We start from the raw sequence: 57,671 nt of genomic DNA on the forward strand, positions 1-57,671 counted from the left end.
CAACGTGCGCGTTCGAGAAGTTGTGCTCGGTCGTTGTATTGGTGTTTCACTGTACTCTCCTGCGTAGAAGGTCGAATGAAGTACTCATTACGGTTTTCGGCGCAGGTGGGTGTTTTGTTGCGTGAGTGGGGGCGATTTCGGGAAGGGAAGGGGTTGGGAGAGGGATTTTCTCTGTTGGTGGCCTTGCCGACTTGCAGCGTCAATTCCCCGGCGTTGAGGTTGTTCTTTGGAGGCCTTGCTGGTTCGCAACCTCAACCCCCCGGCGCTTTGCGCCTGCCCCCCACGCTTCGCTTTGGGGGGCGAATGGTCGGCTTGTTGAGGCGTTTGAGGTTGTTGGGACGATCCCCCGAGAACCTAAAACGGTTATTGGAGCAACCATTTCCTCCCCAACGGCGCAGTCAGCCGTTAGGGGAGGTGCCCGAAGGGCGGAGGGGTTGAGGCCGCGAACCAGCAAGGCCACCGTCCCGAAAGCCCCCAGAAAAGTGGTCGCTCGAGCAACCATTGTCTCCCCCTATTGCACTCCGACCCAGCCTTTCCTACAGTCGGGCGAAATCGTCCGCACCGCCGCGCCTCAGGGGCGCAGCTTTCCCAAAGATATATCCCAACGAACGGCAGTAAGCATCATGGCACGACCCAACCTGAAGAAGCTCCGCGAAGAGGCCCAGTCCATCTACAGCGAGTACGGCGCGCGTTTCGCCGGCAAACCGCGGGCGACCCGCGACGTCCAGGCGCTCGACTCGATCATCGAGCGGCTCGAGAAGGTCATCAAGCGCGCGCGTACTTTGCGCAACGGCAAGACCAACCCGGCGTTGTCGTCGTTCTTGGAGCAGGCGCTCGAGAACCTCGAGACCTACGAGAACGAGCGCGAGAATATCCAGAAAGTCCAGTCGCAGGGGCCGGTCGTCGTCGAGGGCAGCCGGCTGGCGACCTGGGCGAATTTGCATTTCGGTCAGTATTTCAGGCATTTTGCAGGTAAGCCTCGCGCCACCCGTGACCTGGGTCTCTTGAACGAGATCATCTCCGAGCTCGAGCTCGTCGAGTCGAAGATGAAGGGACTCCTGGCCCAGAAGGACGTCGCCTCGGTCGAGGCGGACCTGGAGACGGTCCAAAAGAACCTCGAGGTCTATGAGGGCGAGCGCGAGAATATCATGAATGCACGCCAAAGCGGCGGGCTCGACGAGCAGGCAAGCTACCTGGCGATGGTCGCCAACGAGCAGTTCGCCGTCTACAACTTCCACTTTGGCGGCCGCCCGCGCGTGTCGCGCCGCTCGGGGCTTTTGCACCGAGTCATCGCCACCTTGCAGTCGGTGCGCGACCAGATGAGCGAGCTCGAGGACCAGGGGCTCGACTCGGAGCAGAACCGCAACAATATCGCGCTCATCGACGGGCAGCTCAAGACGTACCGCAACGAGCTCGACAAGATCGACGAGGCGCGTCGCCAGACCGCCCCCAAGGATCTGGTTGGTCAACTGGGCAGCGCGGCCAACTGGGCGATGGCGCAGTACAACGAGAACTTCGCCGGTCAGGACCGCGCCAGCCGCGATCTCGAGCTCCTGTCGCGCGTCTGTGACGAGATGCTCGACGTCGGCCGCCAGATGCGCGAGCTGAGCAATCAGCTCGACAATCGGGCCAACGAGGAGAATCTCGTCATTGTGTTGGACAACTTGATGCTATATCAAAACGAATACGAAGAAATTCAACAGGTTCAGGCCAGCTGAGGCAAACTCGGCAGCCGTAGAGTGCAGATGGAGTGCTGGAGATGGATAAGTCGAGCATCTACTGGAGCGCCAGTCGTCGGGCCGTATGCCTGATCGGCGCCGTGTTGTTGGCCGCAGGCGCCATGGCTTGTGGCGACGACAACGGGTCGAAGAAGGATACCAACAGCGAGCCTGACGCGGCCGACGTGAGCACCGACGTCGACGCGGGGTCCGGCGACGATGCCGGCGCTGACGTCGGCGGCGACGGCGGCGACAGCGATGCCGACGCCCAGGTCGACACCGGCCCGCCCGACGACGACGCCGACGGCGTGGCCAACGCCGACGACAACTGTCCCGACGCGGCCAACGCCGACCAGGCCGACCTCGACCGCGATGGCGTCGGCGACGTCTGCGACCACTTCGCCTCCATCCACGACCCGTCCAACCCCGACTCCTTCGAGACGACGGCCGAAGATGAGGCCAACATCTCGAACGACGCCCCGCGTGAGGGCGAGGCCTACGAGCTGTCGCTTCCGTTCCTGGTCGAGGGCAACGTCGGCGCGGTCGACAACGGCAACTCGGACCTCGACTACTACTCGTTCTCGGTCAGCGAGCCGACGCTGCTCCTGGTCCAGATCGAGTCGCGCGGCGACACTTACTGGCCCGGCGGCGTTCTCTTTGGCTACGAAGCCCGCAACGGCAACGTCAACCGTTTTGCCCTGGGCGAAGACACCGGCGGCACCCATTACCGCGAGATGTTCCTTCCGGTGCCGGGTCGCTACTCGCTGGTCGTGACCGACGCGCGCAACATGCTCAACTCGCCGGACGTCGGCGGCGACGGCTACGACTACACCGTCACCGCCAGCGCCGTGCCGATGCCCGAGCCCGAGACCCTCGACCTGCCCGCGGCGCCCGTCGAAAAGGACGTCGACCGCAAGATCCACATCTACGAGGTCGACGCGCAGGGCCTCGACGCGCTCACCGTCGCCTCGACGGGCGTGCCGCGCGGCGACAACTCCATCACCTTGCCGATGCTGGCGGTGTACGACCCCGACGAAAATCGGACCCTGTCGCTCACCTCGCCGTATCAGACGAACCAGAACAACGCCAAAATCGAGTACACCACCAACCTCGGTGACCGCGACCGCGTCTGGGTCATCGAAGATTACTGGCAGCGCTTCGGGCTCAACGACACCATCTTGGAGGTCAACGAGGCCACGGTCGACGCGGAGTTCGAGACCTTCAGCGAGCCGCAAGACGAGCGTAGCAGCGAGCTTGTGTGGATGCAGCCCGGCGTGAGCGTCGAGGGGACCATCGGTCCGCCGCGCACCGTCAGCAGCACCTCGCTCGCCCCCGACGTCGACTACTTCTTGGCTACCGTCCAGCCCGGCAGCCTGGTGACCTTCACGGTCGAGCCGACCGACGGCGGCGCGCTGCAGCCCGACGTCGACCTGGGCTTTTTGTACGAGCAGCAGGGCTCGAGCACCTTCTACTGGATGGAAGGCGGTCCGAACCTCGACAACCCCGGCGAGACGGCGACCGTCACGGCGTTCTACGACGGCTTTCAGGCCGGCGAAGCTGCTATTCGCATTCGCCACGAGCCCAACAACAACGCCGAATCGCCCGAGGGCGGCCCCGGCTTCGAGTACACCGTCTCGATGGACGTCACCCAGCCGACGGCCGACGACCTGGGCCCGCTGCCAGCCGTCGTCACCGGCACCTTCGACACCCCGGGCGAGACCGATTTCTACACGTTCTCCGCCAGCGCCGGTGACCGCATCAACTTCCGGCTCGAGGAGAACAACTACTTTGGCCAGTTGACCGTCTACGACGCCGACACCTTCCAGCCGCTCATCCAGACCTACTCGTCGCGCGACACGATGATCGTCGAGGAAGACGGCGACTACATCGTCCACGTCGCCCCGTACAACGAGGAGCGTGACCCGACGTACACCTACGAGCTGGGCGTCGAGAAGATCTCGGCGACCGACCTGGGCACCACCCCCGCCTCGCAGAGCGGCGTGGTCGACAACGCGCCGTTCCCGGCGTGGTTCAAGATGACGGTGACCCCCGGCACGGCTTACGAAGCGACGCTCGCCGACGTGGCCGACGGCACCCTCGAAGGGCGCATTCGCGTCTACGCCGGCGAGACGATGGACCAGCTTCGCGGCGGCGCCGGTCCGGTGCGCTGGATGGCGCCCGACGGCGTGAGCGAGGTGTATATCGAAGTGGCCGACGCGCAGAATCGCGGCGACGCTGGCTACACCTTCACGCTCGCGGTCGACGAGCTCGACTCGGCCGACTTGACCCTCGACACGCTCACCACCGGCCAGCTCGCCGACGGCGCGAGCCAGATGATCTACACGTTCAGCGCGCCTGAAGGCGCCGTGGGCGCTTCGGTCACCACCGATGGCTCCTGGGAGCCGACCGTGGCGCTGGCCGACGCGGCCGATCTGCGCACCATCGGCGGCGTCGACGCACACGCCGGCCAGTTGTTCTACGCCGAGAGCAAGGCGCGCGATTACGCGCTCTTCGTCGGCGCGAGTGACGACACGCTCACCGGTCCGCTCGACTTCGAGGTCGAGGTGACCGTGCACGAGCCGAGCGCGGCCACCGCCGAGACCGAGCCCAACGACACTCTGGCCGACGTGCAGACCCCGCTGACCACCCCGGCGATCATCTCCGGGGCGTTCGACGACGCCAGTGGAGATACCACGGACGTGTTTACACTCGACCTGGTCACCGGACAGCGCGTCTGGGTGATGAGCATCAACCGAAACAGCACCGACCTCTATAACCTCGACCCCGAACTCGAGATCTACGACCCGTCGGGCACGCTCGCCGAAACCGACCGCGACGCCGGAGAGGCATTCTTCCCGGCGATTTACGCCTTCGAGGCGACCGCCGACGGCATCTGGGAGATTCGCCACCAACTCGAGTACGGCGGTGATACCGGCGACTACACGCTGTATGTCTTCACCTCTACACCGTAGATGACCACCCAACACTTCGAGAAAGCCCGCCTTCTCGCGCTGCGCGAGCGCTCCGGCGACCCCGATCGACTCGACGGGCTCGTCGAGCGACTCGCTGCCTGCGTCGAGAACGGCGGGCTTTCTTCGTCCAACGCCAAACTCGCCCTCGAAGAGCTAGCACATGCGCCCGAGCCGGCCGACACGCTGTTCCACCTGGTGCAGCTATGTGAGTCGGGCAAGGGCAAGCTCGTGCTCGCCGAGCCCGAGACAGTGGAGACGTTTCTCAAGCTCGCCGCCCAGGGCGAGCATCCGGCGCGCACTCTGCAACATCGGCCGGAGGAGCTGTCGTATTTGGCCGGCGCCCGCTCGACGAACCTGGTGCGCGGGCTCGACTCGCTCAAAGGCGAGCTGCACGGCCACATCGAGGCCGCGGTGGCCGAAGGCGCCGACCGCGAAGAGGCGGTCTTCAACGAGCTTCGCCGCCTCAAGCGCCGCGAGTCGCTGCGCATCTTTTTGCGCGAGGTCGAGAACCTGAGCTCGGTGCGCCAGACGACCGCCGAGATCGCCGAGCTCGCCGAGGCCTGCCTCGACGTGGCGGTGGTCCAGGGCGCCGAGGTGCTCGGGCGCCCCGAGCTCGCCGAGCATTTCTGCGTGCTCGGTATGGGCAAGCTGGGCGGCCGCGAGCTCAACTTCAGCTCCGACGTCGACCTCATCTACGTCTCGTCGAACGAGGCGGCCGTCGACGCCGACGTCAAGACCGGCGTCGACGCGCTCGCGCGCTGGGTCACCAAGGCCATGGAGTCGGTCACCGAGGAGGGCTACGTCTTTCGCGTCGACCTTCGCCTGCGGCCCGAGGGGAGCAAAGGGCCGCTGGTGCACTCACTCGGCGCCATGGTCGACTACTACCTGAACTGGGGGCGCACCTGGGAGCGCAGCGCCATGGTCAAAGCGCGCCCGGTCGCCGGCAACCGGCAGATGGGCGAGGAGCTGTTGGTCGACCTCGAGCCATTCATGTACCGGCGCTACCTCGACTTCAACGTCCTCGACGAGTTGCGGGCGATGAAGGAGCAGATCAACCGCAACGCGCACGTCTCGGCGGTCGTGGGCATCGAAGAGGACAAGGTCGACAAGCCCGAGCGCCGAGCCGAGAAGAAGCAGTCGAGTTCGTCGTCGCTGCAGGACCGACTCCGCCGCAAGATGCGCCGCGGCGGTGGATCCAAGAGCACACGGCTGGGGCGAGCGTCGCGCTTTTCGCTGTCGAAGAAGAACCACGACGAGGCGCCGACCGAACCCGAGTCCACTGAGGGGGCGCCTGCCAAAACGCCGGCGCCTTCGACCGGCTCGCCGTACGGCTGGGACGTCAAGATCGGCGTGGGCGGCATTCGCGAGATCGAGTTTTTCGTCCAAGCGCTCCAGCTCATCCACTGCGGCACGCGCCCCTCGCTGCGCGTGCGCCGCACCCTCGATGCGCTCGACCGATTGCTCTACGCCGGGCTGATTACCCACGACGACCACGCCGTGCTCGCCGATGCTTACGATCTGTTTCGCCGCGTCGAGCACCGCGTGCAGATGGAGCACGACCGCCAATCGCACCGATTGCCCGCCGACGCGGCCGGCTTCGAGCGCCTGGCCCGGCGCATGCTCACCGACGCCGACGAGCTGCGCGAGCGGCTGACATTCTTCCGAAAGAAGGTCGGGGCGATGTTCGAGCGGCTCTTCTCGGAATCGGCGCAGAGCCCTGAGGAGCCCACCGTGCGCGAGTCGCGCCCCACCGAGCTCGCCACGGTTCTGGGGGCGCCGCCAGAGCACTTATTCGACGCGGCGGTCATCGATGCGCTGACCGAGGTCGGCTTTCGGCGGCCGCGACAGGTCGCCGGCCAGCTCCAGATGCTTCGCGACAAGACCTACGGCCCGTTCGGCCGCCGCGCGGGGACCGAGCAGAGCCAGCTGAGCCGTTTCATCATGCAGGCCTGCGCCACGGCGCCGAATCCCGACCAGGCGTTCAGCTACTGGTCGCGCCTGTCGACGGTCGTCGGCGAGCGGCCCGGCTTCTACGACATGCTCTTCGAGAACCCGCACGCCACGCGCCTGCTTTTGCATGTGTTCGGGTCGAGCGATTTTCTCGCCTCCATCGTCATGCGCGAGCCGAACGTCATCGACTACCTGCTCGGCGCAGGCACGGTGGCCATCGTGCGCGAGAAAGACGAGATGGTACGCGAGCTCGAACGGCGGCTTACGGGTATCCACGATCCGAGCCATCGGCTGGGGCGCATGCGTCGCTTCCACCAGGAAGAGGTGCTCAGGATCGCGCTGCACGAGGTCGCCGGCGCCTGCGATATCGGCGAGACGGTGCGCCAATTGTCGATGCTCGCCGAGGTGGTCATCGATCTCATCTTGGGCGAGGTCTACGCCAACCTCGCCCAGCGCCTCGACGCCACGCAGGGCGGGCTTCCGAGCGTCGACGAGCTGCCTTTTGTCGTGCTCGCCATGGGCAAGCTCGGCGGGCGCGAGCTCACCTTCGGCAGCGATCTCGACATCATCTTCGTCTACGAGCCCGACGAGAAGGTCGGCCTCGACCACCAGTTCTTTGCGCGCATGGCCCAGCGCCTGGTCCGCAACCTGTCGTCGGTCAGCGAGCACGGAAAGCTGTACGACGTCGACACCCGGCTTCGTCCCTCGGGGCGACAGGGCACGCTCGTCGTCAGCCTGGAGGCCTTTCGCGAGTACCACGAGACGCGCGCCGATCTGTGGGAGCGCCAGGCGTTGATTCGCGCTCGCGCTTTGACCGGGCGTGCCGACCTTCGAGAACGGCTCACCAGGCTTCGCGACGAACTCGCCTTCGAGAAGCCGGTGCCGGACGACGCCCGCGAACAGTTTCGCGCGATGCGCGATCGCATGGTCGAGCATCTTACGGGGGAGGGCGAAGGCTTCGACATCAAAGCCGACCCCGGAGGCATGATCGACGTCGAGTTCCTGACTCAGTATTTGCAACTTGTCTATGGCGGCCGGCTCGAGTCGAGCGAGATGCAGCCTTCCCAGGCGCGTGGCGAACAGGTCATCGAAGGTGTGCGCAGCCAGAATACCCTGCGCGCGCTCGTCGGACTGGCCGAGGCTCCCGAGTTGGCCGACCTCGAGCCGCAGGCCGACTACGTCGCCTTGCTCGACGACTACCGTACGCTGCGCCGCATCGAGGCGCGGCTTCGCATGAGCGACCAGCGAGGCACGAATCGCGTGCCCCATGACGAGGACGAGCAACATATTTTGGCCCGCCGCTTGGGCTACCAGGGTAGCGGGGCGCGCCGGCAACTGCAGGCCGAACTCGACGCCCTCAGCGCGCGCGTACAGCAGGTGTTCGAGGTGTTGCTCGGCGCGAACATTGACAGCCCCCAGCCCAGCGACTAGCGATAGAGAAAACGCATGGGCAGCGTGGGTCAAGCGCAGCTTTCACGACGTATTCGCCGCACGGAGTAAACGTGGGTATCAAATCGGATAAAATTTGGCTCGATGGGGAGTTCGTCGACTTTGAAGACGCGAACGTCCACATCCTGACGCACACGTTGCACTACGGGCTCGGAGCGTTCGAGGGCATTCGCTGCTACCAGCGCGAAGACGGCAAGAGCGCCATCTTCCGCCTCTCGGAGCATATCCGCCGCCTCATCGAGTCGTGCAAGATCTGCACGATCGACGTGCCGTTCACCCAGGAGCAAATCGAGCGCGCCTGCATCGAAACCGTCAAGGTCAACGGCTTCGAAGATTGCTATCTGCGCCCGCTCGTCTTCTTGGGCCACGGCGAGATGGGCCTCTCCGCCACCAGCAACAAGGTGCGCGTGGCCGTCATCGCCTGGAAGTGGGGCGCGTATCTGGGCGACGAGGGCCTCGAGAAGGGCATTCGGGCGAAGGTGTCGAGCTTCAACCGCCACCACGTCAACTCGAGCATGGTCAAGGGCAAGATCAACGGCCAGTACGTCAACAGCATCCTGGCCAAGCGCGAAGTCATGGCCGCCGGCTACGACGAGGCGATCATGCTCGACACCGACGGTTATATCTCGGAGGCCTCCGGCGAGAATATCTTCATCGTCTACCGCAACCGGCTGTTCACCACGCCGATCGGATCGTCGATCTTGGGCGGCATCACCCGCGACACGATCGTGACGCTGGCCAAGGAGCGCGGCATCTCCATCATCGAGCAGCGCTTCACCCGCGACATGCTCTACACCGCCGACGAAATCTTTATGGTGGGCACCGCCGCCGAGATCACGCCGGTGCGCGAGCTCGACGAGCGCACCATCGGCGACGGCACCGTCGGCCCGGTCACCAAGGCGCTGCAGGCCGCTTATTTCGACCAGGTGAAGGGATCGTCGACCGACCATCCCGAGTGGCTGGCTATTGTCGAATAAGAAAAACTTGATGTGTCGTAAATCGGGATCAAGTTCCCGCACTGACTTCGTCCAATTCGGGTTCGCATAATCCAATCAAAGGAAGGATACGCCATGGCAACTGTCGACAAGATCGTAGATATCCTCGGTGACGAGGCCGACGACCTGCTCAACCACGAGTCCAAGACGATCTCCAAAGAGAACCTGTATCTGCCGGGTCCGGACTTCGTCGACGAGGTCTACGCCCAGACCGACCGCAGCCCGCGGGTGCTCGCCAACCTTCAGCGCCTCTTCGACAACGGGCGCTTGGGCGGCAGCGGCTATCTGTCGATCTTGCCGGTCGACCAGGGCATCGAGCACACCGCCGGCGCCTCGTTCGCGCCCAATCCGGAGTATTTCGACCCGGCCAACATCGTCGAGCTGGCCATCGAAGGTGGCTGCAACGCCGTCGCCTCGACCTACGGCGTTCTCGGCGCAGTGGCGCGTAAGTACGCCCACAAGATCCCGTTTGTGGTCAAGATCAACCACAACCAGCTGATGACCTGGCCCAACAACTACGACCAGGTCATGTTCGGCACCGTCGAAGAGGCCTTCGAGATGGGCGCTGCCGCCATCGGCGCGACCATCTACTTCGGCTCGGAGGAGTCCGACCGTCAGATCGTCGAAGTTGCCCGCGCCTTCGCCCGCGCTCACGAGCTCGGCATGGCGACCATCCTTTGGTGCTACACGCGCAACAAGGAAGGCTTCGTCGTCGACGGCGACGACTACCACACCGCCGCCGACCTCACCGGCCAGGCCAACCACCTGGGCGTGACCATCCAGGCCGACATCATCAAGCAGAAGGCGCCCACCACCAACGGCGGCTTCAACGCGGTCAAGAACCCGGGCGGCAAGACGTTTGGCCGCACCGACGAGCGCGTCTACAGCGAACTCACCAGCGACCACGAGATCGACCTGACCCGCTACCAGGTCGCCAACTGCTACATGGGCCGCGCCGGACTGATCAACAGCGGCGGCGCCTCGGGCGACAGCGACATGCAGCAGGCCGTGCGCACCGCCGTCATCAACAAGCGCGCCGGCGGCACCGGCCTCATCTCCGGCCGCAAGGCGTTCCAGCGTCCGCGCGACGAGGGCGTCAAGATCTTGCACGCCATCCAGGACGTCTACCTGTGTGACGACATCACGGTCGCCTAACGCGTAGATGCAAGAACGACGAAAACCCCGGAGCGGCCATCCGCTCCGGGGTTTTTTGTTGTCCGAGGTACGCGCTTACGGATGCAGCACCACTTTGATGCAGTTGTTGCGCTTGTGCTTGAACATCTCGTAGGCCGCCGGCGCTTCGACCAGGGGCACACGGTGGCTGATGATGAACGACGGGTCGATGTCGCCGTCTTCGATGTGGCCCATCAGCTTGTTCATGAACCGCTGCACGTGCGTCTGACCCATCTTGAAGGTCAGGCCTTTGCCGAAGGCCGCGCCCATGGGCATCTTGTCGATGATGCCGCCGTAGACGCCCGGGATGGAGACGGTGCCGCCTTTGCCGCACGCTTGGATGGCCTGGCGCAGCGCGTTGGGCCGGTCGGTCTCCAGACGCAGGGTCTGCTTGGCCTTGTCGTAGAAGTGGTCGGCGGCGTTGAATCCATGCGCCTCCATACCCACCGCCTCGATGACTGCGTCGGGGCCTCGCCCGCCGGTCATCTCCTTGAGCTCGGAGAGCACGCTCGTCTTCTCGAAGTGAAGCGGCTCTGCGTCGGCGTCGCGGCGCGCTTTCTCGAGGCGCTCGGGCACGTGGTCGATGGCGATGACGCGCTCGGCGCCGAGCAACTTGGCGCTCTTCATGGCGAAGAGGCCCACTGGACCGCAACCCCACACGGCGACCGTGTCGCCCGACTTGATATTGCAGTTGAGCGCGGCCTGGTAGCCGGTCGGAAAGATGTCCGACAAAAAGAGCGCCTGCTCGTCGGTCACCCCGTCGGGCACCTTCATCGGGCCGACGTCGGCAAAGGGCACGCGCATGTACTCGGCCTGGCCGCCGGCGTAGCCGCCCAGCATATGCGAGTAGCCGAAGATACCCGCCGGCGAGTAGCCGTAGGCCGCTTCGGCCATGTGCGCATTGGGGTTGGAGTTGTCGCACAGGGCGTGCTGCTCGTGCTTGCAGTAGTGGCAACTGCCGCAGGCGATCGGAAACGGGATGACCACCCGGTCGCCCACCGTCAGGTTGTCGACCTCGTTGCCGATCTCGACGACCTCGCCGATCACCTCGTGGCCGATGATATCCCCCTCCTGCATGGTGGGGATATAGCCGTCATACAGGTGCAAGTCCGACCCGCAGATGGCCGACAGCTTGACCTTGATGATGCAGTCGCGTGAGTTGAGGATCTTGGGGTCCGGGACCTCGCGGACCTGAACGTCGTGTTTTCCCATCCAGCATACGGCGCGCATAAGTGCCTCGTTGAGCTAGGAGTCTCGATTGGTGGCGGTCGGTTTACAGCGACGGACGCGGGCGCTCCGAAGACTGCCGGGGCGGAAGCGCCGGGCGCGACGACTCGCGTCGACCGGAGGTTTGCCCCTCGATCGTGGGCACCTCGCCGGTTTCCAGCAGGCGCTTGAAGCGTCGCAGGTCCTCTTTGACGATCTGGTCGCTGATGCCATGCAGGAAGTTGGCGATCGTCTTGCCGACTTTGCCCGCCGGCGGGTAGTACACGATGTGGGCGTGGATCTCGGTGCCCTCGGCGTTGGGGCGCGACTTGAACTCGATCATCCCCTCGTTGTGGATCTCCGAGCCCTTGACCGAGCGCCACACGATCATCTCGTTCTCTTGTTCCTCGATGATCTCGGAGTCCCACTCGACGGTGATGTTGGTCTTGGGTGCTCGCGCCTTCCAATGCCAGTGCTTGTCGTCGATACGCCGCACCGACTCGACATGGCGCATGCAGCGCGACAGGTTGCTCAGATCCTTCCACTTCGCGTAGACCTCCTCGACGGGCTTGTCGATGGTGATCGTCGCGCGCACCTGAGTAGACTGAGAGGCGCCGGTGTTGAGCAGCTTCTGCTTGAGGTTATGACCATCGAGCAGCTGGTTTTGTTTGAGCCCCTGGTAGACGAGCCCGCTTCCGACGCCTGCGGCGAGCAGGCCGAACATCGAGCGCCAGTGCTTGATCCCCCACAACGCCAGGACGCCGCCGCCGACGAGCATCGCCGGGTTGTCGATCTGGTCGATGCCCTCGCGCTCGGGGCGCTGCGAGTAGCTCGATAGGTTGTCGCGTTGGACCTCGAGTTCGCGCCGATGCGCCCGCGATCGAGGGCGCAAGTTGCTCGCGGGGGTCTCACGTCCGTGTGTTCGCTCAGACATATCTTCTCCTCGTTAAGCTAATTCGTGAGTGAATCTCGCAGGCGGGTAAGGTCCGCATAGAGCTGGTCATGCGAGGCAATCTAGCACGCAATGCCGTCGCCTCCTGTCCAAGCAACGGGTGCAGGCAGCAGGAGACGAGGATTGCGCCAACATGGTCAAACGACGTTACGAATCATGCGCACCTGACTGGCCAAGTGAAGCTAGATAAGTGAAGCCAGACCAGTAAAGCCAGACAGGTAAAGGCGGATAGCCCTAGACCGTCTTGGGCTCGGCCGTCTCGATGAAGTCGGGAGGGTTGTCACCGCCGCTTCCCCTAATGGGCATGCGCCAGTTGTCCTCGTCCTGCTCTTCATCGGTCTCCTGGGGCGCCTCGTCGCCCTCTCGCCCCTCGGTCGGCCCGTGCTGCTCGAGTTCTTCGTTGGCGTCGTCCTCGCCCAGGTCTTCCTGGGGCTCGGGCGACTGCATGTCGTCGCGCATCTGCTCGGGCTGCTCGACCGGCCCCGGAGTGGCTTCTTTGGCTTCGTCGGGCGCCGGCGCCTCGATGGGCCCGCCGCCGATTCGCTCGCGGTCCTGCTCGTCGACTGTGGTCTCCTCGACCTCTTGGCCGCCACGCTCCTGAGCCCGCACCTTTTTGTTGCACGCCGTACCCAACGCCAATCCCAGCATGGCCACCAGGGCCAGCAGGATACGACTGCTCGTCCGTTCCACCATGTGTTGCTCCTCCCGGGCCCGCCTCGCGCCGGACGGCGCGTCTGTGTGGGTCTCCCTTTGGGCCCCGCATAAGTCCCCGATCACTCCCCATTAAACCTTGTCACGACGGCGAGGACGCCAATCGGGGGCGGGCAGGACCGCGGGAACAGATCCGTGGCTCCTCCTGTTTTGTTCGACGAACTTGCGTGTCCGTGGTACCTCCCAAGTAGGGAAACAAGTACCGGGAAGTCCGTGCCGGGAAACTGGTGCACTCACCTCGAAGTTGTGCTGCACATGGCTGCATTGAGACGTCACACATCTGCCGCTCGGGTCACCCTCGCGGCCACCTTATTGGCCGCAGTTGCGTTGACCGGCGCGACCGGCTGCGACGACGAGCGCGCCCCCGACGACGCCTTCGTGGTGCTCCTCGATTCCTCCCCCAAAGGGCTCGACCCGCGTTTTGCCACCAGCGACGCCAGCGCCAAGCTCGTGGGCCTTCTGCACGGCGGTCTCGTCTCGGTCGACACCCAATCGGGCGAGCCGCAACTCGAGCTCGCCGAGTCTATCGAGCAGACCTCGCCGACGCGCTACGAAGTGACCCTTCGCGACGACATCTATTTTCACGACGGCGAGCCGGTCACCACCGCCGACGTCGAGTACACGCTCATGGAGTTGGGAAGCGAGCTGGTCAACAGCCCGTATGCGGGCACCTCACGGCGCATCAAAGAGCTCGAGGTGCTCGACGAGCGCCGGTTGGTCATCACGCTCGAAGAGCCTTACGCGCCGTTCATGAACGATCTGGCCATGGGGGTCGTCCCCGAGCATATCTGCGCGGGCCACGAGGAGTGTCCCGGCAAGCCCATCGGGGCTGGGCCGTTCGAGTTCGTCAAGCAGGAGGCCGACGAGCTGTTCGTCTTCAAGGGCTTCGACAAGTACTTCGACGGCAAACCGCCCATCGACAAGCTCGTCTTCAAGGTCGTCGAGGACGACAACACCCGCATGCTCGGCCTGATGGGCAAATCCGCCGACCTGGTGCAGAACGCCGTCGCCCCGCTGATGCTGCCGGTCGTGCGCGAGTCCGACCGCCTCGTCGTCGAGTCGGCCCCCTCGTTCAAGTACACCTACATCGGCTTCAACCTCGAGCACCCCATCCTGCAGAACAACAAGGTGCGCCAGGCCATCGCCCACGGCATCGACCGCAAGGCGATCATCAAATACAAGTTCAAGGGCCACGCCCGCCTGTCGACCGGCATGCTCGCCCCCAATCACTGGGCGTACGAGCCCGACGTGGCCACCTACGACTACGACGTCGAGAAGGCTAAGCAACTCCTGGACGAGGCGGGCTATCCCGACCCGGACGGCGACGGCCCCAAGGCGCGCTTCGAGCTCGAGTTCAAGGTCTCGGCCAACAAGTTTCGCCAGTCGCTCGCCCAGCTCGTCGCCCACCAACTCGAGCGCGTCGGCATCGACGTGACCGTGCGCTCCTACGAGTGGGGCACGTTCTTCCACGACGTCAAGAGCCGCAACTTCGCCATGACCACGCTGCAGTGGCCGTCCGTGCTCGACCCGAGCCTGTATACCTGGATCTTCCACTCCAAGAATATCCCGTCGGCCGAGAACCGCTCGGCAGGCGCCAACCGCGGCGCCTACCGCAACGAGCGGATCGACGAGCTACTCGAGAAGGGCCAGCGCGAGACCGACGTCGACAAGCGAAAGCAGATCTACAGCGAGGTCCAACAGATCCTCGCCCGCGAGTTGCCCTACATTTCCTTGTGGCACGAGGATAACATCGCGATCATGGCCAACGACGTCGAAGACTACTACATGACACCCAACGCCCGCTTCGAAGGCCTGAAACAAACCCGCACCAAAGAAGAGTAGCGAAGGCGACACAACTCGCAGTGACTGCGGAGCGGGGGGCTTGCCCCCAGCGGAGCCAGCGCCCGTGCAACCCCAAGGCTCGCCTTGGGGCCTGGCGTCCGAAGGACCCAGAGATATGAACGATAAAACCAAAAACCTGATCATTGGCTTCGTCCTGCTCAACCTCGTCATCTTCGGCGTCGTGCTCTACTTCCAGCGCGCCGAGCGCTCGAAGGCGGTAGGCGGCGAGGCGCCGGGCTTCACGCTGCCGGTGGTGAGCTCCAACGAGATGGTCTCCCTCGAGCAATATCGCGGCAAGGTCGTGTTGCTCGACTTCTGGGCGACCTGGTGCCCGCCGTGTCGCGAGCAGATGCCGGCGGTGCAGAGCCTGGCCGAAGACGAGTCGCTCTCCCAAGACGTCCAGATCTTGTCGGTCAACACCGACGAGCGCGGCGCCGGGCGGGTTCCCAAGGTCAAAGCCTACCTCGACGACAATGGCTACACCTTCACCACCGTGCTCGACGACGGACGCGCCTCGAGCGCCTACCGGGTGTCGAGCATCCCCACCCTCGTCGTCATCCAACCCGACGGCGAGCTGCTCCACCAGCAAACGGGCGTGCACAGCGAGAAGGAGTTGCGCGAGCTGATCGCCGAGGCGAAAGAGGCGGGCCGGACGCCCGCCCAGTAGTTGTTTACGACTTCGAGTCGCTCTGCAATTGGCGGCTCTTCGAGCCCAGCACCAACATGGTCAAGACGCCGGTGACGAGCAGTCCTGCGGCCACCACCGGGTGGTGCATGACCAGGTACGGCATCAGCATGGCGCTCAACAGCAGGCCGCCGAAGACGACCTGCAGGTTGCGGGTCAGGCGGCTGTGGCCGTGGTGGTTGACCCAGCGCATCTTGAGCGACAGCGCGGACAGCCCCATCGCGGCGATCCACATAGCGATGACCGCGGCGACCGAGGTGATCGTCGCGTTGACCCAGGCGGCGCTACTCAGCGTCAGAGGGGCCTGGGCATAGGCGGGCACGGCCACAAAGCTGACGAGGGCGGTGACGACGAGCGAGATTGTCCACTTCGGGTGTGAATTAGATTGCTGAGACCTTCCAGCTTGCAGACGCATCGTGTTCCTCGCATCGTTCCGCACCGAACCTCGACCGGTCGAGCGACCGCTCGATTTCAAATGTCGTCGCCGAGTTGGGCGGTTCAACGGCGACGGCGTTCGATGCAGTAGGTTTGCAAGGGGTGTGCCAGGCGGGTGGATGGCGACCGTGATCGGCGCTGGCGTGTCCTGAGCCGGGTGGGCGACTCCAACGTGCCAAAAGAAAACGCGCGCCATGACAAGAAGATCATAGCGCGCGGCGTTCGGTGGAGTAATCGTTTACCGACCGCGACTCAAAGTGACCTCAAAAACGCGAGTAGATCTTGGAGGTCATCGCTTTCGAGAGTTTCGACGTAGCGCCGTGAGGCCTCAGCCTCGCCGCCGTGCCACAAAATGGCCTCGTGGAGCGTGGCGGCACGTCCGTCGTGCAGGTACCGTGCAGTCGGGTCGAGTTCTTCGACCAGTCCCAGCCCCCACAGCGGCGGCGTACGCCATTCGCTTCCGGAGGCATCGCCCTCACCGACCGGATCGGCCAGGGCCGGGCCCATATCGTGCAGAAGCAAATCGGTGAACGCGTAAAATGTCTGCTGCGACAACAGCGGCATCTCGGGGAGCTCGGGGGTGGTGAGCTTAGGTCGATGACATGTCGCGCAGCCCGCCTGCTCGAAATGCCGGGCACCGTTTTCGAGCCGCTCGCGGGCGACCTCGCGCCGTGCTGCCGGCACTCCGAGGTAGCGCTGGTACTCGACCAATGCCGCCATACCTTCCTCGTCGACCTCGGGGGCGCCGCCGCTTTCCGCGGCAAGGCACGCCTGCTGGGCACCGGTGCAACTCTCCTCGGGAAAGTCCGGGGTGGTGATGCCGATATCCTGCGAGAATGCCATGGCGCTCTGGGCTCGCAGCGACGGTTGCAGGGCCTTCCAGCCAAATCGGCCGATTTGGCCATCTTCGAGCCGATGAACCCGACCCGAAATGCCGTCTCCGTCGCTATCGTCGGGGTCGGCGGCCTCCAAGATCACCTCGTCGGCGACCAGATCGAGCAGGCCGAGGCCGACCAGGTGAGGCGAGGCTCGGCCTACCGCGTGCGTGTCGGGGTGCAACGCCCCGTACGCCTCGTCGACCTCGACGTCGAAGCGCGGCGAGACGCGGTCGCCGTCAGCAACGTCGCTCCAACGCGCCACGCCCTCGGCGGGCACGCCCGCCACGGCGCGTGGCTGGAACTGCGCGCCCAGCACCGGGTCCGCCAACGCCGGAGCAGCCAGTGCTCCCGCGTCTCCCGTTCCAGCCGCGGCGGGACGCACCAGGCGAAGCAGCAGGCCGGGATGGACCGCGCCATCGGCGCCGAGCGTCGGCGGTCGCCCGGTCGACGGATGACACCCCACGCAGGAGACCTCGTTGAACAGCGGTCCAAGCCCGTCGATGACCGGACGCCCGCTCGGGGCGACCTCCCAGTCGGCGGTGAACAGCTCGCGTCCCTGCGAGAAGCGCTGGATCCGCTCGAGCGGCACGGCCTCGGCCAACTCGAGGAACCGCCAATTCGACGCGTCGGTGGTCAACGCACCGCCGGTTTCCTCCGGCGGGGGAAGCAAGTGGTCGACCGGGGGGAGTGCCTCGCTCGTATCCTCCCGGAAGCCGACGTCTGGGGACGACCCGTCAGCGACAGACGTGTCCTCCCAGACGTCGGCGCTCGCAGCCGGGGAGGGCGGGCCTTCCGTACACCCCGCCCCCGACGCCGCCAAGCACGCTAACAGAACAACATGAATGGGGCGGTGCTGCTTCATTCGGCGAACTCCACGAGCACGGGGATCCGGTAACTCCACGCGTTGATTGCACTCTCGCCGGCACCCAGTGAGCCCTCGAAGCTCCAGCCCCAGGCGAAGATGCGTCCGTCGCCACGCAGGCCGACGGCGTGCAACGCCCCCACGCTCACGTCGACCAAACCCTCCAAGCCGAAGACCGGCTGATCCGGGGCGGCGAGGTCCTCTTCCTCGGGCACGCCGAGGTTGCCGAACCCGTTCTGGCCCCAGCCGTAAGCGCGCGCATCGTCACCATAGACGAAGCTCTGGTTGGCGCCGGCGAGTAAGCCGGTCACAGGCATCCCCGGAGTGAGCTCGACCGGCTCGAGAACGTCGCTTTCGAATCCGCCGATGCCCTCGGGGCCGACCTGCAGCGAGCGGTTCAGGCCCCAGCCCCACAACTCGCCGGTCTGGGTGAGCGCGAGCGCGTGGTCTTTGCCCGCAGCGATCTCGATGACATTCGTCAACCCGGTGATCTGCGCCGGCTGCGGGTGCGGATCGCGGTCGGAGGTACCCATTCCTAGGTTGCCGTCACCGTTGTCGCCCCAAGCGTACACGTCTCCTGTTGCTGTCAGCGCATACGACGCCGATGAACCAGCGGCCAAGCCAATCACGTCGGACAGCGAGGTGATCTCGATCGGCCCGTCGGCGCTATCGGTATTGCCGTTGCCCAATTGGCCGTCATCGTTCTCGCCACACGCGAACACCGTTCCCTGCGCGGTCAAGAAGAGCGTGTGGTCGTAGCCGCGGGCGATGGCGACCACCGGCTCCGTCAAGGTGACCTTCTCGGGGGCGTGCCGATGGGTCTCGTCGAGCACTTCGTCGGTGGCGTCGCCCACACATAGCTGACCTTCGGCGTTGTCACCCCAGGCGTAGACTTCGCCGGCGGCGTTCAGCGCAAACGAGCTGTTCTGCGTGAAGGCGATCGAGACGACGTCACCCGGCACGTCGACCAGGTGAGCGACCACGGGATGGTCCGGGTCGGTGTCGCCGAGCGAGGAGGTGAAGCCTAGGCCGACTTGACCTCGGTTGTTGCGGCCCCATGCGTACACTTCGCCGTCGATGACCGCGCCGCTGTGGGCGCCCCCGGCAGCTACCAGGCTTCCGAAGTAGAGCGAGTGCGTGTGCTCGACTTCGTTGCCGGCCTCGTCGGACGCTTTGAGGGTCAGCGTGTTCTCGCCGGGCGCAAGCTCGACGCGCGCTGCGAAGCGGCCGTCGTCGTCCAACGTCGCCGCAACGGTGTCGTCACCCACGGTGACCTCGACCGACGCCACACCCAGGTTATCGACGGCTACGCCGTGTACGACCACCTGGCGGTTGCGCACCGAGCGTCCATCGTGCGGCGCCAAGTCGGCGAGGGTGGGCGCCTCGGTGTCTTCGTCACGCGTCACCAACAGGCTCGCCTGGCCGAACTCGCCGTTTTCGGCGACGACCTCGACCACGATGTCATTGGTGCCGACCTCGAGGGGAACCTGCGCGCTCACTTCATAGCCGCCGTCGGTTGCCGAGAGCGTCGCGCCCTCGACCGGATTGTCGTTGACGGTCACCGCGTGCTCGGCCAGCGCTCCGTCGAAGTCGACGGCCGCCGTGATGTCAATGCTCGGTGTGAAGACCACCGTCGAAGCAGGCTCGTCGATGGCGACGACCGGCGCGCTGGGTTCGTCGACGACGAAGACGACCTTAGCGGTCGACGAGGTCCCGTCGGATGCGAAGACGGTGATCTCGAGGGTGTTGGGGCCAACCTCGGCGTCGACCGTCTCCGTGAACGTATCGCCAGGCTGCAGGTCGACGGTCTTTTCGACCGGCGCGCCGCCGTTGAGGCTCCACGCCAGGCCGCTCGCCGGCGCGTCGGTGATGCGCACTTCAAACGCGACAGGGGAGGCGTCGACAATCTGTGCATCCGACGGCGACACGAACTCGACGCCCGGCGCGACGATCTCTTGTTGGTTGTTGACGCTCTCGTCGTTGGGCTCCTCATCTCCACACCCAACCGTCGCCACCGCGAACGCTGCGACGGCGCCGAGCGTGATCACTCTGTACTTCCAATACATCGTTCTGACCCTCTTGATATTGAAAACCGTTTTCAAAACCAGACTGCAGGTCGGTAGATATATCGAGTTGGGAGAAGATGCAAATGAAATTCGTTTTCAATTGGGGCGCGGCGAGTTGCACCAAAAAGAAACGCCGACGTAGGACACGCCGGCGCAAATACTGAGACAAGTTGGAAGGCAAAGAGGGGTCAGGAGCCGTCGTCGTCAGAATCGGCCGAGTCTTCCGAGGCCTCTTCGGCCTCGTTCTGCTTCTGGCGAAGCTTCTCGGGGTCGAATTTGACCGCGCCCAGGCGCCCGTCGAGCTCGACGAAGAACTCCTCGATATTGCGCGCGTTCTGCCCGAAGTCGCCTTTGCCCACTCGCGAGGCGCTGCGCACGTTCACGCGGGTGACGAACTCGGTGACCGGCTCGACGCGGATGGTCACGTCGTCGATGAACCCGAAGACGTCGGTCTCGCGCTCGGCCTCGAGGGTATAGGTCGCCGCGTCCTCGCCGACGAGCGTCCACCCGTCGAGCTCCTCGACGCCGGCTTTCGCCTCCTCGAAGACCCGCTGTGGATCGGTGGTGTAGTACTGGGGCTGGACCTCGGGGTACTCCGGGGTCTTGCCGGTCTCGACCTCGTTGATCACCGGCCAGATGCTGGCGGCCACCAAGAGGCCGGTCACGGTCACGCCGACCAGGACGGCCAGGGCTATGAGCAGTTTCTGCTTCATCAATCCTCTCAGGATTCCGCGCAGACGGTCATTACTTCTTCAAAGGTAGTCTCGCCCTTGGCGAGCTTGCGGATGGCGCCCTCTCGGAGCGACATCATCCCGTTGGCACGCGCTGCTTTACGTATCTCAGGAGCGTCGGCCTGTCGAGAGATCAGTTTGGCGATGGAGGTGTCCACCGGCAGCATCTCGAACAGCCCGGTGCGACCAAAATACCCGGTGCCCCGGCACTTTGTGCAGCCCTCGCCGTAGTATGCCGGCAGGGTTCGCTGCGAGCGCGGCGGCAGCTTGATGTCGAGCAGCTCGACTTGCTCGGCGTCGAGCGTCGTCTTGGCCTTGCACGAGGTGCAGATGCGCCGCACCAACCGCTGGGCCATCACGCCCACCAGGGTCGACGAGAGCAAAAACGGCTCGACCTCCAGGTCCAGCAGGCGCGTGACCGTCGAGGCGGTGTCGTTGGTGTGTAGCGTGCTGAAGACCAGGTGGCCGGTCAGCGCGGCTTGGGCGGCCATTTGGGCCGTCTCCGGGTCGCGAATCTCGCCGACCATGATGATGTCGGGGTCCTGGCGCAGGATCGTGCGCAGCGCCGAGGCGAACGTAATGTCGACGCGCTTCTGGACGAGCACCTGGTTGAGGTCCTCTTGGACCATCTCGATGGGGTCCTCGATCGTCGTGATATTGACGTCGGGCCCGGCGAGCTCCTTGAGCGTCGAGTAGAGCGTGGTCGTCTTACCGCTGCCGGTCGGGCCGGTGACCAGCACCATCCCGTGCGGCCGGTGGATGAACTCGCGCCACTGCGCGGTCTCCTCGTCGGTCATGCCCACCGAGCTCAAGTCCTTGATGATCGACTGCGGGTCGAAGATGCGGATGACGAGCTTCTCGCCGAACGCCACCGGCATGCTCGACACGCGCAGTTCGACCTCGCGGCCCTCGCGCTCGGTCTTGATGCGCCCGTCCTGCGGGCGGCGCCGCTCGGAGATGTCCATGCGCGCGAGCATCTTCATGCGGCTCGTAAACGCGCGATGAATCGCCTTGGGGAACTGGTAGATATTGTGGAGCACCCCGTCGATGCGCAGGCGCACCATCGTGTGCTCGCGCTTCGGCTCGATGTGGATGTCGCTGGCGCGCTGGTCGAACGCGTAGTGCAGCAGGTACTCCACCGCGTTGATGATCGGCCGGTCGGTCGCCTCGATCTCGCCGACATTCTTGAGCCGCACGAGCTGCTCGAGGTTGCCGATATCGACCCCGCCGGTCACCTCCTGCTCGGCGGCGGTGATCGACGAGCTGAACCCGTAGACCTCCACGATCAGCTTGGCGATGTCTTCTTTGGGGCTGACCACGATCTCGAGCGGCTCGCTCGTGACCTCGCGAAGCTGCATGATCAGCTGCTGGTCGAACGGGTTGTCGAGCGCAAACACGATCTTGCCGTTCTCGCGGCGCAGCGGGATGCACGAGTGATGGCGCGCAAACGGCTGGCTGACCGTGTTGGCCACCAGCTTCATGTCGACCTCGAGCGGGTCGGGCTTCTCGAAGGCCACCCCGGCGTCGTTGGCGATGGCCTGGGCGATCGCGTCGTGGTCGACCGGCTTTCCGTTGGGCGCCACGAAGTTGAAGTCGGCGACCACCTCGGCAGGGCTGACCTGCGTGCGCGAGGCTTTGCGCGTGCCCTCCCGGTTGACCCGCTCACGCATGATCCGCGTGCGCACCGTCGACTCCTGCGAGCGCACCTGACTCGCCTGCTCGTCGGTCAACAGGCCCTGGTCGGCCAAGATGCCGACGAGGTAGGGCACCGAGTAGTGGACGTTCTTTGCGCGCTGGTCGATCGACATCGGGTGGTGGCTGAATTTAAGGAGACTGAGCCGCGTCATTGTAACCGTGAACGGCTACAGTTGTCACGAAATTCGCTAGCACCACCACCTTGAACACGACCGCTCCCAACTCTATTCTTTCACAGAGCCTCACCACCCACAGTTGATCGCACAATGCGCAGCCGACTCTACATTTTGAGCGCAGCAATTTGCCTGTTCCTCACCGGCTGCGACCTCGGCACGCTCCAGGTCGAGCGACCCACACCGCGCCCCGCGCCCACCGAGCCCGAAAACCCACTCTTCGACCCCTCGGTCGACTGCTCGAGCCCGCGCGTCGACCCCGGCCCGCACTACGTGCGTCGGTTGACCAACGAGGAGTATGTCAACACGGTGGGCGACGTGCTCGGCGTCGACATCGCCGACCTGCGCGCTCGGCTGCCCGGTGACTCGTACGTCGCCGGCTTCAAGAACACGGCCATCGGCCTGTCCGTCTCCGGGCGGCGCATCGAGCAGTACGCGCATATCGCCGGCGAGGTCGCCGAGCGACTCGACCCGGACGCCCTCGGCGAGCGCGCGAGCTGCACGCTCGGCGACTCCGCCTGCGAGCGGGCGTTCCTGCGCGACCTAGGCCTCCAACTCTTTCGGCGTCCCATGACCGACGCCGAGGTCGAGCGCTTCGCGCGCCTCTTTCGCGTCGTCGAGTCGGAGGGCGACGGCTTCGAGCGCGCCGCGCGCCTCGTCGTCGAGGCGATGGTCCAGTCGCCGCAATTCCTCTACCGGCTCGAGGCTCGCCACCCCGAGGCGCGCCTGCCCAGGCGTACCTTCGACGCGAGCCAGTTCGAGCACAGCGCCGACGGCGCACGCACCAAAAAGCTCGACCTCCAACCCGGCCGCTACCGAATCAGCGTCGACGCCGCGCTCGCTCCGGGCGCCAAGGCGGCGAGCTTGAGCCTCGACTTCGGCTCGCGCCAGGTCGAGCGCTGGCCGGTCGAGGCGATCGTCTCGTCGCCGTATACCGCGGGCTTCGAGGTCGGCGAAGAGCAGGGCGGCCGGCAGGTCGTCGCGCTGACAGCCGACGGCGAGGTCGCGATCGACGGCGTCGAGCTCGTCGGGCCCTTCTCGAGCTCGCTCGACCTCTCCGGCCCCGACGTCACCGACGGCGTGCGCCTCGTCACCGGCTACGTGATGGCCTCCCGGCTGTCGTATTTCATCTGGCACTCGGCGCCCGACAAAGTGCTCCTCGAAGCGGCCGCCGCGGGCGAATTGCAGACCGCCGACCAGATCGCCGCCCAGGCCGAGCGCATGCTCGAAGATCGGCGCGCCCGACGCGCGCTTCGAAGCTACCTCGACGAGTGGCTGCGCCTCGACTTCCTCGACACCATCGAGCGCGACGAGGCCGCCTTCCCCGAATTCTCCCGCGCCCTCGTCGAGGCGATGAAGGCCGAGACCTACCGGCTCTTCGAGGCGATCATCTGGGAGGAGCGCGCCGACTTGCTGAGCGTCTTCACCGCCCAGAAGACCTGGACGACGGCCGACTTGGCCAAACTCTACGGCTTCGAGCCCGTCGAGGGTGAGGCCGAGTACGACCTGAGCGAGATCGACGAGCGCCAGGGCCTGTTGACGCACGCGAGCATCCTTGCGCTCACGTCGACCAACGAGAGCACCTCGCCAGTGAAGCGCGGGCTGTACGTGCGCACCCAATTCATGTGTCAGCCGGTCGCTCCGCCGCCGGGCGACGCCTCGAGCGACGCACCCGAGGTGGCGCCCGACGCCTCCACACGCGAGCGCCTCGCCCAGCACACCGAAGATCCTAACTGCGCCTACTGCCACAAGATGATGGACCCGGTCGGCTTCGGCTTCGAGCACTACGGCCCGATGGGCGCCTTCCGCACCCACGAGCCCAACGGTGCCCAGGTCGACGCCTCCGGACGCCTGGAGACCGACGACGATCCGGTCGAATTTTACGGCGCCCCCGAGCTCGGCCAGATCTTGCACGACAGCGACGCCGTCGAGACGTGCATGGTCCAAAACGTCTACCAATACGCCATCGGCCGGCCTCCCGGGCCCGCCGACGTCTGCGACCTGCGGGCCGTGCGCGAGCGATTCACCGACGAGGGACGCACGTACGGAGAGCTCGTCCTGGGCGTCGTCACAAGCGACGCCTTTCGCTACACGCGCACTCCGGCGACGAAGGAGGCCCCATGAGCGATCTGAGTAACAAGCGCAAGCAAAGTGACAAGCGCAGCCGAAGTGAAAACAGCAAGACCACCCGCCGCGCCTTCCTTCGAGGCGCCGGGACGGTCGCCATTTCGCTGCCGGTGCTCGACTTCATGCTCACCGGCTCGGGAGCCCACGCCGCCGACGCGCATGCACCCAGACGCCTCGTGACCTTCTTCTTTCCCAACGGAAGCCCCAGCGACCTGTGGCTCCCCGAGCGCACCGGCCGCGACTTCGCCTTCAAGGGCGCGCTCGAGCCCCTGGCGCCGCTCAAGGACAAGATCGCGCTCATCTCCGGGCTCCACGACCCGGCCGCCAAGGAGGGCTCGGGCGACCCGCACTCGCGCGGCGGCGGCGCTTTTGCCGTCGGCTGGCCCAACCCGTTCTTGCAGACCGACCAGGTCGACCACACCGGCAAGCGCTACGCCCACTCCGCCGGCGGCCCGTCGCTCGACCAATTCGCGCTGCAAAAGAGCCGGCCGAACACCTCGCTCGGCTCGCTCGAGGTCGGCGTGATGCGCGAGCCGATCCACACGCGCACCTACCACGTCAAGTCGTGGCGCGGCGTCAACCAGCCCAACCCGCCCATCGTCAACCCGCTCAACACCTTCCGGCGCATCTTCGGCGAGGCCGAACCCCTCGACGGCACGCCCTCGAGCCGCGAAAAACGCTACGAGCGCAGCGTCCTCGACACCGTCGTGGGCGAGTACAATCGCGTCACGAGCGAGCGCTACGGGCTCACCAACACCAGCCGCGCGATGCTCTCCGACCACCTCGACGCGGTGCGCGACCTCGAGCGCCGCGCCGTGCGCGTCGACGCCGAGCTGCTCGCCGCGTGCACCCGCCCCGACGCCCCGCGCTCCTACGAAGACACGCTCTTCTCGCAATACGCCGAGGTCTTCGACCTGCAGGCCGAGCTCGTCGCCATGGCGCTTCGCTGCGACGCCACCCGCTACGCCAGCGTGATGACCGGCTGCGGCGCCGAAGACCTCGAACTCCCCGGCCTCGAAGGGCCCCAGCACAAGCTCGGCCACGAGTGGGCGAGCAACCGCGACAACGACTTCCTGCGCTACAACCGCTTCCAGATGCAGCTGCTGCGCACGCTGCTCGAAAAGCTCGACGACCCCCACTACCTCGACGCCGACGGCCACACTGTCCTCGACAACACCGTCCTGCTGGCCGGCACCGAAGTCGCCAACCCCTCCTCGCACAGCCACGACGAAAAGCTCTACATGGTCTGCGGCGGCGCCGGCCAAATCCGCACCGGCTACCACCACCGCGTCGGGGACGGGACGAATCGGGCGGCCAATGACCTCTATACGGCGTGTTTGCGGGCGATTGGGCTCGATGCTCGAGCCTTCGGCGACCCACGATTCAACACCTCCCCCCTCGACTTGGCGTGACGCTTTTGGCAATCGCGCCTCCATCCCCCAGCTTCGTTCGCTACGCTCCCTACGCAGGGGGCTATCAAAACGAGTTACGCCCTGCGGGCTCCAGGTGGCGTAGGCCTCGATTGGAGCAACGCCTTCACCGCAGAAGCTCCTCGGCAATCCGCGACACAGACGACACGTAATCAATTGTGCGCGGCTGACGAACTGTGAGCCTTTGGGCGGAATCCCCGATTTGATAGCCCCCTGCGAAGCGTAGCGGAGCTGGGGGGAGGCTTGGCACCCCCGTTGCAATAACCCCCGGACAACCATGTCGCACTCGAGCGACAAACCAAGCGTTAACCAACGCCCGGAGGAAGCAATGAAGTGGACGAAACGACTCTCCAAGGCCTGCGTAGTGGCCCTGAGCCTGTGGGCGACGAGCGCCCAGGCCCAGCAAGCAGAGCAGGGTGCCGAGGTGGACGAAACGTCCTCCAAGTCTGGACTAGGCGACCTCGAACAACCCCAGATCGACTGGAAGGCCGCCGACCCTGCGACGATGCCCCACCTCGACCGCGACGATCCGATTATCTGCGTCGAGGACGAGAGTGGTCAGATGTTTCGCATGCTGTGCGATGAGGCCGACAAGCGCTGCTTGGTCGCCAAGCCCCACCTCGAGATTCCCGGGGCGCGCGAGAAGGTGATCGCCCGCATGATGAAGACGTGTCAGCGGGCCGAGCCGGGCGCGCTCACCCGCCTGCAGGCCGCCGGCTATGAGATGGTCCCGGCCTTGTTGGAGACGCGCTTCGGCCACAAGCGAGACGAGCGCGGGCGCATCTACCAGACTCACTTCGACCTGCGCCGTCGCCTGTCGTTGGGCTTCTACGACGCGATCACGATCCCCTCGGACGGGTCCAACGTCGACCATCGCCTCAGCGCCGAGATTCGCGGGGTCTACGAAGCCTACGACGACAAGACGCGCCGCCGTGACCGCCACGAGTTCATGCACGGGCGCGTCACCCTCGACCCCATCGAGGCCGAGGGCCTGGTGTACGGCTACGACCGCGGCCGCACCGGCGACGAGCCGGTCATCCGCTTCGTCGAGTTTCTGACGCCGGAGCCCGACCGCTACGATATCGCGATTCATCTGGGGCCCGGCTTTCGCCTCGGGCGCTTCCAGGTCGAGGAGATCGACGAGCGCTCCCAACTCCTGGTCGACGTCGCCCAGGGCCACATCAACTGGGAGTTTCTGCAAAACGACCGGCAGGGCCTCGAGGATTATCTGCTCATCCGCGGCGGCATCGGCGGCGGCTTGGCGGCCATCGAAGGCGAGGATGACGACCACATCTATGGCTATCCGGAGGTCGGCCTCGAAGGCGCCTGGATCATCGACGACCGCGGGCTGACCCAACTGCGCATGGAGGCGGCCTACAGGCATATCTGGGACGACGCCGAGAACGAGCGCGACCGCGCGTTCGCCGACTTGAGCCTCGAGCGGGTGGTCTTGAGCGTCAACGACCAACCGCTGACCCTCTTCGCCCAGGGCGGCGTCGAGTACAAAAACGGCCCCTTGGCCGAAGACGGCATCACCTCGTTCGAGGCGCTGGTGGGCGGGCGCGTGAGCTTCTTCGTGCCCCCGCGCCCCGACTACGAGCGCCAGATCCGCCAACAGACCCCCAATCAGCCGTCGGAGTAAACCGTGCGCTACGCCAAGTACATCTTGTGCTGTGCATTGGGAGGGTGGGGGCTTCTGGCGTCCGGCGTCTGCGCCGCGCAGCAGCCGGGCGAGCGCAACGAACGTGACGAACGCCTCGCCCGGGCGCTGAACGACCCGGCGTGGCAGACCGACGAGCGCGGCCGCGTCTTTCGGGTGACCTTCCCGCCCCACGACCGCCTCGTCGTCGACTACGGTGCGGTCGCCGACGCTGCCCACGGCGTCGACAACGGTGTCGGACACCGTGTTCACGCCGCCTGGAAGACGACCATGGGCCTCGACTTCGCCGAGGAGAATATCTGGTGGCGCTTTCGCCACACCTTCGCCGACGTCGAGTACGCCTGGGGCGCCGGCGACGGCCGCCTCGACGCGACCGTGGTGCGCGCCGACTACCTGCGCCACGACACGAGCTCGTTTATCGTCATCCCCGCCGAGCGCGACCTCAAGGTCCCGGCGCCCTTCGACATCGCCGTCGACTGGGAGCTGGGCTCGTTCGAGCTGCGCGAGGAGGGCGGCCAGTGGACGGTCGGCCGCGTCGACGTCGCCGAGGTCGCCATCCCCCTCGACTTCATCCGCGACCCCGACTACCGCCACCGCCTGGCCATCGGCCCGGCCGCGGCGTATCGCGTCTTCCCGGGCGAGGAGCCCTGGCAGCACGACCTCGCCCCGCTGACCGGCGCCGAGGTCTTGTACGCCTGGGAGAGCGACGACGGTCTGTATCAAGTCGACCTGCGCGCCCGCTGCACCAACGCCGTGACGCTGGGCGGCGACACCGCCGGCCGCTGGAATTTCGGCTGCGACGGCCGCGCCCGCGGCGAACTCATCGCCTTTTCCATCAACGACCAACCGATCAGCATCCCGGCCGAAGTCGAGGTCGCCCACAGCCTGGGCGCCGACGACGAACTCTCGTGGAACGCCTGGCTGGGCCTGAGGTTGAGCTTCGTCGAAACCCTGTGAGGTAGCTTATGTGTGTCAGACAACAAGACAGCTCGTCGCCCACCCCTCGAATCACCCGAGCCATCCCAACGGTGCTCGCCGCACTCGCCGTCGGCTCGACGCTGGTGGCTGGGTGCGCCGGGGACATGGGGTTTCCCACCGAAATCCCCCAGGGCCCCTACGTCCCTTGGGTCGACGGCCCGCTCGCAGCCGAAATCGATGGCGAACTCGACCGCACGCGCGACGTATGGCTCGACTTCCTCGAGGGGAGCCGCACGCGCGGCTGCGAGACCGGCGCGGCCGATTCTGAGCGACGCGCCCGACACGGCGCGCGCTCGCGGGTCGACCACGCGCTCGACCGCGCCGCGTCGGAGGCCGAGCGAAGCGCGATGAGCCAGCAACAGAGCGAGCTGACCCCCATCGTGCCCTACGCCGAGGGGAGCCTCGCCCAGCGCAATCGCCAGACCACGATGCTCGGCTGGCAATGCGGCGCGTCGGTCGACGACGCCTGCATGACGACCGCCGCGCACGCCGCGGTCGCCACGATCTACGCCCGCTACTTCGCCCACTCGCGGGTCTCGCGCGCGGCCACCGCCAAGGTCCTGCCGGTGCTGCGACGCGACCTCGAGTGGGGGCTCGCCCACGTCGAGTCGGCCGAGAGCCCCAAAGAGGCCGCCGCCCTCATCGAGCGGCGCTGCGCTGCCGGCGAGAGTCCGCTGGGCAACTACCTCCAAGAGCACGCCGGCGACGACGACGAGCGCCTCGCGCGTCTGGCCCGCCGTCTGGGCGGCACACAGCCCTGCGCCAACGTCGCGGGGATGTACCGCGTCGGGCTCAGCGCGCTCGAAATCCACGTGCGCAACTGGAGCTCCGAGCCGACATGTCCGACGCCCGCAGAGCTGGAGTGGGCTAAGTAACTACACGAAGATTCTGTCGGTCATCTCGGCGGTTCTGAGCGCCAATGACTGCGTTGCTCCTTCTCGACGATGCGCTGCATCGCCTCGGCGTCGCGCCTTGTCCTTGACACTCAGCCCTCGCCGAGGCTTTCCCGCACAATCTCCGTGCAGTTACTTAAATAGCCGTTTTTTCGGGCTAACCGCCCGACTTTGCGCTCGAACTTCAACGACCGCATTGACATTCGGCGAGCCTCACCGATACTCTCGTGCCCAGCTAATCACCGATTCCAAGTCGTACAGAGAGCGGGCATTCGATGGTGAAGACGAAGAAGAAGCGGCGAACCACTTCGAATAAGCGTGGAGCGCGCAAGGGGCTTCGGCGTAGCAAGACGATCTCGTCGCGAAAACTCTCGACCGAGGAGCGCGAAGAGGTCGAGCTCGTCATGGACGAGCTGGGCCACCTTCGCCCCAAGAATCGCGACGAATGCCGCGTGGCCGACCGGCCGTGCCCGTTCGTCTCCTGCAAGCACCACCTGTATCTGGACGTCAACCCGCGCACCGGCTCCATCAAGCTGAACTTCCCGGACCTCGAAGTCTGGGAGCTCACCGAGACCTGCGCGCTCGACGTCGCCGAACGCGGCGGCATGACCCTCGAGGAGGTCGGCGAGCTGATGAACCTGACCCGCGAGCGCATCCGCCAGGTCGAGGCGGTCGGCTTGGACAAGCTTCGCGACAGCTACGACGAGTAGCCCCACGGCAAATCGCCTGACACGAAAAAGCCGCCGCCCACGATTGGGCGGCGGCTTTTTTTTGCTCGATGCACGCACGCCTCACAGACGCGCAACTCCCCCGACCGGCCTTCGCCTGCCGGTCCCACCGCCCCTTGACGCCGCCCGCCTCCCTCCGACATCATCGACGCTCGTCGTTCGAACATTGCGGAAGTAGCAGCATCTGGGGGGCACTGCGTCAGTACCTGTGTGGTGTCCACGTTCTAATCACTTGTTGGCCCGGCTGAGGGCCATTTACTGAGAAAGGTGAGACCAACGATGGGTATTCGAAAGTACGACCGCCGCCTCAAGGCCTTGTGCCTGGCGGTGATTCAAAACGTCAGTCAGATCGAGTTGGCCGGTGACGCGGCCGAAGTGCGCGACCGCGCGATCGCCCGCTTCCAAAAAGCCGATCAGTTATTGGAGGTGGCCATCGCCAAGGCGAACACCGAGGGCGTCGAGGTCAGCGAGGCCGAGACGGCGCTTCTGGAGGCGCTTTCGGCCGCCGAGGGCAATCACAAGACCATCTACCAGGGCCTGCAAGGAAGCTTTTACCTGCGCCAGGCTCGCGGCGAGGCCGTCGGCGGCACGCACACGCGTGACCTGAAGATCTATTTGGACGGATACAATCCGAGTGACTTCGGCAGGTTGGTGCTGTCCGATAAAGTCGATCAAATGAAGAAGGCAGCCGCGCACGCCGCGCGCTTTCTCGACGCCCAAGACTTCGCCGACCAGATCGACGCCGCCCAGCAGGCGGCCGACCGGCTCGACGCCGCCTGGAAGGCGCTGCTCGAAGAGGAAGCGGAAGCGTCCCGGGCCGACCGCGAGTTGCGCAAGGCCTCCGACGAGGCGACGCGGCACTATCGTATCGGCCGCGACTGGATCTCGGGCTGCCTGCGTGACGTCGGCCTCGAAGACGACCTCGCCGGGTTGGTCCCCGCGCCGAGCAGCGTCTACAGCACCAGCGTCGGCGACGATGCGGCGGAGGATATCGACGCGCCGCAGGCCGACGAGGACCGCGATGAGCACGAAGAGCCCACGCCCGTCTGAGGCGTGAGCCGCAGTTCGACGACGACAGCATAAACGTGAAGCACCCGGGCCGTCGGCAATTGCCGGCGGCCTTTTTCGTCGCGCGTCGAAAACTCCACTTGGCGTCGAGTGAGCGATTCTTGGCTCGAATAGCGGCCACTCGGCGTCAAACGAGCGTGTGATTCCCTGCGGAAGGCCCGCCCGACGCCGAGCGACGCAGCGCCGAAGGTCCGGCGTCCCAGCCACGGTCGAGCAGTGCGTTGTAGGTTGCTGCAACGGCCCATTGGCTACGGAGTGAGCATCCGGCCGCCGTCGGACGCCTCACTTGGCGTCGAGCGGCCCGCTCCTCGAGCCTGGTGGGCTGACTCGACGCCGTGCGGGCCGTTGCAAGGGGCTGCAACGGCTGACCCGACACTATGCGGGCCAATGTAACAGGCTGCAACGGCTCGCCCGACGCTGTGCGGGCTTTTTCGCGTTTCGCCCATCTCTCCCACCCTGAACCTCCCCACAGGCATTGCCCGAGCGTCTGTGCTACAATGCGCGCGTCCCGACCATTCGACCGACGATTGCTCGCCACTAGCCAAGACCCGACAAGGGGGCGTCATGACCTTTCGTGCTATCGATCGCTTCATCACCGCGAGCCTGCTCGCCGCCATCGGCGTCGGGGGCCTGCCGGCTGACGCCGAGGCGTGCACCCCGGCGCCGTGCACACCCGCCGAGTTTCCCTACGACCAGAAGATGGTACCCCCGGGCGTGGTCGGCCTGCCGTGGTATCCGGGATCGAACCCATCGTACGACGGCGACATCGAGGCCTCCGACGTCTCCTTGTACGAGCTCGAGTCGGGCGACTCGATCCCCTTCGAGCTCCTCGAACACCCGAATGCGCAGGCCGGTTCCGGCACAAACGCCCACTCGTTCTACTTCATCCGTCCGACCGTCTCGTTGTCGCCGGGCACGGCCTACCGCGTCGAGGCCCTCGATCTGTGCACCCTCGACGAGAATGGGATGCCCGTGGCCGGGCTGTCCGAGGCCACCTTTGCGACGGCCTGCGAGTCGGCGCCGCTGCCGACCGAGCTCGGCGCATTACGCAGCGGACCGAACTTCAAGGGGCCGCTGCCGGTCCAAGAGCAGGACGGCTGCAATTCGCTGAAAGAAACCTCGCAGGTCCGGCTGTGGCTCGAGCCGAGTGAGGAGGCGCGGCCGTGGATGGGCGTGCTCGAGTTCGAGCTCGCCTCGACCGACGACACATGGCCGACCGAGCCCGCCATCGGCGAGCGCCTGCTGCTCGGCGAGTCGCGCTTCGGGCGCGGCCGCGAGGTGCTCGTCACCTGGTGCGATCCCGACTCGGGCCAGCCGATCGACCCGGGCGTTCCGCCGGGCACCCACCAGGTCTACCTGAAGGCGTCCATCCCGGGCACCGACGTGGCGCTCGAGACCGCCCCCGTGGAGGTCACCCTGGCGTGCGACGCTCCCCTCGAAGACGAGGTCGACGCCGACTGGCCGCTCCCGGTGTACGACGGCCGGCCCGATAGCGGCTGCGACGTCTCGCTCGAAGAGCCGCCCCACGTCGACGCCGATGTGGGACCGGACGTCGGCGAGGATGTCGGATCGGACGTCGGCGAGGATGTCGGGCAGGACGTCGGCGACGATGTCGGCCAAGACGTCGCGTCCAATGCCCAACGCCCCTCCACGCCCGACGAAGGCTGCGGCTGCTCGCAGTCCTCGCCGCGGCCGACCGGGGGCTTGGCGCTGGTGGTGTTGGTGTTGGTGGGCATGTGGGGGCGGCGACGGGGTGTGGTGGAGTAAGTCCGGTTGAACGCTCAGCCAGGTTGAGGTGCCCCCGGGGCGGCCTGCGCCGCCCCTTCCCCACAATTTTCTCGACCACGTTTGGCTCTTCTAGACGTACGGGATGTGGAAGGCCTCCGACTCGATGTCTTTTGATGAGCGAAGCCGGAGGCGGAGCGACACCCGGCGTTGTTTGCCGGGTCTTTGTAGCCGGGTGTGACCGAAGGGAACGCCCGGAGCGCCGTGGGGCCCCTCGACACGTGGTCGCTTCTCGACGTTTTCAACTCACGACTTCCTTGGCCATGCGTCAATTCGCGAAGCGTGGGTGTGTCGAGCATCGCCCCTCCCCCCACGTTCCCTTCGGTCACATGGGGCTACAGAGACCCCTCTCCGCTACGCTGCGAGGGGTGGCGCTTCGGCTTGCGCCTCCGCTTATCAAAACGATTTCAGATTTGTGGGTAAGGAGAAGGGCTCGCCCCACCGGACGCAGAGCCTGAGAAGCTAGCATGGCCTTTGAATCACTTCTGATTGGCCGGCCGGCGGAGGCCGGCCGGGGGGCATCGTTGCGAATCGCCCATCCCTTCCACCCTGAACCTCCTCTGATAGGCCCCCGCCAAATCCTCCTTGCCTCCCTCCCGACCTCTTGTTAGGCAACGCCCGAACGAGGCGGCCGTCGGCTCGACTTCCTTTCTGTCTTACAGGAATGCTCGAGCCAGAGGCTGTCATGTGCAGAAGTGCCTCGGCGTTTGTTGCCTGTGGCGTGCCCTCCTCCCCATTCGTCTTAGGTTTGGGCGAGGAGGGCAGACCACGGGCTACAAATCACGTTGCAACCCCCGTGGTCATCTAAACCAGAGGAATTCTGCCATGGCTGATAGGTACGCGCTCATTAGTGTGTCGGACAAAACCGGCATCGTCCCCTTCGCCCAACGACTCGTCGAGGCGGGCTACCGGATCATCTCGACCGGCGGCACTGCCCGCAAGCTCGCCGAAGGCGGTGTGGAGGTCACCAAGGTCTCCGAGATCACCGGCTTCCCCGAGATCCTCGACGGACGCGTCAAGACTCTGCACCCCAAGATCCACGGCGCCACGCTGGGCCGGCGCGATCTCGACGAGCACGTCGCCACCCTCGAAGAACACCAGATTCCGGACATCCGCATCGTGGCGGTCAACCTGTATCCGTTCCGCGAGACCGTCGCCAAGGCGGACGCGACCTTTCAGGACGCCATCGAGAATATCGACATCGGCGGGCCGACGATGCTTCGCGCCTCGGCCAAGAACCACGAATCGATCACCGTGGTCGTCGACAGCGCCGACTACGAGCGCGTGGCTGCTGCGGTCGCCGACGACGGCGAGCCGAGCCTCGCGCTTCGCCGCGAGCTGGCGCTCAAGGCCTTCGAGCACACCTCCTCGTACGACTCGGCGATCGTCGAGTACCTGCAGGGTGAGCTCCAGAGCGCCGACGAAGACGGTCTGCCCGGTCGCCTCGACCTGAACCTGGTCAAGCACCAGGAGCTTCGCTACGGCGAAAACCCGCACCAGAAGGGCGCCATCTACACCCGCGAGGGTGACGTCGACATGGGCGGCCTCGAGAAGCTGCACGGCAAGGCGCTCAGCTACAACAACCTGGTCGACCTGGACGCCGCGCTCGACATCGTGCGCGAGTTCGACGAGCCCGGCTGCGCGATCATCAAGCACACCAACCCCGCCGGCTGCGCGCTGGGCGACGACCTCGAAGACGCCTACGACCGCGCCTTGGCCTGCGACCCGATGAGCGCCTTTGGCGGCATCGTCGCGCTCAACCGCACGGTGGACGCCTCGCTGGCCGAAAAGCTCGACGACCACTTCTTCGAGATCGTCGCCGCGTCGGCCTTCGACGACGACGCCCTCGAGGTGCTCACGCGCAAAAAGAACCTGCGCATTCTGCGCGTGCCCGAGTCGCTCACCAGCGCCCCGTACGTGATCCGCGCCACCGCGCTGGGCTACCTCGTCCAGGAGACCGACCCGCGCATCGAGCGCGACTTCGCCTCGCTGGAAGTGCCCACCGAGCGCAAGCCGACCGACGAGGAGGTCGCCGCGCTCGCGTTCGTGTGGAAGGCGTGCAAGCACGTCAAATCGAACGCCATCGTCATCGGCAAGGGCACGCGCACCGTGGGCGTGGGCGCCGGGCAGATGAGCCGGGTCGACGCGGTCGAGATCGCCGTCAAAAAGGCGCGCGAAGAGCTCGACGGCGCCGTGCTGGCCAGCGACGCGTTCTTCCCGTTCCGCGACGGCGTCGACGCAGCCGCCGAAGCCGGCGTCAAGGCGATCATCCAGCCGGGCGGCTCGCGCCGAGACCAGGAGGTCATCGACGCGTGCGACGAGCACGGCATCGCGATGATCTTCACGGGCAACCGTCATTTCCGACATTGATCCTTTGGAGGCAGACCTTCTAGGTCTGGTCACCAGCGCTGGAAGCGCTGCCTCCGAATGCGAAACCTAATCCGCAAGGAGCTACACATGCCCCAACGAACGTTTTTGGTCATCGGATCCGGCGGCCGCGAGCACGCGCTCGCCTGGAAGCTCAGCCAGGGCGACGACGAGCCGGTCGTCTACGTCGCGCCGGGCAACGACGGCATCGCCGCCGACGAGACGATCCGCGGCGGGTGCGTCGACATCGGCGCAGGTGATTTCGAGGCGCTGGCCGAGTTTGTCGAGGAGAAGGGCGTCGACCTGACGGTCGTCGGCCCCGAGGCCCCGCTTTGCGACGGCGTGGCCGACTTCTTCGATGAGCGCGGCCTGGCCGTTTTCGGCCCAAAAAAGGCCGCCGCCGAGCTCGAGGGGAGCAAGTCCTTCGCCAAGGCGATCATGACCGGCGCGGGCGTGCCCACCGCCGAGTACGACACCTTCGACGACATGGAGGCGGCGATCTCGTACGTGCGCCGCGTCGACCACCCGGTGGTCATCAAGGCCGACGGGCTCGCCGGCGGCAAGGGCGTGGTCATCTCGCCCGACGTCGACACGAGCGTCGAGACGCTCGAGAGCTACATGGCCCACGAGGAGTTCGGCGAGGCGTCGCAGCGCGTGCTCATCGAGGAGTTCTTGGAGGGCACCGAGATGTCGTTCATGGTGGTGACCGACGGCGAGCACGTCGTGCCGCTGTCGACGAGCCAGGACCACAAGCGCGTAGGGGAGGGCGACACCGGCCCGAATACCGGCGGCATGGGCGCGTTCACCCCGTCGCACCTAGCCAGCCCCGAGCTGCAGGCCAAGGTCATCGAGGAGGTCATCCGGCCGACGCTCGACGAGCTTCGCGCGCAGAATATCCCGTATAGCGGGTTCCTCTACGCCGGGCTCATGCTCACCGAGGCGGGCCCGAAGGTCCTCGAGTTCAACTGCCGCATGGGCGACCCGGAGACCCAACCGTTGATGTACGCGATGGACGCCGACCTGGGCGACGTGCTGCTCGAGGCCGCCACGGGCGGGCTGACCGGCGAGGAAGCACTTGCCTCCGACGCCCACGCCTACTGCGTGGTCCTCGCCTCGAAGGGCTACCCCGGCCCGCGCGACACGGGCTACGTCATCGAAGGCTTGGACGAGGCTGCGGAGGTCGACGGCACCAAGGTCTTCCACGCCGGCACGAAGCGCGGCGACGACGGCCACTTCCGCAACACCGGCGGGCGCGTCCTGGGCGTCACCGCCCGCGGCGCCACCCGCGAAGAAGCGCGCGAGCGCGTCTACGAGGCCGTCTCGAAAATCAGCTGGGAGGGCATGCACTACCGGGGAGATATCGGCAAGCTCGACTGAGGGTGATTTTCACCACAGAGCACACGGGGCCCACGGAGAAGAGAATGTCTTTCCCCGTGGGCCCCGTGTCTCTGTGGTGAACTAGCCGTTCAGTCTTTGCCGAACAGCTTCGAGATGAAGCCGCCCTTTTTCTTCTTCTTGTCGGCGTTGTCGTTGATGTCGAACACCGGGTCGTTCTTCGGAGGGGGCGGCAGGTCGTCCCCGCCGAGCAGCTCGTCGAGGATGTCGCCCTGGTCGTCCTTCTTCTCGGTCTCGCGTTTGGCGTCGATGTCCTGCTGCGCCTTGGCGAGGAGCGCCTCGAGGCTCTCGTCGTCCTCGTCCTCTTCTACCTCCTCGGCAGCCGGAGGCTCGGGGGTCTTGCCGGCGGCGGAGCCGAGGGTGAGGCCGTGATCGTCTTCGGCGTTGCTGTCGAGGGAGCCCAGGGCGTTCATCAAATCGGCTGAGGGGGCCGAGCTCTCCTCGCCGAGGCTCTGGGGCGCCGTGGGCGCAGGAGCCGGTTCGGCGGCGGGCTCCTCCTCGTCGAACTCTTCTGAGTCGAGTTCTTCGTCATCGAGTTCGATAGCCTCTTCGTCGAGTTCGAGCTCCTCCTCGTCGAGTTCGAGTTCTTCGTCGTCGAGTTCGAGTTCGAGCTCTTCGTCGTCGAGTTCGAATTCTTCGTCGTCGAGCTCGATAGCCTCTTCGTCTTCCTCGACTTGCTCGTCATCGAGTTCGATGGCTTCGTCGAGATCGAAGGTCTCCTCGACGGGCTCGTCGTCGACAGGCTCCTCGTCGGCTTCGACGGCGGGCTCCTCTTCGAGCTCGAAGAGCTCATCGCCGAACGTCTCGTCGTCGAACTCGATGGCGTCTTCGTCGACTTGTGGCTCTGCCTCTTCTTCGGCGTCGTCCTCCTCGAACTCCTCGGCCAGCTCGACGGCACTTTCGTCTTCCTCGTCTTCCTCGCTGACCTCGTCGGCCAGCTCGAACTCTTCGTCGAGGTCGAAGGTCGCCTCGACGGCCTCGTCGGCATCTTCGGCAACCTCTTCGGCCTCCGATGCCTCGTCGACCGGCATGCCGCCGTCGTTGATGCTGTCGCCGATCAGGCTGTCGTCGGCTTCACCGCCGCCAAAGAAGTCATCGTCTCCGCCGGCGTCGCCGCCGCCAAAGAAGTCATCATCTCCACCGGCGTCGCCGCCGCCGAAGAAATCACCGCCTCCATCGTCGCCGCCGCCGAAGAGTCCTCCGCCGGAGTCATCGCCGCCACCGCCGCCGAAGATGCCGTCGAACATCTGGTCGACGTCGTCTTCGTCGCCGCCAAAGTCGAAGTCGGCAAAGTCGGCCATCTCGTCGTCGGAGACGTCGTCGAAGGCCATGATCTGCAGGCCGGCCTCGGTACGTCCCAACTCTTTGGGGCCGGCAGCCGCCTCATCGGGCTGCGGCTCCGGCTCAGACTCCTCGGCCGCGGGCTCCTCCGGCTCGCTGAAGACGTCGCTGCCCGATGCGGCGAACGCGGCCTCTTCGGGCTCGGCTTCCGCGGGGGCCGACTCTTCTTCGTATGCAGGTTCTTCGTCTGCAGCTTCTTGGGGGGCGGCCTCTTGGGCAGGCGCCGGCTCGAAAGGCTCGTCTTCGGCGCCGTCATCGGCCGGGAGGAACATGCCGGCGAGGGCGTCTTCCTCCTCTTCTTCTTCCGGCTCGTGTGCGTCTGCCGGCGGCTCCAGATCTTCGTCCTCCACCTCGAATTCGGTGGTGTTCTGGCGCTCCGCATCGCGAGTCTGCGCGTCCGACGCGTTGGGCACCTCCTGCTCGACGTACTCGTCTTCGGGCGCAGGGTGGGGCCGGGTCTCGGACAACGCGGGTTCGGAAGGCTCGGCCAACTCCTCGGAGTCGGGGGCGAGCGTCTCGCCGGTGAGCTGCTGCTTGCGCGCGACGATCCGGTCGACGACCTGCTTGGTCTCGCGGTGCAGCCGGTTGAACTTGACCAGCATGCCCACCGGCGAGTTGTCGTCGCTGTCGGCGCCCTGAATCTGGCGCACGATCCCCTCGCCGAGCATGGCGGTGGTGCCGTCCTTGAGCAGAAACTGGAAACGGATGGTGGTTCCCACCGGCTTGAGCTTGGAGGGCGCCATGGGAATGAACATGCCGCCGGTCGACACAAACCGGGAGTAACCGTCGATAAACTCGTCGAGCGTCTCGTAGCGAAGGCGCGCGCGAATCGCTGAGAAATTCGGGTCAGTCACAGAAGAGTTCCTCGAATTTCGAATCTATAATTCGTGTGGAAGTACAATGCTTTAGGTGCTGAGTGCGCGCCGCCACCTCGGGGCGCGTTCTCTCAGTACTGGTAGAATAGGCCACCGGTGAACCCCTGTACAAGCTCGAACGCGTTGGCGTCGACAAAGTCTGCTTCGCCGGTGCCCGTAAACACCGTGCGCTGCAGGCCGAACTTGTAGCCAAACGCAAATGCGATGTCCTCGGTGGCCTGGAACAGGCCCCCGATGTCGCCGCCGAAGCCATAGGTATGAGAGGTCTCGCCAAACAGGGTGGCGCCGGTGCCGTACACGCCGAAGGGCATGATCTTGGCCCCGGCGCGGATCATGAACTTATCGGAGAATGCCGGTCGCGTCACGCGGGAGCTGAGCACCAGCGAGGTGTGGCTGACCGACGGGAGCGCGGGGTTCTCGGCGACGGCGAAGCTGTTGTAGCGCACGCCGATGCCCAGGTTGAGCTTGGCTTCGTTCGAGTCTTTGAGCGCCAGCGCGTCGCCGAGCTGGTAGAGCACGCCGCCCTCGACGTCGATGTGGGTGATGGGCGCGGCCGACTGGCCGCCCTGATCGTCGGGCACCTGGGCGGAGTCGAAGCCGTGGGTGTACTCGCCGTAAAAGCCCACCGAAGCCATGTCCGGGTTGGACTTGCCCAGCGGGAAGGCCTCGAGCTCGAGGCTGAAGCCGGGGTAGAACGCGGAGGTGTACGACAGGACCGCCTCGTTGAAGCCGGCCACGTGCAGGTCGCGTCGAAGCCCGTTGCCCTTCACACCCACGAGCAGCCAATCCTTGCTGAACTTCTCTTTGGCGGCCGCTTTGCTCTGGGCCGCCTGCTTTTTGACCGCGTTGGGGTCGTCCGACGGCTCTTCGTCGAGCTGGGCGACCTGCGCCGTCTGCTGCTGTTGCTGCTGCGCCTGCATGCTCTCCTGGGCCTTCTTGGCCAGGAAGTCCTCGAACTCACGTTGGACCATGCGCGCCCCGGCGGCCGACAACCCGTTCGGGGTGCGGTCGATAGGGAAGGTGTGCACGTGGCTGCCGGTCTCGGGGCCGACCACGCGCCCTTCGTAGGCGGTGTCCGACTTGGCCGTCAGGTACAGGATGTAGTCGATCTCGGCGCCCTTCATCAGCCACTTGATGTCGTCGGGGCGCTTCATGATCCCTTTGGCCTGGAAGCCGCGGCCTTGGATCTGCTTGAGGAACCAGTCTTGGCGCTCGATCTTGACGTTATCGAGCGCCTTGATGCCGTTGGCCAGCATCTCCGAGCCGCCGCCGGGCACGTCGAGCACCACGACCTTGACGGTCCCCGTCTGCGCCGTTGCCGGGCGAGGGACGAGGCCGATGAGTCCCAGGCACATCACGGCCAGGGCGACAAGCAAGCTATAGCGAGAGTAGGTTTGTTTCATCGTCAGCTACTACTGGGGGTTAAAAACGTTCGATGTCGAACTCATCAAGGTCGAAGTCGTCGCCGCCGCCGCCGCCCGTCGAGCCGCCCGAGGGGCCCTCGAAGTTGGCCCAACCGGCGTCGTCGCTCGTCGAGCCGACGCCGCTGACGCGCAGGGCGAAGTCGTCGGGGTTGGTCGACTGGGCCAGCGCCTCCTCGTAGGTGATGAGGCCGTTTTGCAACAGCTTCATCAGCGACTGGTCGAAGGTCTGCATGCCGTAGTTGTCGACGCCCTTGCTGATCATCTCGGTGATGGCGCGCGCGGTGGCGTGCTCGAGGATCATCTCCTGGATGCGCGCCGTGGCGATCATGATCTCGACGGCGGGCACGCGGCCCTTGCCGTCGGCGCGCGGGATGAGGCGCTGGGCGATGACGCCCTTGAAGAGGTTGGCGAACTGGTAGCGCGCCTGGTCGCGTTGGTGCGGCGGGAAGGCGGTGACCACGCGGCTGACCGCCTCGGCGGCGTCGATGGTGTGCAGGGTGCCCAACACCAGGTGGCCGGTCTCGGCGGCGGTCAGCGCGATCTCGATAGTCTCCACGTCGCGCATCTCGCCGACCATGATGACGTCGGGATCTTGGCGCAGCGCCGCGCGCACGGCGCGGTTGAAGTTACTGGTGTCGTTGCCGACCTCGCGCTGGTTGATGATGCTCTTCTTGTCGCGGATCAGATACTCGATCGGATCCTCGATGGTGATGATGTGGTCGGTGCGCGTGCGGTTGATGTAGTCGACGATACTGGCCAGCGTGGTCGACTTACCGCTGCCGGTCGCGCCGGTCACCAAGATCAGCCCGCGGCGCTCCTCAGCGATGGTCTTGACCACCTCGGGGAGCATCAGCTCGTCGGGGGTGAGCACCTTGAAAGGGATGACGCGAAAGACCAGGCCAATGGAGCCGCGCTGCTGGAAGACGTTGACACGAAAACGCCCCACGCCGGGCACGCCGTGGGACATGTCGAGGTCGAGCGTCTTTTCGAACTCCTCTTTTTGATGCTGCGTCATGATATTCGCAGCCATCTTGCCGATGTCTTCGGGGCTCAGGCGTTTGGCGTCACGTAGCGGCACCAGCGCGCCATCGACGCGAAAAATCGGGGGGAGGCCCGCCTTGATGTGGATGTCGCTGGCGTTTCCCTTCACGGCGATCTGCAGGATTTTGTTCAGATCGTATTCTTGAGGCATGGTCCCTCTCGAGCGTGTCGCCTGAGCCGACAGCCTTGCGGGCAAAACACGTAGGTGGCGATGACTTGCCGCTGCGTGACCCTCCGCAATGCTCCAATGCGGCGCAATTGTTGTGAGAACCGTTGTATAACACCGGCGAGATTACCACCTCGCAACCACGTTGTCACGGAATCTCATGAGGGTGTTGAGGCCTCGCGCGCGCAGCCGGACCGAGGCTGCGAAACGTCTCACAGATGTTACTTTGTGGCGCGGCGGTTGGCCTTGTAGGTTTTGGGTAACGTAGTCGTAGGATTCAGCCGTTGTTCGCTCCCGGAGTTCATATGCACAGCCGTTATCCCTCACTGCCTTCCACCAAGCTCGTCGTCACCGCGCTGCTCGTCAGCGGCCTGTTGTTCACAGGGTGTGACAAGGGCTCCGATGCCGAGCCCGCTGAAGAGACGCCCGCAGGCGCCGAGAAAGCCGAGGCTGAAAAGCCTGAAGCTCCGAAAGTCGACCTTCCCGAAACACGTGAGCTCAACCCCTACGAGATGGACGCGTCCGAGCCTGTGACGGCCAAAAACCTCCACGACGAAGTCGCCGCGTGGAAGGAGGCGTGGAAGGGCAAAGAGGTGTCGATCATTGTGTGGACCCGCAACGGGTTATCGCCCAAGAACCCGATGAAGTTCAGCACCAGAGAGAAGCCGGGCTTGATTCGGTTCCAGGCGACCATGCCCGACGAGGAACGACCCAAGTTGGGGAAGGCAGGGGTGAAGACGGGCTACGCCGTCCTCAAGGGAAAGGTGAAGCTGCCCAGCCTCGGTCAAAAACTGACCTTCGAGGACGCCGTCGCCGTCGGCCCCTACGAAAAGGAGGAGGTTCCGACGGGCCAGAAGCTGGACCCCAATGAACTCGACGCCAACACTCCGGTCAATCCGCTGGATGTGGAAGCGGCGATCGATGCTTGGAAAGGTGTGAAGGTCCATCTCGAGGACCAGGCGGACATCCCCGGCGCAGGCAATATCGTCTCCTTTCCGAAGCCGGGAACGGAGAAGGAGAAATTCGTGGAGGCCAGGATCGCCGGTGGCGTGCCGAAGGGCCTGCCCGACGAAGCGGTGAAGACGCTCGAGTGCGAGGTCGACGGCATGAAGCAGGGCAGCTTCGACCCGGCGCCCTACCTCAAGTTGTCGAAGTGTAGCTTCGTCGACTGAACGGCCCCACGCCCCACAAACACAAAAACGGCGGCTCCATCCTGTCTCGAAGACAAAGTCTCGAGGGCAAGACGGAGCCGCCGTTCGGTTCAAGGCGCTACTTCTGGGTCGTGACTAGAACTTAGTCCGGCGAGCGCACGCCGAAGAGGTAGAGTTGGCCAGGGGCCTCACTCGTCCTCCTCTTCCTCGTCGATCTGGATGCCGGGGACGCCGAGGTGCTCGCGCACCTTGTTCTCGATCTCGTCCATGATCTCGGGGTTCTCGCGCAGGAACTCTTTGGCGTTCTCGCGGCCCTGGCCGAGGCGGATATCGTCGCCGTAGCTGTACCACGAGCCGGCCTTGTCGATGACGTTGAGCTCGCTGCCCAGGTCGACGAGGTCGCCTTCGAGGCTGATGCCCTCGCCGTACATGATGTCGAACTCGGCCTCCCGGAAGGGCGGGGCGACCTTGTTCTTGACGACCTTGACGCGGGTGCGGTTACCGGTGACGTCCTTGCCGTCTTTGATGGCGCCGATACGACGGATGTCGAGGCGCACCGAGCAGTAGAACTTCAGCGCGTTACCACCCGAGGTGGTCTCCGGGCTGCCGAACATGACGCCGATCTTGTGGCGGATCTGGTTGATGAAGATCACGCAGGTGCGCGACTTGTTGATGGAGCCGGTCAGCTTACGCAGCGCCTGGCTCATGAGGCGAGCCTGCAGACCGACGTGGCTGTCGCCCATCTCGCCTTCGATCTCGGCGCGCGGGGTGAGCGCGGCGACCGAGTCGATGACCAGGATGTCGATGGCGTTCGAGCGCACGAGCATGTCGACGATCTCGAGAGCCTGCTCACCGGTGTCGGGCTGGCTGACCAGAAGCTCGTCGATGTCGACGCCGAGCGCCTTGGCGTACTGGACGTCGAGCGCGTGCTCGGCGTCGACGAAGGCAGCCACGCCGCCCTGCTTTTGGGCGCTGGCGATGGCGTGCAGCGTCAGAGTCGTCTTACCGGACGATTCCGGGCCGTAAATCTCGACCACGCGACCGCGCGGCAGGCCGCCGACGCCCAGTGCGGCGTCGAGCGAGATCGATCCGGTCGGGATCGGGTTCTCGACCTCGGCGATCTGGTCGTCGTCGCCCAGACGCATGATCGAGCCTTTACCAAACTGCTTCTCGATGGCGCTGACGGTCATGTCGAGCGCTTTTTCTTTATCCTTCGACTTTGCCATTTGGCTCTCTCCTGTAGGAAAACTCGCGTCCTCTCGAACCGCGAGGAATTGTCACTGAACACACGTATAGTATTGCCGTTCTGGGGCGTCAAGTAGCGAAGATGTATCGCTGCAGGATGTTGATCGTATGGCGACCGACTTCAGCTGCAGCGTGCTACGGGCCCCTCATATACGGTTATCGGCAGAACGGGTCGATTCGTTGCGTGCTTTTTGGTGAACGTTAGGAAATTCAATTGGTTGCGCTGTTGTGCATTTGTGGTTGTTGACGTCAAGATCCCGAGGCAAGCCTCGGGGCTGCACGGGCGCCCCTGGACAACGGGGCGAGCTCCGCGGGCAGCAAGCAGCCGCTCCGCGATCAAGCTCCGAGCGCGAAGCGGTCGATGACCGTATACGTCGGGCCTTCGGAGCTGAGCTTCGATTCGTATAGGATGACGTCCTTTATGTAGCTCTTGCCGAAACTTCGGTCGTCGATTTGATCGGCGAACTCGGTGAAGTCGGGCTTACTGCGCGATTTGACCCGTCCGAGCGTGACGTGCGGGCGAAACTTGCGATCCTCCTTCTCGAAGCCGAGCTCTTCGAGGTCACGCTCGAGGGCTTGCTGCAGGAGCGAGAGCACCTCGGCGCTCTGTTGGTCGAAGCCCGACCAGATCACGCGCGGCTTTTTGGGGCTCGGGAAAAAGCCGATGCCCTTGGCCTCGACCTCGAACGGGAAGAGCGGCTTGACCAGCTCGGAGAGCGTCTCGCGGAGCATGGGGACCAGCGCGTCTTCGGTGTCGCCCAAGAACTTCATCGTCAGGTGGATATTCTCGGGGTTCGTCCAGCGCACCCGCACGTCGTCGTGGTCGGCGAGCAACTCTTGGAGCTCCTCTTGGAAGACGGCGAGTTGCTCGACGACGGGAATGGCCAGGTCGAGCGCGATAAATAGGCGTCTCATAGTTGGTCTCGAGTGATCTCGATATCAGTCTTCGATGCGAATGCCCATCGGCGCCCAGACCTCGTCGTCCGAAAAGGGCCCGTCGACGCGGTGTTCGTCGAGGCGTCCTTCGAGCTCCCAGAGCAGCAGGCTCAAGACGGTGTAGACCGACGCGGTCAGCACGCGGTCGCGCCCGCGATTGGAGAAGGCGACGTGTCGATGCCACACGCCGTCGGGCGTGGCCAGCGCAAAGTGCACGGTGCCCACCGGCTTGTCGGGCGTACCGCCGGTCGGCCCGGCGATGCCGCTGGTGGCGACCGCGTAGGTCGCGCCGGCCGCAGCGCGGGCGCCGGCGGCCATCTGGCAGACCGTTTGGGGGCTGACCGCGCCGAATGACTCCAGAATCTCGGGCTTCACGCCCAGCATGTCCGTCTTTGCGTCGTTAGCATAAGTGAGAAACCCGCGTTCGAACCAGCCCGATGAACCCGAAATCTCGGTCAGCTTGGCGGCGACACGCCCGGCGGTGCACGACTCGGCGGTCGTGACCGTCGCTTCGTGGTCCAGGAGGGCCTGGCCGAGGCGCTCGGCAAACGTCTCGTCTCCCTGCGCGACGAGCCAGGGCCCGACGCGCTCGAGCACGTGGTCGCGCATTCTGTCGAGCGATGCTTCGTCTATGGCCTTCAGGTTTACCTCGATGACCGGGTACTCGGCGCGGTAACTGACGCGCGCGCCGACCTCTTTGGCCAGCTCTTCGATGCCGTCGAGCTTCGACTCGAGCTGACTCTCGCCCAACCCGTAAAACGCCAGACGCTCACGATGGCGCCGCCCCTCGTGCTGCCCAATTTTCGGAAGGATATAAGTCTCCACGAACCATCGGAATTCCGGCGGCACGCCCGGGAAGAAGAGGGCGCGACAGCCATTCTTTTCGACCGCGAATCCGGCCGCAGTGCCCACGCGGGTCTGGAGGATGTCTGCGCCCTGCGGGAACATGCATTGGCGCCGGTTATTGGGGGTGAACGGATAACCTCGCTCGGCGAAGCGACGCTCGAGCGTTTCCAGAATCTGCTCGTCGAGTTCGAGCTCTGCGCCCACCCATTTGGCCGCCGCGTCGCGGGTGATGTCGTCGGCGGTCGGGCCGAGGCCGCCGCTGACCACGATGAGATCGGAGTCACGCGAGGCTTGCTCGAGGGCGGCGACGATGAGGTCGAGGTCGTCTCCCACGATGCGCACCGACTCCAGGTCGCTGCCATGCTCGGCGGCTCGGGCGCCCAGCCAGGCGGCATTTTTGTCGGCGATACGCCCGTCGAGCAGTTCGTCGCCGATGCACAATGCGGAGAGTTTGGTCATGTCGCGCTCGTTTGGTTGCGTTGCGTTTGCTGGCCGCAACTTAAAGATTTTTCCAAAGCTGGTAAACTCCAGTACGATAGCTTGCACGAAACGACGCGTAGCGCACTGATTGCTGGGATTGCTTCATGGCGAACACCTTCGGAAAGTACCAACTGATCGAGAAGATCGGTGAAGGAGGCATGGCGGAGGTCTACCTCGCCAAGCAGATGGGAGACTTGGCGGGCTTCGAAAAGCGAGTCGCCCTCAAGACGATCTACCCACACCTGACCGAACGTGAAGATCTGGTGGTGATGTTCCTCGACGAGGCGCGCATTGCCGCGCAGCTCAACCACCCGAACATCGTGCAGATCTACGACCTGGGCAAGGTCGACGACACGCTCTACATCGCCATGGAGTATATCCACGGCCAGGACCTGCGTCGGATCTGCGAGAAGGGCATCGACGAGGACAATTTCCTGCCGCGTGAGTTCGCCGCGCGCATCATCGCCGACGCCGCCGCCGGCTTGCACTACGCGCACACGAGCACCGACGAGCAGGGCCGCCCGCGCAATATCGTCCATCGGGACGTCTCGCCGCAGAATATCTTGGTGAGCATGGAGGGGCAGGTCAAAATGGTCGACTTCGGCGTCGCCAAGGCCGAAGACCGGCTCGGCCACACCCAGGCCGGCCAGCGCAAGGGCAAGCTGTCGTACATGAGCCCCGAGCAGCTCGAGTCGAAGAACGTCGACGCGCGAAGCGACGTCTACACCCTGGGCATCGTGCTGTACGAGACGACGGTGGGAAAGCGACTGTTCCGCGGGCGCAGCGACTTCGAGACGATGAACCTGGTGGCCAACGCCAAGGTGACGCCGCCCTCGGAGGTGCGCCCCGATTTTCCGGCCGAACTCGAGGCGATCATCCTCAAGGCGCTGCAAAAGGAGCGCGAAGATCGCTACCAGTCGGCGCAAGAGCTGCAGATGGCGCTCGAGGATTGGCTGCATGCGCAGGACCGACGGGTGGGGCGCGTCGAACTCGGCGAGTATATGCGCGGGCTTTTTTCGGAGGGGGTGGGTGTCAGTGCGGTCGACGCGCCTGCAGAAGATGTAGGTGTGCCGACGAGCCCGATGAATGATGTTGGGGAGGTGGGGGCCGAGGGCGGTCACGGTCACGGAGCCGGTCACGGTAACGGAGCCGGTCACGGTCACGGTCGCGGTGTTGGTGGTCCGCCGCCTTCGCGGCGGCCTGCTCCGCAACCTCAGCCCGATCCTGCGGCGGATGCGCAGGCGGACGGCGGGTGGGAGGTCGACGAGAACGAGTTCGGCGATTACGGCGACTTTTCGAACAAGAAGACCAAGCTCTATGCCGGGTTGGGCGCGTTGGCGGCAGTCGCGACCATCGCGATTGTCGCTTGGGCAATGCTCAACACCGAGAAGGATCTGGCGACGGACGAGGAGAAGGCGTACGCGGCGGCCATGGAGAAGATGGGCGACGCCGGTGTCGAAGTGCCCGACCCGCCCGCGATGGTCGGCGTCGACCTTGCGACCGAGCCTGCCGGGGCGGCCGTGGTCGTCAACGGCCTGCTGGCCGAGGCGAAGACCCCCGGCACCTTCGATCTCGTCGCCGATCGGCCCAACGAGGTGGTCTTCTACCATCCGCAGTATCCGCCCAAACGTATCGTGGTCGGCGGTGACGCGGACGAGGCGCCCGAGAAGGTCGTCTTCGAGCCGTACGACAAGGAGCCGAAGACCGGCACGCTCACCATTCACAGCGATCCCGGGGCGGGCATCGTCTACATCAACGGCGAGCGTCTGGGCGCCGCGCCGCAGACGGTGGAGGATCTGCCGGCCGGCATCGATCACCACGTCGAGGTGCGAAAGAGCGGCCACTGGAGCTTTGCGGGATTCTTCGGGGTGGTGCCCGGCGAGAACAACGCGTTTCAGGTGAAGCTCGCGCCCGAAGACTCGGCCGGTCGAAAGCAGTACGTCGAGGTCACCTACGACGCCATTCCCCGGGATACCGCGGTGACCATCGACGGGGAGCTGAAGGGAGGATCACGGGTGGCGGTCAACCAGATACGCAACCAACATGTGCACGTGGAGCTGGCCAAACCGAACCACCGCACCCAGGACCGCTACTTGCTGTTGCGTGACGTAGGCACCTTTACCTACCGCACGTTTCTCGAGCCGATCAGCCGCGAGAAGGGTACGCTGACGGTGAGCGTGGAGCCCGAAGGCTCGACGATTTATATCGGCTCGAACTCCTACGATTCCAACCCCGTCAAGGGGCTCGACCTCCTCGAGGGCAAGCACACGGTGGTCTTCGAGTTGCCCGACGGCAGCCGCCGGGAGACGAAGGTCGAAGTCTACCCCAAGATGAAGAACGTCTACGAACTCACGGCCACCGATGGAGGCGTGGACGTAAAACGTGTAGACTAAAGTGACTAGTCACTGCTACAGAACGCGTTTACGTTTGGAGCAAGCATAAATCTATTGCAATCGGGGGCTGTGAGAGGCGGACGCGCTGGGAGGCGAACGTTCTTGCGGTCAATTCGAGGGGACACCAATACCCATGGAACGGGAAACCACACCAAAGAGGGCACGCTGGGGCGGGGCCGTCGTCGGCCCGCGTCTAATCGCGGCGCTCGCATCGATTTTGCTCGTGGCGGGGGCGACGAGTTGTTCGGGTTCTTCACAACAGCAGACGGTCGACCCGGCCGAGCAGGCCGAGCGCAACCACAACGAAGACGTGGTCGACGCGTTGGCCAACCGGCTGCCCGAGATGTTGCGGCAGGTCGCCAAGCACCGTGCCAGTCAGTTGACGATCGACGGCATCTTGGCGGCGCCTCAGGCGCACCTGGAGGAGATCGAGCTGCGCCGGCACGACTATCTGCGGGCGCTCTACGCCCAGAATGGCCACGAACCGGTGTGGGTCGACGTCGACGGAACCGACGCCCAGCTGCGACCTTCGGCGCGTCAACTTCTCGAGGTGTTGCGCCAGGGCGCTGAGGCGCACGGATTGTGGCGTGACGAGTTGCACTTGGACCATCTCGAGATGGTCGATCTCGGCGCCGGCCAACGTATCGACGGCCGGGTCTTCGAGGGCGTGCAGCTCGACGCCGTCGACCGGCAGGCGATTGTGCAGTGGCTCGGGGAGCAGCAAAAGTCCTACGACCCGCAAGAGGATTTGCGCGAGCTCACCGCCGAGCTCATCTCCACCGGAGGCCCTCTCGACCGACTCGGCCAGCCGATGGAGGAGCAGGTCACCCGTCTTCGCGACGTGTCCGAAACCACCAGCCGCATCGACGTGCTCTTCTCGGATGCGCTTGTGCACTATGCGATGCGCCTGCGCTTCGACAACAAGGCGTGGCAGCGTGGCCATGCGTGGCCCGAGCGGCTGCAGAAGCCGAGCGAAGAAGCCCAGAAGAAGGACGAAAAAGAGGCCGAAAGTGACAAAGAGCCGAAGCTGACCGGAGAGGCGCTCGTCGAGGCGAGGCGCAAGTATCTGGTCATGCAGAGCCTCGGCCCGGTCTTCAAGGACTCCTCGCAGGTGGCGACCACGCTCGCCGAGCTGCCGCCGCCTTTCGAGCCGTACCGTCGGCTCACCCGCGCCTTCAAGCGCTATGCCGATATCGTCGAGGCCGGCGGTTGGCCGCTGATCCCGCAAGAGGCCGAGGGGTTGAAGCGAGGTGCGTCGAGCGAGCATATCCCCACCGTCAAGGAACGCCTTCGCATCGAGGGCTACTACGATGGTGACGACTCCAAGACTTTCACCAACGAGCTTCGCCGTGCGCTCTTGACCTACCAGCGCACTCACCAGTTGTGGGAAAACGGATGGCTGACGCCGCAGACGATGCGCAGCCTCAACGACACCGCCACCGAGCGCTGGAATCAGATTCGACTGACCCTCGAGCGTTGGCGTGAGTCGCGCGTCGGCCCCGACACGCACTACGTGCACGTCAATATCCCCGACTTTCACGCGTCGGTTTGGCGAAACGGCGAGCGTGACATGTACTTCAAGATCGTCGTCGGCTCGACCTCCAAGGAGCGCACCGACGACGGCGAGCTCATCTACAAGCATGCCACCCCGCGCTTTAGTGACCGGCTCGATTATATCGTCTTCAATCCGTACTGGAACGTGCCCGAGAGCATCCGCGAAAAGGAACTCGAGCCCAAGTTCGAGGAGAAGCCCGAGTACTTCGAGGAGAAGCACTACGAATATTTCACCGACCGCAACGGTCACCGCTTCCTGCGCCAGAAGCCCGGGCCGCACAATGCGCTGGGGAAGGTGAAATTTCTCTTCCCGAACCGCTACAACGTCTACATGCACGACACCCCGGACAAGCACCTGTTCAAGCACCCCTTTCGGGCCTACTCCCACGGTTGTGTGCGTATCCAAGACCCGATGAAGTTCGCCCACTATCTGCTCGATCTCGACGGGCGCTGGAAAGACGAGAAGCGCCAAGAGAAGCTCGACGAGTGGTACGCCAAAGAAGGGGAGACCTGGGTCAACCTGCGCCACGAGTTGCCCGTGCATATCGAGTATTTCGTGGTGCGCGTCGACGATAATGGGCACGCCAACTTCCTCGCCGACCTCTACAGGCTCGATCGGCCGCGGATGAAGAAGATTGCGGCGAAGGTCGAGGCGTTACAGAGCGAGGAGCCCGAAGGTGCGGAGAGCGTGGAGAGCGCAGAAGCGAGTCAACACTGAAGCGTCCCAGGTGTCCCCTCGAGAGCCTGATTTGCCAAAACAGAGAACCGAGATCGCGCAAAAGATTTTTGTGTCCTGCAACTGACTGATTTTGCGTGGGAAAGTCTCGGTTCGGTCTGTCCTTCCGAAAAAAAGTTTCCAAAAATACGCAACGATTCGCCCCCTTTTGCCGAAAACAGTTATGAGGGCCATGCATAACTGTGTCTTCGAGCAATGGGAGCGAGATGACGGATCCAATCAGCGGAAAAATCGCCTCACAGATGGCCGAGCAGGCCAGCGGGGTGGGTGAGCAATCGGCGTCGGTGTCGCAGGGCGACTCGAGCCAGAAGACGTCGTTCAAGGACGTCATGGCGAACGTGCAGAGCCAGCAGGTCGACGAGGCGAAGGCGGCCGATAACGTCGATGCCATCGAAGGGGTCGAGGGAGCAAGTGAGTCCGAAGGGCCGGCCGAGACCCGCCTTCAGGACTTCTTGGACGGGCTTCGCACCGACGAGACCAGGCTCGAGAAGATGATGGAAGGCAGCTTGTCGGGCGCGGACATGTCCAACCAGGAGCTTCTGGAGATGCAGTCGCTCATCTACGCCTACTCGCAGAAGGTAGAGTTGGCGTCGAAGGCGGTGTCGAATGCTGCCAGCGGCATGAAACAAATCATGAACACTCAGGTTTAGTGGGGGCACCGGTGAAAGTGAATCGATGGATAGGGAGCCTCGCGTTGTGCTTGCTGCTCGTGGGCGCTGGTTGCACGGAGCCGATTTATCACGGGCTCGGCGAGAAGGAGGCCAATGAGATGGTCGTGGTGCTCGAGCAGCACGGACTCGAAGCCGGCAAGGAGCGCGATCCGGCGGCCGACAACGCTTGGAAGGTGACCGTGCCGAGCGCGGTCAAGGTCGAGGCGTGGCGTGTGCTGCAAACCGAAGGGCTGCCGAGGCCGGAGGTCTCGGGATTCGACGCGTTCTACCCGAGCGGCGGCATGGTGCCGACGGCGAGCGAGGAGCGTGTGTTGCTGCAGTACTCGACGGCCCAGGAGCTTCGAAAGAGTCTGTTGGCGGTCGACACCGTGGTCGACGCGCAGGTGAACTTGGTGCTTCCCGAAAAGCCGCGTGTGCAACTCGAGACGACGGTCGTCGAGCCGCCGCGAGCGAGCGTGCTCATCAAGTACCGCTCGGACTCCAAAAAACCACCTCTCGGCCAGGAGAAAGTGCGCAGCTTGGTCGCCGGCGGTGTCGAGGGGCTCGACGCAAAGAACGTCGACGTGATTTTCACCCGCGCAGCGAGAAGCGCACAGCCGTTGGTCGAGCCGGCGTTTGCGACGGTGGGACCGGTCAGCGTGGCCGAGAAGAGCAAGGGCGTGTTCCAGCTTCTGGTGGTGGCCATGGCGCTATGCATCGTGATGCTCACCGGTGGCGTAGTCTTCCTCATTTTCCGAATGCGTCGGAAGGCGAATGAGGTGGCGGGATGACCCAAGAACTCGAATTTCGGCCGGGGCTGACTAGCTCTGAGGCGGCCATTGCGTGGGCTTATGCGCGCTTCGGCGGAGAGGTCGACGCCTGCGACGTTCTCGACGGCGATGCGGCCAAGCCCGTGCGTGAGGTGGTAAAGCGAGTGCTCGAAGCGCCTGTGGACGAGCGCGCACGCATCGTGGAGACGTGGCGGCGGCAGGACCGGCGCTGGGACAGCCTCGACGAGTTGGCCAAGCGACTCGACGACGCCGACATCGACGATTGGGCTGCAGGCCTTGGCCCTCGCTGGAAGAACGCGCTGATGCGCCAGCTGGGCCGCGTCCGCGGCAAGCCGTGTCCGTGGCACGACAACAGCGTACGCACGCGCCGGGCGATTGTGTGGCTAACGCTGGGGCCCCTTCGCGATGCGGTCAAAGGAGGGCGGGCCGAGTTGATTGCTCGGAGTGGCTTCGACCTCGAGCACCTTGTCCAGATGGCGAGGGGCGAGCGTGAGGCTTGGATCCGCCAGTTGGGCGTCTTTCAACTCGTCGAACTCACACGAGAGCAAGACCGGCGAAGCCTCGCGAGGCTTCGCCGGGCGCTTCGCGAGGAGGATCGAGCGTGGTTCGACGCCTGTTCGAGGTACGAGCGCGATATCGACCGCATCGAGCGCGGGCACCTGCGTGAGTTCTTTTTGGCGATTAGCCGCCAAGAGCCCGATCTCACCGCTCGTCTTCTGCACCTCGGGCTCTACACGATTGCAGCCTCTTCGGGCGAGCGCTTCGCGCCGAAGCTACGGAGCGTCGCCTCGCGGCTGCCGTCGACCTTCGAGACGCTCCTACTGCACTACCACCGCGGTCAACAACGCACCGCAGCGCCGACACTCGCGCCGACCATGCGTGGCTCGATCACACTCTTCGTCGAGCGACGCGCCGAATACGGAGGGATCAATGACTGAGGACGTAGCACAGCAAGAAACGAGCAGCGAGGCGAGCGCACCCGAGCCGATGCGCGTGATCCGCGCACCGGAAGCGATACGTCAGGATATCCGGCCGCTCTTTGCGAGCCCGTCGGTTCGGCTGGTTCGCTCGCGGGTGATCGAGTCGTTGGAGGATGTCGACGAGGCGCTCGACAGGGCGAAAGCCGTCGCCGACGCCACAGTCGAGCAGGCCAAACGCGACGCGCGGGAGCTTCGCGAGGAGGCGCGTGAGCAGGGCAGGGCGGAGGGCATGGACGAAGTCCTCGCGCAACTCGCGAAGGCTAGACGCGAGTACGAAGAGCTTCTGGCCGGCGCCGAGCAGGACATGCTCGACATGGCTTTTCGGCTCGCCCGGCGCATCATCGGCGAGGCGATCGAGGTGGAGCCCGAACGGGTCCGCCAGATGGTCGCGAACGTGCTCGGCCATGCGCGCGGAAAGCGCGAGATCGTCGTGCAGGTTGCGCCCGCCGATTTGGAGGTGCTCGAGGCGAGCAGCGGCGAGTTTTCGAGCCAAGTCGACGGCGTGCGCGTCTACTTCGAGGCTGAGCCGGCGCTCGAGCGTGGAAGCTGCGTCATTCAGACCGAGACGGGCCACATCGACGGGCGCATCGAAACGCAACTCGAGACGCTCAAACGCGCGCTGCAGGGAGGCTGAGACATGGCAGGGAAGAACTCGATTCTGGGCAGTTACCTCGACAAGCTCGACCAGGTCGACACCGTACAGGTGCGCGGTCGCGTACGTCAGGTCACCGGTCTCGTGGTGCGCGCCTCGGTGCCGCAGGCGCGGGTCGGCGAAGTCGTCGAGATCGCATGCCGTGGCGGCCAGAAGCTGCGCGCCGAGGTCGTGGGCTTCGAGGGCGAGGACGTCGTCTTGATGCCGCTTGGCGGCGTGGAGGGCCTCGGGCCCAAATCCGAAGTCGAGCCGCTCGGGCGTCCGATGTCGATTCAGTGCGGCGAAGGCTTGCTCGGGCGCGTGCTCGACGGGCTCGGCCGACCCATTGACGGCAAGGGCGCGCTGTACGGCCCCGGCTTCGAAGAGTGGTCGATCATGCGCGAGCCGCCCAACCCCCTGGCCAGAAAGCGCATCACCGATCCTCTCGAGATGGGCATTCGCGCCATCGACGGCCTGCTGACGGTCGGCCAGGGCCAGCGCGTCGGACTGTTTGCCGGATCCGGCGTCGGTAAGTCGACGCTGATGGGCCAGATCGCCAAGGGCTGCGCGGCCGACGTCATCGTCATGTGCCTCATCGGCGAGCGTGGCCGCGAGGTGCGCGATTTCCTCGAAGAGGTCCTGGGCGAGGAGGGCCTGGCGCGATCGGTGGTCGTCTGCGCCACCAGCGACCGGCCCAGCCTGGTGCGCCTCAAGTCGGCGTTCGTGGCCACGGCCATCGCCGAGTGGTTCCGCGACCAGGGAAAGAGCGTGATGCTGATGATGGACTCGGTTACTCGTTTTGCCCGCGCCCAGCGCGAGGTCGGTCTGGCCGCAGGCGAGCCCCCCGCCCGACAAGGCTATCCGCCCAGCGTCTTCAGCATGCTGCCGAGGCTGCTGGAGCGCGCCGGCAACAACGACAAGGGCTCGATCACCGCGCTCTACACGGTGCTCGTCGCCGGCGGCGACATGGAAGAGCCCATCGCCGACGAAGTCCGCGGCATCCTCGACGGCCACATCCTGCTGGCCCGCAAGCTCGCCAGCCGAAACCACTGGCCGGCCATCGATGTGTTGCCGTCGCTGTCTCGCGTCATGAACGCCGTCGCCAGCAAGGAGCACACCCGTGCGGCCGGCGAGTTTCGCGAGGTCCTCTCGACCTACGAGGAAAAGCGCGACCTCATCGCGCTCGGCGCGTACCAGTACGGCACGGACCCGGACGTCGATTATGCCATCGACCTGATCGAGGAACTCGAGGCGATCTTGAAGCAGGGGTTGGAGGAGCGCACGCCGATGGAGGAGACCGTCGAGATGATGCTCGACATCTTCGGCTAGGCCTCTAGCGGAGCGGCTGCTTGCTGCCTGCGGAGCTCGCCCCGTTGTTTGGGGCGCCGGTGCAGCCCTGGGTCTCGACCCGGGGGTTGGCGGACAATAAACGACAGATTGCCATGACGAACGAATACAAACTCCAAGCTCTTCTCAAATTGCGCAGCCAGGAGCAGGAGAACGCCGAAGACGAGTACGCCCGCGAGGTCCAGGAGCTTCGCCGCCGCGAAGAGTTCGTGGCCACGAAGCGCGCCGAGCTCGCCGAGGCCGAGCAGTCGCGCCGGCGGGCGTGCGAGCAGCACGACGAGCGCATGGCACGCGATGGCGGCACGTTGTCGCAGATTCGCGCATTCGACGCCTACCTCGCCGGGCTCAAAGCCGACGAGGCGCGACTCGCCGAGAGCATCGCGCGGGCGGAGAAGTCGGTCGCGCAGCAGAAACGCGACGTGCAGAAGGCGAAACAAGCGCTCATTGAGGCGACCAAGGAGCTCAAGGCCGTCGAGAAGCATCGCGAGAAGTGGGAGACCGAGCAGGCCGCGAAGGACCAACGCAAACGCTCGGCGGCGATGGATGAGATTGCCGCAAGGCGATGGATGGAGAGGAACAAATGAGCAAGATTGGAGCGCAGACATCCGGACTCAACGCCCAGACCCCGTGGGACGACCAGGCTGCGAGCGAGGTGCGCGAGCTTCGCCGCGCGATCACCGACGGGATGTCCCAGGAGAAGATCTCCAACGACGTCGCGCCGATGATGGCCGAGCTCCTCGCTCGCCTCGACACGTTCGTCGCCGGTGAGCCGCGAAGCGAGCTCGCCCCGCCCCCGCCGCCCAACGTCGCCGAGCCGCCCACTCTTCACGAGGCCGCCGCGGCGTTGAGCCGCGCGGGCGGCAAGATTCGCCAAATGGCCCAGGGCGCGGGCGACCCGGCCACGCAGGCCTCCCTGAACAACATGATCAAGGTGCTCGACGAGCACCTAGCGATGCGCCAAGAGGTGCTGATGCGGGCGGAGATGCCTTAGGGCCTGTATGAAAATTAATCAGCTCGCCCTCGCTCGGGCATTTATTTTCATGCAGGCCTTAGGGATAGAACCGATACGTCGCCCGCACCGAGCAGCGACCGCCAATCGGCGGGTCGAAGCGCAGGCGTTTGACCTTGCCGAGCAGGCACGACTTGGCGCCGATTTCAGAGAGTGCCACTCGTGGGCCGTAGACGGCGCCGTCGGTCGAGATCGTCCAGTCCATGACCACTTTACCCGACAGTCCGGGGTCGCCTCCGAGTTCTTTGTTGTAACAACTCACAAAGGCGCGTTCGGCGCTGCGAACCACGCTGTCGACGTTGGGGCCGATGCAGGCACTGCCGGTCTTCGAAATTTTGACCTCACGAATATTGCCCTGAGGCCCGGCCGGCTTCTTCTCTTCTTCGGGCTTGTCTTCGGTCTTGGCGACCGTGGTCGAGCCCTTGTCCTTGTCCTTGTCGTTGTCTTTGGCGCTGCCGGACGACGAGCCACCGTCGTCTTTCTTATCGTCCTGCTTTTCGCTGACGGCGATTTCGGCCTTGTCGGCGTTGATCTCGATTTTGGTCGTCCCGCCCGACTTGGTCGTGTTGTCCTCGTCGTCCGAATCATCTTTCGAGGCGGTCGCCGTCTCGTCGTCGCTCTCGTCGCCGGACTTGGCGCCATCGTCGGCCTGCTTGGCGCCCTGGTTCTCGTCGTCACCGGCTTTGGCACCGTTGTCGCCCTCGGAATCCTCCTCCTGGGCGACCGCGGCAGATGCGTCGTCGTCGGTGCCGGCGCTCGCCGTCTCTTGCTGATTCGCCTCGTCGGAATCGCTTTCGTCGGCCTTTGGCTCGTCGGTGTTCGCCTGCTCGTTGTCGTCTGCGCTCGCCTCTTCTCCCGACTCGTCAGCAGACTCCTCGTCTCCACCTGCCTCATCATCACCAAGAAGCCCGGCGACGCTCGTCGACTCGCCGTCTTCGGCGATCCACGTTTTGTAGCCGTACCACAGGCCGCCGACGGTGCAGCCGGCGGCGATCACGAGCGCAAACCCAATGCCCGCGATAAGCGGCAATTTGCTCTTTCGCTGTTGGCTCTGAATGGGCGCAGCGGCCGGCTCGGGGCCGGTCTGACCCGACGGCGCCTCGGCGCGCTGCTGGTCCTGCTGGCCGCTGGGTTGTTGGGGCGCCGACTGC

General features: G+C 65.1%; 42 protein-coding genes and 1 pseudogene (2 of these 43 cut by a window edge). 27 read left to right on the plus strand and 16 right to left on the minus strand.

What is annotated here, in order from left to right:
• Positions 1-50: the start of an endonuclease domain-containing protein gene (locus FIV42_RS21935; protein ID WP_168210855.1), read on the minus strand. 331 nt of this gene lie to the left of the window's left edge; the window shows 50 of its 381 coding nt (coding positions 1-50); its start codon is at positions 48-50; its stop codon lies off the left edge, out of view.
• Between the two features lie 573 nt (positions 51-623).
• On the opposite strand from FIV42_RS21935, the gene FIV42_RS21940 reads away from it, so the two are divergent.
• The 5 genes from FIV42_RS21940 to FIV42_RS21960 all read left to right on the plus strand — a co-directional run bounded on the left by FIV42_RS21940 (position 624) and on the right by FIV42_RS21960 (position 10,239).
• On the plus strand, positions 624-1,718 hold the full coding sequence (locus tag FIV42_RS21940; RefSeq protein ID WP_141199768.1) for a hypothetical protein: 1,095 nt from the start codon (positions 624-626) through the stop codon (positions 1,716-1,718).
• Between the two features lie 41 nt (positions 1,719-1,759).
• A complete protein-coding gene (locus tag FIV42_RS31465; RefSeq protein ID WP_141199769.1) occupies positions 1,760-4,690 on the plus strand; it encodes a hypothetical protein in 2,931 nt (976 codons plus the stop codon).
• Positions 4,691-8,071, plus strand: a complete 3,381-nt coding sequence (locus tag FIV42_RS21950) for a [protein-PII] uridylyltransferase family protein (protein WP_141199770.1) — start codon at positions 4,691-4,693, stop codon at positions 8,069-8,071.
• A 71-nt stretch (positions 8,072-8,142) separates the two neighbouring features.
• Positions 8,143-9,066 (plus strand): branched-chain amino acid transaminase, encoded by a 924-nt coding sequence (locus FIV42_RS21955; protein ID WP_141199771.1) that lies wholly within the window; start codon positions 8,143-8,145, stop codon positions 9,064-9,066.
• Positions 9,067-9,159: 93 nt separating this feature from the next.
• The gene (locus FIV42_RS21960) at positions 9,160-10,239 is read left to right on the plus strand and encodes a class I fructose-bisphosphate aldolase (protein WP_141199772.1); all 1,080 of its coding nucleotides are present in this window, start codon (positions 9,160-9,162) and stop codon (positions 10,237-10,239) included.
• Positions 10,240-10,314: 75 nt separating this feature from the next.
• Here the strand turns inward: FIV42_RS21960 and FIV42_RS21965 are convergent, their stop codons facing one another.
• From FIV42_RS21965 to FIV42_RS21975, 3 genes are all read right to left on the minus strand, one after another.
• On the minus strand, positions 10,315-11,487 hold the full coding sequence (locus FIV42_RS21965) for a zinc-dependent alcohol dehydrogenase (RefSeq protein ID WP_141199773.1): 1,173 nt from the start codon (positions 11,485-11,487) through the stop codon (positions 10,315-10,317).
• Between the two features lie 43 nt (positions 11,488-11,530).
• A complete protein-coding gene (locus tag FIV42_RS21970; protein WP_141199774.1) occupies positions 11,531-12,397 on the minus strand; it encodes an SRPBCC family protein in 867 nt (288 codons plus the stop codon).
• A 252-nt stretch (positions 12,398-12,649) separates the two neighbouring features.
• Positions 12,650-13,108: a hypothetical protein gene (locus tag FIV42_RS21975; RefSeq protein ID WP_141199775.1), complete on the minus strand. Its 459-nt coding sequence runs from the start codon at positions 13,106-13,108 to the stop codon at positions 12,650-12,652.
• Positions 13,109-13,381: 273 nt separating this feature from the next.
• Here FIV42_RS21975 and FIV42_RS21980 point away from each other — a divergent pair, with 273 nt between their 5' ends.
• Together FIV42_RS21980 and FIV42_RS21985 are read left to right on the plus strand one after the other, a co-directional pair.
• Positions 13,382-14,968: an ABC transporter substrate-binding protein gene (locus FIV42_RS21980; protein WP_141199776.1), complete on the plus strand. Its 1,587-nt coding sequence runs from the start codon at positions 13,382-13,384 to the stop codon at positions 14,966-14,968.
• Between the two features lie 115 nt (positions 14,969-15,083).
• Positions 15,084-15,635 (plus strand): TlpA family protein disulfide reductase, encoded by a 552-nt coding sequence (locus tag FIV42_RS21985; protein ID WP_141199777.1) that lies wholly within the window; start codon positions 15,084-15,086, stop codon positions 15,633-15,635.
• A 4-nt stretch (positions 15,636-15,639) separates the two neighbouring features.
• On the opposite strand, the gene FIV42_RS21990 is transcribed toward FIV42_RS21985, so the two are convergent.
• From FIV42_RS21990 to FIV42_RS22010, 5 genes are all read right to left on the minus strand, one after another.
• Complete coding sequence (locus FIV42_RS21990) at positions 15,640-16,068, minus strand: hypothetical protein (RefSeq protein ID WP_141199778.1); 429 nt, start codon at positions 16,066-16,068, stop codon at positions 15,640-15,642.
• 272 nt (positions 16,069-16,340) lie between these two features.
• Positions 16,341-17,828 carry a di-heme oxidoredictase family protein gene (locus tag FIV42_RS21995; protein ID WP_141199779.1) on the minus strand — a complete coding sequence of 496 codons (1,488 nt, stop codon included), beginning with the start codon at positions 17,826-17,828 and terminating at the stop codon, positions 16,341-16,343.
• Entirely contained in the window at positions 17,825-19,894 is a 2,070-nt protein-coding gene (locus FIV42_RS22000) for an RCC1 domain-containing protein (RefSeq protein ID WP_141199780.1), read from the minus strand. Before FIV42_RS22000 ends, FIV42_RS21995 begins: the two co-directional genes overlap by 4 nt.
• A gap of 188 nt (positions 19,895-20,082) precedes the next feature.
• The gene (locus FIV42_RS22005; protein ID WP_141199781.1) at positions 20,083-20,607 is read right to left on the minus strand and encodes a DUF1499 domain-containing protein; all 525 of its coding nucleotides are present in this window, start codon (positions 20,605-20,607) and stop codon (positions 20,083-20,085) included.
• Positions 20,608-20,615: 8 nt separating this feature from the next.
• Positions 20,616-22,472 carry a GspE/PulE family protein gene (locus FIV42_RS22010; RefSeq protein ID WP_223178631.1) on the minus strand — a complete coding sequence of 619 codons (1,857 nt, stop codon included), beginning with the start codon at positions 22,470-22,472 and terminating at the stop codon, positions 20,616-20,618.
• A 114-nt stretch (positions 22,473-22,586) separates the two neighbouring features.
• Between FIV42_RS22010 and FIV42_RS22015 the strand changes: the two genes are divergently transcribed.
• The 10 genes and pseudogenes from FIV42_RS22015 to purD all read left to right on the plus strand — a co-directional run bounded on the left by FIV42_RS22015 (position 22,587) and on the right by purD (position 36,906).
• Positions 22,587-24,617, plus strand: a complete 2,031-nt coding sequence (locus FIV42_RS22015) for a DUF1592 domain-containing protein (RefSeq protein ID WP_141199783.1) — start codon at positions 22,587-22,589, stop codon at positions 24,615-24,617.
• A complete protein-coding gene (locus tag FIV42_RS22020) occupies positions 24,614-26,032 on the plus strand; it encodes a DUF1552 domain-containing protein (RefSeq protein WP_141199784.1) in 1,419 nt (472 codons plus the stop codon). The genes FIV42_RS22015 and FIV42_RS22020 overlap by 4 nt, the downstream gene beginning before the upstream one ends.
• Positions 26,033-26,378: 346 nt before the next feature.
• The gene (locus FIV42_RS22025; RefSeq protein ID WP_141199785.1) at positions 26,379-27,692 is read left to right on the plus strand and encodes a hypothetical protein; all 1,314 of its coding nucleotides are present in this window, start codon (positions 26,379-26,381) and stop codon (positions 27,690-27,692) included.
• A 3-nt stretch (positions 27,693-27,695) separates the two neighbouring features.
• The gene (locus FIV42_RS22030; protein ID WP_141199786.1) at positions 27,696-28,667 is read left to right on the plus strand and encodes a hypothetical protein; all 972 of its coding nucleotides are present in this window, start codon (positions 27,696-27,698) and stop codon (positions 28,665-28,667) included.
• Between the two features lie 8 nt (positions 28,668-28,675).
• On the plus strand, positions 28,676-29,563 hold the full coding sequence (locus tag FIV42_RS22035) for a hypothetical protein (RefSeq protein ID WP_141199787.1): 888 nt from the start codon (positions 28,676-28,678) through the stop codon (positions 29,561-29,563).
• Positions 29,564-30,183: 620 nt separating this feature from the next.
• Positions 30,184-30,291 (plus strand): annotated as a pseudogene (locus FIV42_RS31470) (sigma factor-like helix-turn-helix DNA-binding protein); the annotation flags it as partial.
• A 297-nt stretch (positions 30,292-30,588) separates the two neighbouring features.
• The gene (locus FIV42_RS22045; protein ID WP_141199789.1) at positions 30,589-31,359 is read left to right on the plus strand and encodes a hypothetical protein; all 771 of its coding nucleotides are present in this window, start codon (positions 30,589-30,591) and stop codon (positions 31,357-31,359) included.
• Positions 31,360-31,941: 582 nt separating this feature from the next.
• Positions 31,942-33,144 carry an MYXO-CTERM sorting domain-containing protein gene (locus tag FIV42_RS22050; RefSeq protein WP_141199790.1) on the plus strand — a complete coding sequence of 401 codons (1,203 nt, stop codon included), beginning with the start codon at positions 31,942-31,944 and terminating at the stop codon, positions 33,142-33,144.
• A gap of 843 nt (positions 33,145-33,987) precedes the next feature.
• Positions 33,988-35,532 (plus strand): bifunctional phosphoribosylaminoimidazolecarboxamide formyltransferase/IMP cyclohydrolase, encoded by a 1,545-nt coding sequence (gene purH, locus FIV42_RS22055; RefSeq protein WP_141199791.1) that lies wholly within the window; start codon positions 33,988-33,990, stop codon positions 35,530-35,532.
• 87 nt (positions 35,533-35,619) lie between these two features.
• Positions 35,620-36,906: a phosphoribosylamine--glycine ligase gene (purD, locus tag FIV42_RS22060; RefSeq protein WP_141199792.1), complete on the plus strand. Its 1,287-nt coding sequence runs from the start codon at positions 35,620-35,622 to the stop codon at positions 36,904-36,906.
• Positions 36,907-36,995: 89 nt separating this feature from the next.
• Here the strand turns inward: purD and FIV42_RS22065 are convergent, their stop codons facing one another.
• From FIV42_RS22065 to FIV42_RS22075, 3 genes are all read right to left on the minus strand, one after another.
• Positions 36,996-39,119 carry a PilZ domain-containing protein gene (locus tag FIV42_RS22065; RefSeq protein ID WP_141199793.1) on the minus strand — a complete coding sequence of 708 codons (2,124 nt, stop codon included), beginning with the start codon at positions 39,117-39,119 and terminating at the stop codon, positions 36,996-36,998.
• Positions 39,120-39,211: 92 nt separating this feature from the next.
• Entirely contained in the window at positions 39,212-40,543 is a 1,332-nt protein-coding gene (locus FIV42_RS22070; RefSeq protein WP_141199794.1) for a hypothetical protein, read from the minus strand.
• 19 nt (positions 40,544-40,562) lie between these two features.
• A complete protein-coding gene (locus FIV42_RS22075) occupies positions 40,563-41,756 on the minus strand; it encodes a type IV pilus twitching motility protein PilT (protein WP_141199795.1) in 1,194 nt (397 codons plus the stop codon).
• Between the two features lie 320 nt (positions 41,757-42,076).
• Here FIV42_RS22075 and FIV42_RS22080 point away from each other — a divergent pair, with 320 nt between their 5' ends.
• Positions 42,077-42,943: a hypothetical protein gene (locus tag FIV42_RS22080; RefSeq protein ID WP_141199796.1), complete on the plus strand. Its 867-nt coding sequence runs from the start codon at positions 42,077-42,079 to the stop codon at positions 42,941-42,943.
• A gap of 167 nt (positions 42,944-43,110) precedes the next feature.
• Here the strand turns inward: FIV42_RS22080 and recA are convergent, their stop codons facing one another.
• From recA to FIV42_RS22095, 3 genes are all read right to left on the minus strand, one after another.
• Positions 43,111-44,148, minus strand: a complete 1,038-nt coding sequence (recA, locus tag FIV42_RS22085) for a recombinase RecA (protein WP_141199797.1) — start codon at positions 44,146-44,148, stop codon at positions 43,111-43,113.
• A gap of 355 nt (positions 44,149-44,503) precedes the next feature.
• The gene (gene thpR, locus FIV42_RS22090; protein WP_141199798.1) at positions 44,504-45,082 is read right to left on the minus strand and encodes an RNA 2',3'-cyclic phosphodiesterase; all 579 of its coding nucleotides are present in this window, start codon (positions 45,080-45,082) and stop codon (positions 44,504-44,506) included.
• A gap of 24 nt (positions 45,083-45,106) precedes the next feature.
• A complete protein-coding gene (locus FIV42_RS22095; protein ID WP_141199799.1) occupies positions 45,107-46,408 on the minus strand; it encodes a CinA family nicotinamide mononucleotide deamidase-related protein in 1,302 nt (433 codons plus the stop codon).
• Between the two features lie 125 nt (positions 46,409-46,533).
• On the opposite strand from FIV42_RS22095, the gene FIV42_RS22100 reads away from it, so the two are divergent.
• The 9 genes from FIV42_RS22100 (at position 46,534) to FIV42_RS22140 (ending at position 56,502) form a co-directional block, all read left to right on the plus strand.
• Positions 46,534-48,822 (plus strand): serine/threonine-protein kinase, encoded by a 2,289-nt coding sequence (locus FIV42_RS22100; RefSeq protein ID WP_141199800.1) that lies wholly within the window; start codon positions 46,534-46,536, stop codon positions 48,820-48,822.
• A 133-nt stretch (positions 48,823-48,955) separates the two neighbouring features.
• Positions 48,956-51,094, plus strand: coding sequence for a L,D-transpeptidase family protein (locus FIV42_RS22105; protein ID WP_141199801.1), 2,139 nt, complete (start codon positions 48,956-48,958; stop codon positions 51,092-51,094).
• 224 nt (positions 51,095-51,318) lie between these two features.
• Positions 51,319-51,762, plus strand: coding sequence for a hypothetical protein (locus FIV42_RS22110; RefSeq protein WP_141199802.1), 444 nt, complete (start codon positions 51,319-51,321; stop codon positions 51,760-51,762).
• A gap of 11 nt (positions 51,763-51,773) precedes the next feature.
• Entirely contained in the window at positions 51,774-52,553 is a 780-nt protein-coding gene (locus tag FIV42_RS22115) for a secretion protein (protein ID WP_168210856.1), read from the plus strand.
• Positions 52,550-53,491 (plus strand): hypothetical protein, encoded by a 942-nt coding sequence (locus FIV42_RS22120; protein ID WP_141199804.1) that lies wholly within the window; start codon positions 52,550-52,552, stop codon positions 53,489-53,491. The genes FIV42_RS22115 and FIV42_RS22120 overlap by 4 nt, the downstream gene beginning before the upstream one ends.
• Positions 53,484-54,167: a FliH/SctL family protein gene (locus tag FIV42_RS22125; protein WP_141199805.1), complete on the plus strand. Its 684-nt coding sequence runs from the start codon at positions 53,484-53,486 to the stop codon at positions 54,165-54,167. Before FIV42_RS22120 ends, FIV42_RS22125 begins: the two co-directional genes overlap by 8 nt.
• A 3-nt stretch (positions 54,168-54,170) precedes the next feature.
• Positions 54,171-55,493 carry a type III secretion system ATPase SctN gene (gene sctN / locus FIV42_RS22130; RefSeq protein WP_141199806.1) on the plus strand — a complete coding sequence of 441 codons (1,323 nt, stop codon included), beginning with the start codon at positions 54,171-54,173 and terminating at the stop codon, positions 55,491-55,493.
• Positions 55,494-55,606: 113 nt separating this feature from the next.
• Positions 55,607-56,095, plus strand: coding sequence for a flagellar export protein FliJ (locus FIV42_RS22135; protein ID WP_141199807.1), 489 nt, complete (start codon positions 55,607-55,609; stop codon positions 56,093-56,095).
• On the plus strand, positions 56,092-56,502 hold the full coding sequence (locus FIV42_RS22140; RefSeq protein ID WP_141199808.1) for a hypothetical protein: 411 nt from the start codon (positions 56,092-56,094) through the stop codon (positions 56,500-56,502). Before FIV42_RS22135 ends, FIV42_RS22140 begins: the two co-directional genes overlap by 4 nt.
• Positions 56,503-56,560: 58 nt before the next feature.
• Here the strand turns inward: FIV42_RS22140 and FIV42_RS22145 are convergent, their stop codons facing one another.
• Positions 56,561-57,671, minus strand: the 3' portion of a protein-coding gene (locus tag FIV42_RS22145; RefSeq protein WP_141199809.1) for a protein kinase domain-containing protein. The gene runs 1,106 nt beyond the window's last position; 1,111 of the gene's 2,217 nt are visible here — the last part of the coding sequence; its start codon lies beyond the right edge, outside the window; the stop codon is at positions 56,561-56,563.

The organism is Persicimonas caeni (assembly GCF_006517175.1).
GTDB lineage: Bacteria > Myxococcota_A > Bradymonadia > Bradymonadales > Bradymonadaceae > Persicimonas > Persicimonas caeni.

Bases quoted from the DNA above. Each gene is read 5' to 3' on its own strand.
- FIV42_RS21940 (WP_141199768.1), top strand. From the start codon at position 624: ATGGCACGACCCAACCTGAAGAAGCTCCGCGAAGAGGCCCAGTCCATC.
- FIV42_RS31465 (WP_141199769.1), top strand. From the start codon at position 1,760: ATGGATAAGTCGAGCATCTACTGGAGCGCCAGTCGTCGGGCCGTATGC.
- FIV42_RS21950 (WP_141199770.1), top strand. From the start codon at position 4,691: ATGACCACCCAACACTTCGAGAAAGCCCGCCTTCTCGCGCTGCGCGAG.
- FIV42_RS21960 (WP_141199772.1), top strand. From the start codon at position 9,160: ATGGCAACTGTCGACAAGATCGTAGATATCCTCGGTGACGAGGCCGAC.
- FIV42_RS21965 (WP_141199773.1), bottom strand. From the start codon at position 11,487: ATGCGCGCCGTATGCTGGATGGGAAAACACGACGTTCAGGTCCGCGAG.
- FIV42_RS21970 (WP_141199774.1), bottom strand. From the start codon at position 12,397: ATGTCTGAGCGAACACACGGACGTGAGACCCCCGCGAGCAACTTGCGC.
- FIV42_RS21975 (WP_141199775.1), bottom strand. From the start codon at position 13,108: ATGGTGGAACGGACGAGCAGTCGTATCCTGCTGGCCCTGGTGGCCATG.
- FIV42_RS21980 (WP_141199776.1), top strand. From the start codon at position 13,382: ATGGCTGCATTGAGACGTCACACATCTGCCGCTCGGGTCACCCTCGCG.
- FIV42_RS21985 (WP_141199777.1), top strand. From the start codon at position 15,084: ATGAACGATAAAACCAAAAACCTGATCATTGGCTTCGTCCTGCTCAAC.
- FIV42_RS21990 (WP_141199778.1), bottom strand. From the start codon at position 16,068: ATGCGTCTGCAAGCTGGAAGGTCTCAGCAATCTAATTCACACCCGAAG.
- FIV42_RS21995 (WP_141199779.1), bottom strand. From the start codon at position 17,828: ATGAAGCAGCACCGCCCCATTCATGTTGTTCTGTTAGCGTGCTTGGCG.
- FIV42_RS22000 (WP_141199780.1), bottom strand. From the start codon at position 19,894: ATGTATTGGAAGTACAGAGTGATCACGCTCGGCGCCGTCGCAGCGTTC.
- FIV42_RS22005 (WP_141199781.1), bottom strand. From the start codon at position 20,607: ATGAAGCAGAAACTGCTCATAGCCCTGGCCGTCCTGGTCGGCGTGACC.
- FIV42_RS22010 (WP_223178631.1), bottom strand. From the start codon at position 22,472: ATGACGCGGCTCAGTCTCCTTAAATTCAGCCACCACCCGATGTCGATC.
- FIV42_RS22015 (WP_141199783.1), top strand. From the start codon at position 22,587: ATGCGCAGCCGACTCTACATTTTGAGCGCAGCAATTTGCCTGTTCCTC.
- FIV42_RS22020 (WP_141199784.1), top strand. From the start codon at position 24,614: ATGAGCGATCTGAGTAACAAGCGCAAGCAAAGTGACAAGCGCAGCCGA.
- FIV42_RS22025 (WP_141199785.1), top strand. From the start codon at position 26,379: ATGAAGTGGACGAAACGACTCTCCAAGGCCTGCGTAGTGGCCCTGAGC.
- FIV42_RS22035 (WP_141199787.1), top strand. From the start codon at position 28,676: ATGTGTGTCAGACAACAAGACAGCTCGTCGCCCACCCCTCGAATCACC.
- FIV42_RS22045 (WP_141199789.1), top strand. From the start codon at position 30,589: ATGGGTATTCGAAAGTACGACCGCCGCCTCAAGGCCTTGTGCCTGGCG.
- FIV42_RS22050 (WP_141199790.1), top strand. From the start codon at position 31,942: ATGACCTTTCGTGCTATCGATCGCTTCATCACCGCGAGCCTGCTCGCC.
- purH (WP_141199791.1), top strand. From the start codon at position 33,988: ATGGCTGATAGGTACGCGCTCATTAGTGTGTCGGACAAAACCGGCATC.
- purD (WP_141199792.1), top strand. From the start codon at position 35,620: ATGCCCCAACGAACGTTTTTGGTCATCGGATCCGGCGGCCGCGAGCAC.
- FIV42_RS22070 (WP_141199794.1), bottom strand. From the start codon at position 40,543: ATGAAACAAACCTACTCTCGCTATAGCTTGCTTGTCGCCCTGGCCGTG.
- FIV42_RS22075 (WP_141199795.1), bottom strand. From the start codon at position 41,756: ATGCCTCAAGAATACGATCTGAACAAAATCCTGCAGATCGCCGTGAAG.
- FIV42_RS22080 (WP_141199796.1), top strand. From the start codon at position 42,077: ATGCACAGCCGTTATCCCTCACTGCCTTCCACCAAGCTCGTCGTCACC.
- recA (WP_141199797.1), bottom strand. From the start codon at position 44,148: ATGGCAAAGTCGAAGGATAAAGAAAAAGCGCTCGACATGACCGTCAGC.
- thpR (WP_141199798.1), bottom strand. From the start codon at position 45,082: ATGAGACGCCTATTTATCGCGCTCGACCTGGCCATTCCCGTCGTCGAG.
- FIV42_RS22095 (WP_141199799.1), bottom strand. From the start codon at position 46,408: ATGACCAAACTCTCCGCATTGTGCATCGGCGACGAACTGCTCGACGGG.
- FIV42_RS22100 (WP_141199800.1), top strand. From the start codon at position 46,534: ATGGCGAACACCTTCGGAAAGTACCAACTGATCGAGAAGATCGGTGAA.
- FIV42_RS22105 (WP_141199801.1), top strand. From the start codon at position 48,956: ATGGAACGGGAAACCACACCAAAGAGGGCACGCTGGGGCGGGGCCGTC.
- FIV42_RS22110 (WP_141199802.1), top strand. From the start codon at position 51,319: ATGACGGATCCAATCAGCGGAAAAATCGCCTCACAGATGGCCGAGCAG.
- FIV42_RS22120 (WP_141199804.1), top strand. From the start codon at position 52,550: ATGACCCAAGAACTCGAATTTCGGCCGGGGCTGACTAGCTCTGAGGCG.
- FIV42_RS22125 (WP_141199805.1), top strand. From the start codon at position 53,484: ATGACTGAGGACGTAGCACAGCAAGAAACGAGCAGCGAGGCGAGCGCA.
- sctN (WP_141199806.1), top strand. From the start codon at position 54,171: ATGGCAGGGAAGAACTCGATTCTGGGCAGTTACCTCGACAAGCTCGAC.
- FIV42_RS22135 (WP_141199807.1), top strand. From the start codon at position 55,607: ATGACGAACGAATACAAACTCCAAGCTCTTCTCAAATTGCGCAGCCAG.
- FIV42_RS22140 (WP_141199808.1), top strand. From the start codon at position 56,092: ATGAGCAAGATTGGAGCGCAGACATCCGGACTCAACGCCCAGACCCCG.